We start from the raw sequence: 56,906 nt of genomic DNA on the forward strand, positions 1-56,906 counted from the left end.
ACCCACCCCACCCCCTCGGCGAAAGCCCGCTAAGCCCCCGCCCCCGCCCCTCCTCACACCTCCGCCCGCACCTCGTCCACGTGCCGCACGAAATCCGCAACTGCCGTACGGACGTCCTGCGGTGTCCAGTCCAGGGCGGGCGCGGCGATCGTGACCTCGGTCAGGGCCACTCCCGGCGGTTCGGTCAGGCCCCGTTCGAACCAGCCGCGGAACAGCGCCGTCCTGCTCTCCTCCGCCTGCCGTATGACGGCCTCGTCCAGGACCTCCGACGGGTACGGCAGCCACACCTGGAACTGATGGGTGTGCGGCACCTCCGGGTTGACCCTGAACCAGGGCACGCCGGCCGCCATCAGGCCCTCGCGCAGCGCCTGCGCGACCACCTTGGCGTGGGCGACGTACTCCGGCAGCCGGGGGAGTTCGCGGTCCAGGCCCGCCAGGGCGGCCAGTGCGGCGGGCCACTGCTGGAACAGCTGGCCGCCGTAGCGGTGGCGCCAGGCGCGTGCCTCTGCGACGAAGTCCTCGGAGCCGGCGAGCGCGGCGCCCGATATGCCGTCCAGCGACTTGTAGTAGGAGACGTAGACGCTGTCCGCGAGCGCGGCGATCTCGGGGAGGGTACGGCCGAGGTGCGGGCCGCACTCCCACAGCCGGGCGCCGTCGAAGTGCACCACCGCGTCCCGCTCCCGTGCGGCCGCCACCACCGCGGTCAGCTCGTCCCATTCCGGCAGGACGAAACCGGCGTCGCGCAGCGGGAGTTCGAGGGCCAGGGTTCCGAACGGCTCCTGCAGGCCGTAGATCTCCTCGGCGGTCGGCAGCCGGGGCGCGCGGGTCGGATGGACCATCCGCAACCCGCTGACCACCGCGTACGCGTCCCGTTCGTGCATCTCTAGGTGGGAGAGCGGATGGCCGGCGACCGTCGCATTGCCCGTACGCCCCGCCCAGCAGCGCAGTGCCACCTGCTGCGCCATCGTGCCGGTCGGGAAGAAGGCGGCGGCCTCCGTGCCGAGCGCCTCGGCGGTGCGGCGTTCCAGCGCGCCGACGATGCCGTCGTCGTTGGCGTAGACATCGGTCAGCTTGTCCAGGTCGTACGCGGTGGGGGCGTCGGCCACCAGGCGGTCCAGCCGCTCGCGGACCGTCTCGGGCCGCGGGGCCGGCGCGAGCGACCGCTCCACCCGGCGCAGCGCGGCGATCCGCCGCGCATCCCGGGAGCCGTCGCTCCCGGCCGCCGTGCTCGCGCCGTGGTCGTGCTGCTCCCCCTCGCTGCCGTCCCCCGCGGATGCCGGGCCGTCGGCAACGCCCTGGGCGATGCCTTCACCGACGCCCGCTTCGGCACCCTCATGGTCACCCGCGCCGGCACCCTCACCGTCGCCCGCGCCGATGCCCATGTCGCTCTCCTTCATGATTCCCCTCATCCCCCTCGTCCCCCTGGTCCTGCGTGAGCCTGAGCCTGCCTTCGGCCTGCGCCCACCCCCACTCGCGTGCCGTTTCGCCTGTGCGGTGGGTTGCCGTCGGGACCGATCATGACGCAGCCGCGCACAGCCCGCGAGCCCTGTGGAAAACTCTGTGGAAAACTCTGCTGGGGGATCTGGACAACTCTGGTGAGAGATCCCCGTCTCACCCTCCGTACAGCTCTGAAGTCCCCCGGAAACACTCGCGTAGCATGGCGAGGAATCGTCCGGTACCCCCTGAGGACTGGAACGGAAGGCCATCGCCACGTGAACGCACATCCGCCCACCGAGGCCCAGGACCGCCCCGCCCGGCTGACCGTCGGGGTCGTCGGCGCCGGCCGGGTCGGCCCCGCACTGGCCGCGTCCCTGCAGCTCGCCGGGCATCGCCCGGTCGCCGTCTCGGGGGTCTCCGACGCCTCCGTCCGGCGGGCCGCCGAGCTGCTGCCGGACGTCCCGCTGGTCACCCCGGCCGAGGTGCTCGCCCGTGCCGAGCTGGTCCTGCTGACCGTCCCCGACGACGCCCTCGCGGGCCTGGTGAGCGGCCTCGCGGAGACCGGCGCCGTACGGCCGGGGCAGCTGCTGGTGCACACCTCCGGGCGCTTCGGAACGGCGGTGCTGGACCCGGCCACCCGGGCCGGGGCGCTGCCGCTCGCGTTGCACCCCGCGATGACGTTCACCGGCACCTCCGTGGACGTCCAGCGGCTGGCGGGCTGCTCGTTCGGGGTGACCGCGCCCGAGGAGCTCCGGATGGCCGCGGAGGCGCTGGTCATCGAGATGGGCGGGGAGCCCGAATGGATCGCGGAATCAGATCGTCCGCTCTACCACGCGGCGCTGGCCATCGGCGCGAACCACCTGGTCACCCTGGTTGCCCAGTCGCTGGAGCTGCTGCGTGACGTGGGCGTGCAGGCACCGGACCGGATGCTGGGCCCGCTGCTCGGCGCCGCCCTCGACAACGCGCTGCGGTCCGGCGACGCCGCACTGACCGGCCCGGTGGCGCGCGGTGACGCGGGCACCGTCGCCGCCCACGTCGCCGAACTGCGCCGGCACGCCCCCCAGAACGTCGCCGGATACCTCGCGATGGCCCGGGCGACCGCGGACCGGGCGCTGGCCCACGGGCTGCTGAAGCCGGAGCTGGCCGAGGACCTCCTCGGCGTGCTCGCCGGTTCCGCCCCCGACTCCTCGACCGCCCCCGACTCCCCATCCGGCCCCGGCCCGAACGGCCCGGGACCGGACAGCCCCGGCCAGGACGGCCTCGGCGAAGACGGCCCCGACCAGGACGGCCGCGGTCCCGATGCCTTCGGTAACGGCCCCGAGGGAGACGAGCGATGACCCTCCTCCACACCGCCGCCGCGCTCCGTGACCTGCCCCGCCGTAGTGGCACGCGGGCCGTCGTCATGACCATGGGGGCGCTGCACGAGGGCCATGCGACCCTCGTCCGCGCCGCCCGCCGCCGGGCCGGAGCGCAGGGCCAGGTCGTCGTCACGGTCTTCGTCAATCCCCTGCAGTTCGGGGCCGGCGAGGACCTGGACCGCTACCCGCGCACCCTGGACGCGGACGTCGAACTGGCCCTGGCGGCCGGCGCGGACGCCGTCTTCGCGCCGTCCGTCGACGAGGTCTATCCGGGCGGCGAACCGCAGGTCCGGATCACCGCCGGGCCCATGGGGACGCGCCTGGAGGGGGCCAGCCGGCCCGGTCACTTCGACGGCGTGCTGACCGTCGTCGCCAAGCTGCTCCACCTGACCGCGCCCGACCTCGCGTTCTTCGGGCAGAAGGACGCCCAGCAGCTCGCCGTGATCACCCGCATGGCCGCCGACCTCAACTTCCCCGTCGAGATCATCGGCGTCCCCACGGTGCGCGAGGACGACGGTCTCGCCCTCTCCAGCCGCAACCGCTATCTGTCCGCCCCGGAGCGGCGCACCGCGCTGGCGCTGTCCGCGGCCCTGTTCGCGGCCCGCGACCGGCTCACCGCCGAGGAGGCGCTGCGCGCCCGGGCCGCCTGCACGGCCCACGCCGCCCAGGACCGTTCGGCGGCGCTGGCCGCCCTCGGGGAGGACCGGGCGGCCGCCGACGCGCACGCCGTCGCGTACGCCGCCGCGGCCCCCCGGCACGCGCCGTCCGTCGCGCGCGCCGCCGCCCGCGCCGTCCTGGAGGACGCCGCACGGCTCGACCCGCCCCTGGTGCTCGACTACCTGGCGCTGGTCGACCCGTCCGACTTCACGGAGATCTCCGACGCGTACGTGGGGGAGGCGATCCTGGCGGTGGCCGCCAAGGTCGGCACCACGCGCCTCATCGACAACCTCCGCCTCACCTTCGGCGCGGAGTCGCCGGCCTCCGGCGCCGCTTCCGGATACCGCGACGACGCGACGCCCGTGCACCAGGAAGCCGCGTCCGCCGCCCGCGAGCGGTCCGCCCCCGCGACCGCCGCACCATCCACCCCATCCCCCGGCCCCCTCGGAGCGACCCGATGACCGCGCCCGCCACCGGAACAGCCACCGGCCCCGTACCCGGCACCGGCATACGCCTCAAGGCCCCCGCCCCCGGCTGGGCCATCGAGGCCGACGTCGTCGTCGTGGGCTCCGGTGTGGCCGGGCTGACCGCCGCCCTGCGTTGCGCCGCGGCCGGCCGGCGGACCGTCGTGGTCACCAAGGCCCGTCTCGACGACGGCTCCACCCGTTGGGCGCAGGGCGGTATCGCCGCGGCCATGGGGGAGGGCGACACCCCCGAGCAGCACCTGGACGACACCCTCGTCGCGGGCGCCGGACTCTGCGACGAGGCGGCCGTACGCCTCCTGGTGACCGAGGGCCCGGACGCCGTCCACCGGCTGATCGCGGCCGGCGCCCGCTTCGACACCACCCCGGGCGGCGACGAGATAGCGCTCGCCCGTGAGGGCGGCCACCACCGGCGCCGGATAGCGCACGCCGGCGGCGACGCCACCGGAGCGGAGATCTCCCGCGCCCTGGTCGAGGCGGTCCGCGCCGCCGGACTGCGCACCATCGAGAACGCCCTCGTCCTGGACCTCCTCACGGACGAGGCCGGCCGTACCTCCGGCGTCACCCTGCACGTCATGGGGGAGGGCCAGCACGACGGCGTGGGAGCCGTGCACGCCCCGGCCGTGGTCCTCGCCACCGGGGGCATGGGGCAGGTCTTCTCCGCCACCACCAATCCGGCCGTGTCCACCGGCGACGGCGTCGCCCTCGCGCTGCGCGCCGGTGCCGAGGTGTCCGACCTCGAATTCGTGCAGTTCCACCCCACCGTCCTGTATCTGGGCCCGGAAGCGGAGGGCCAGCAGCCGCTGATCTCCGAGGCGGTACGGGGCGAGGGCGCGCATCTCGTCGACGCCGACGGCGTCCGCTTCATGGTCGGCCAGCACGAGCTCGCCGAACTGGCGCCGCGGGACATCGTCGCCAAGGCGATCCTGCGCCGGTCGCTCGAACAGGGCGTCGAGCACATGTACTTGGACGGCCGGCACTTCGGCGCCCCGATGTGGGAGAGCCGTTTCCCGACCATCCTGGCCGCCTGCCGCAGCCACGGCATCGACCCGGTCACCGAGCCGATACCGGTCGCCCCGGCGGCGCACTACGCCTCCGGCGGCGTCCGCACCGACCTGCACGGCCGCACCACGGTGCCCGGCCTCTACGCCTGCGGTGAGGTGGCCTGCACGGGCGTCCACGGAGCCAACCGGCTCGCCTCCAACTCCCTTCTGGAGGGCCTGGTCTTCGCCGAGCGGATCGCCGCCGACATCGCCGCAGGCGGCTTCGCGCCGCGCCCCGCGGACGGCCCCGCCCCGGTGGCCGGCGGGGCGCCGGCCGCGCCCCGGACGACCCTCCCGCTGCTGGCGCCCGAGACGCGCACAGTCGTCCAGCGGATCATGACCGCCGGCGCCGGCGTGCTGCGCAGCGCCGAGAGCCTCGCCCGCGCCGCCGCCGAACTCGACCGGGTCCACCGGGAGGCCACCGAGGCGGCCGCCCAGGAGGCCGGCGCCCCGGAGGCCGCGCAGAAGGCCCCCGAGCCCGGTGTGGAGGCCTGGGAGGCCACCAACCTGCTGTGCGTCGCCCGGGTGCTGGTCGCCGCCGCCCGGCGCCGCGAGGAGACCCGCGGCTGCCATTGGCGCGAGGACCACCCCGACCGCGACGATGCCTCCTGGCGCCGGCACTTCCGCATCACCCTGGACGCGGACCGCGCGCTGACCATCCGTACGACCGAGGACGCCGGCTTCCCGCCGGCCCTCCCGTAGCCCGCCGGGCCGCCCGCCCGAAGACCCCCACCGACCACCCCATCCCGAAGACGGAGCCCATCCCGTGAGCAGCACCCCCGACGACCTCCCCCTCCTCCAGATCGGCGGGCCCAGCGGCGGCACCCCCACCGGTGGCTGCGGCGACGCCTGCGGCTGTGGTGGCGGTGACGACGCCTCGTACGAGCTCGACCCGCTGACCTGCGGGCTCGACCCCGATCTGGCCGCGCTCCTGGTGGCCGCCGGGCTCGACCCCGTACAGGTCGAGGACCTCGCGCACCTCGCCATCGAGGAGGACCTCGACCAGGGCGTGGACGTCACGACCGTGGCCACCGTCCCCGAGGACGCCGTCGCCACCGGCGACTTCACCGCCCGCGAGGCCGGCACGGTCGCCGGTCTGCGGATCGCCGAGGCGGTGCTGTCCATCGTGTGCACCGACGAGTTCGCGGTCGAGCGGCACGTCGAGGACGGCGACCGGGTCGAGGCCGGCACCAAGCTGCTGAGCGTCACCACCCGCACCCGCGACCTGCTCACCGCCGAGCGCAGCGCGCTCAACATCCTGGGCCGGCTGTCCGGCATCGCGACCACCACCCGCGCCTGGGCGGACGTCCTGGAGGGGACGAAGACCAAGGTCCGCGACACCCGGAAGACGACGCCGGGACTGCGCGCCCTGGAGAAGTTCGCGGTGCGCTGCGGCGGCGGCGTCAACCACCGGATGTCGCTGTCGGACGCCGCGCTGATCAAGGACAACCACGTCGTCGCGGCGGGCGGGGTGGCCGAGGCGTTCACCGCCGTACGGACCGAGTTCCCCGGTGTGCCGATCGAGGTGGAGGTCGACCGGATCGACCAGATCCCGCCGATCCTCGCCGAGGGCGCCGACCTGATCCTGCTGGACAACTTCACCCCGGAGCAGACCAAGGAGGCCGTCGAGCTGGTCGCGGGCCGCGCGATGCTGGAGTCCTCCGGCCGGCTCACCCTCGCCAACGCCCGCTCCTACGCCGAGACCGGCGTCGACTACCTGGCGGTGGGCGCGCTCACGCACTCCTCGCCGGTCCTCGACATCGGCCTGGACCTGCGCGAGGAGGACGGCGGCCGCGAGGACGACGGCGAGGAGGCCGGCTCCCGGGACGCCGAGCCGCGTGAGGACCGCTGACCGCCATGCTGCTGACCATTGACGTGGGCAACACCCACACCGTCCTCGGGCTCTTCGACGGTGAGGAGATCGTCGAGCACTGGCGGATCTCCACCGACGCCCGCCGCACCGCCGACGAACTCGCCGTGCTGCTGCAGGGCCTGATGGGCATGCACCCGCTGCTCGGCGACGACCTGGGCGACGGCATCGAGGGCATCGCCATCTGCTCCACGGTGCCCTCGGTCCTCCACGAGCTGCGCGAGGTCACCCGCCGCTACTACGGCGACGTGCCCGCCGTCCTGGTCGAGCCGGGCGTCAAGACGGGCGTGCCGATCCTCATGGACAACCCCAAGGAGGTCGGCGCCGACCGCATCATCAACGCCCTGGCCGCGGTGGAGCTCTACGGCGGCCCCGCGGTGGTCGTCGACTTCGGCACGGCCACCACGTTCGACGCGGTCAGCGCGCGCGGCGAATACGTCGGCGGGGTCATCGCGCCGGGCATCGAGATCTCCGTGGACGCGCTGGGCGTCAAGGGCGCCCAGCTCCGCAAGATCGAACTGGCCCGGCCGCGCAGCGTGATCGGCAAGAACACCGTCGAGGCGATGCAGTCCGGCATCCTCTACGGCTTCGCCGGCCAGGTCGACGGCGTGGTCCACCGGATGGCGCGGGAGCTGGCCGACGACCCCGACGAGGTGACCGTGATCGCCACCGGCGGCCTCGCGCCCATGGTCCTCGGCGAATCCTCGGTGATCGACGCGCACGAGCCCTGGCTCACCCTCATCGGGCTGCGCCTGGTCTACGAGCGGAACGTCGCCCGGTCCTAGGAGCCGGTGGCCCGGGTGGCGGCCGCCCGTGCCCGCCGTACCGGTTCTGTCGGGTTCTGCCGCGCCACCATTCACGAATTAAGCCGGTTTTGTCGGAATCGGTCGTAAAGTCGCCACATGCCAATGCCAAACGGAACCCGCGGCGGCATGGCGTTCAGCGCCGATGAGTTGCGTGTGCTCCGTCGCGCCCTCGCCCATGCCCTGACGACGACGTCCTCCGCCGCCCCGCCCGGCACTCCCGGGCCGGAGCGCGACCGGGACATCCAGGAATACCTCCGGCTGGCCGAGGCGGTCGACGAGGCGGTCCGCGAAGGCGGCCGGCTGCGCACCTTCCTGCTGGCCGACCTCGCCCGCTACCGCGACGCCCTGCCCGGCTCGGCCGCCGGCTACCTCGGGCAGCTGAAGGAGGCGCTGGCCGCCGGGCACGTGCCCGGCCCCGACGACCTCGCCGCACTGCGCGCGCTGCGCACCCGCTGCGCCGGCGGGGCCGAACACGCGCGCCGCAGCGCCCTGCTGCGCCACTGCGAGCAACTGGCCGAACAATCCGTACGGGTGCGGCTCCGCGCGCTGCCTGGCGGCCGCTCAGGGGCCCGCAACGGCCGGGACCAGGAACCCGCGCGGGAGCCCGAACCCAAGCGGCCCGCGCAGCCGCAGCGCGAGCCGCGGCCGAAGGCCCCCCGCCCGGACCGCCCCATCCCCACCCCCGGCGAGGTCTTCCCGCCCCGCCGCAAGCCCGCCCCGCCCCCGGAGAGCCGCACCGCCTGAGTGCTGCGTACCCTGGTGCGTACCCGCGGCGGCTTACGCCCTATAAGGAGGCCATACGCCATGGATTACGTCGCAGCCCTGCTCCCGCCCGTCGTGATGGCGGTGGCCTTCACCTGCCTGATCGTGACGATGATCAAGAGCCAGGGCGGTGCGAACAAGTCCAAGGAGGACGCCGCCGTGGACGCGGCGCTGGCCCGGGCCGAGTCCCCGGGGCAGAAGCCCACCGCGCACGGCGCCTGATCCGCCGGCCGCCGCACCGGCGGCCCGCACGCACCCACGGCCCGGGACCGAGCGTCCCGGGCCGCCTCCTTTTCCGGCTTTCCCTCCTCCAAACGCAACGAGATCAACGGGCATTCTGGACATCTCCCACTATTGTTCTTGTGTGCCGAGACGCTTGGGTGATCTGGAAGACGCGGTGATGACGCGGGTCTGGGAGTGGAACCGCCCGGTCACCGTTCGAGAAGTCCTGGAAGATCTCCAGAAGGAACGGTCGATCGCCTACACCACGGTCATGACCGTATTGGACAACCTCCATCAGAAGGGCTGGGTACGCCGCGAAGCAGAAGGCCGCGCCTATCGATATGAGGCGGTCTCCACTCGCGCCGCCTACGCCGCCGCACTGATGAACGAAGCGTGGTCCGCCAGCGACAACCCCGCCGCCGCACTTGTGGCCTTCTTCGGCATGATGTCGCCGGAACAACGGCAGGCTCTGCGCGATGCCGTACGGATGGTGCAGGTCGACGAGCCGGCGGAAGACCCGGAAGAGCGGGAAGGCACCGAAGGTCCACAAGAGGCCGCCGGACAAGGCGAACGGACGGAACAGGCCGGGCCCGTGGAAGAAGACCGGACGCCCGCGCCACCGGAAGCGGCCGGCGAAGGCGGATCCGGCGAAGGGGATGAACCCGGGGCGAACGCCGACGGCAAGGGGCGATAGCGTCCCGGCATGCCCGCGCATTCAAAAGGCCTCACCGTCCGCCGCGCCAGGACCGGCGATGTCCCCGCCGTACGCCGTCTCATCGACGCCTACTCCCGCGACGGGATCCTGCTCGACAAAGCCACCGTCACGCTTTACGAGGACATCCAGGAGTTCTGGGTCGCCGAGCGCGACGAAGACGCCGAGGTCGTCGGCTGCGGCGCACTCCACGTGATGTGGGAAGACCTGGCGGAGGTACGCACCCTGGCCGTGGACCCGCAGCTCAAGGGGGCCGGCGTGGGTCATCAGGTGCTGGAGAAGCTGCTGGCCACCGCGCGCTGGCTCGGAGTGCGGCGCATTTTCTGTCTCACCTTCGAAGTCGACTTCTTCGGCAAGCACGGCTTCGTCGAGATCGGCGAGGCCCCGGTAGACGGTGATGTCTACAGCGAGCTGCTGCGTTCCTATGACGAGGGCGTTGCCGAGTTCCTCGGCCTCGAACGAGTGAAGCCCAACACCCTGGGTAACAGCCGGATGCTTCTGCACCTGTGATGAGTGTTCTATGTCCGAATCGCTCCCCTATCTCATGGCTACGGAAGCATGCGTTCCCCGGTCTGCGGGCAAGTGAACCCTACCCAAGGGTTTGTGTTTTTCCCGGAAAAGCGGTTTGCTTTCCGTCGTAATCCGCATTCGATGAAAGGGAAACCGGTGGCACAGAAGGTTCAGGTTCTTCTTGTCGACGACCTCGACGGCGGCGAGGCCCACGAGACCGTGACGTTCGCGCTCGACGGTAAGGCCTACGAGATCGACCTCTCCGACAGCAACGCCGAGAAGCTGCGTGAGTCGCTCGCGGACTTCGTGAAGGCCGGCCGTCGTACCGGTGGACGTTCCGGCGGTCGCGGCAAGGCGCGTGCGGCGGCTTCCGCCGGCAGCCAGGACACCGCGAAGATCCGCGCTTGGGCGAAGGAGAACGGCTACAACGTCAATGACCGCGGCCGTGTCCCCGCCGACATTCGCGAGGCATTCGAGAAGGCCAACGCCTGATCTCCGCACACGCGGTCCGATTGGGCATTACGAGCACGCAACAACCGGGCACGGTGGCACTCCGTCGCCGCCGCGCTCACGAGCCGTACGAGGTCGGGGACGCCTCCACCGTCCCCGATTCCTGCCCCGAACCCCGTGGCGGGCAGGGAATTCTCCGCCTCGTGCCCGGTCCGGGGAGGTCGCACCCATACCGCGGCCTCCCACGAACCGAATGCAGCAGGCGATGAGGGGCCGAAGGGGAACGCCGGCGCGGGCATCCGGCCGCCGGCCCCCCGCGCCGTGAGATCCCCGGCCAGCGGGCCCCACTCCAGCCATTCCAGGATTCCCGGGAGTTCCTCGGCACCGCCCGGCGCGACGAGAACGAGCAATTTCGGCCGGTTACCCGGAGGGTTCGCGTCGCCTCCCGGCCGCAGCAGCGCCACCGGGCCCAGTAGCGGCCACCGCCGCAGCACCGCGCTCCCGGCGTCGGCCGGCATCTCCAGCACGTCGAAACGCACCCCGGTCAGCAGCTCCAGCGGCTCCGTGGGCGCCGTCGGCCACCCCATGCCGTCCTCGTACCGGTGACGGACGGCGGCGAGCGGACCGAGGGGACCCGGCGGACCGGAGGCATCGTGCGGGCTGTGCGGGCTGCGGAGGCGCGGGAGCACGCGGGGCATGCCCGGTGCAACTGCCCCCGACCACGGAAGTTACGGTGGGTGTGGCCATGCATACGGAACGTGCTCGCGTAAAGGGTGTGGCGGGGCTTTCGGCAGCGCGTGGATGTTCGCCCGTAGCGGATGGAAGCGGCTCGCGCCGCATGGAGTGTCAGAGGCAGCGGGTAAGACAGTCTCAGTGGGAAGAGACGGTGTGACCGGCGCACGAAGCGCCTCGGCCCGGCTTTCGGCGGGATGCGGGCGGCGTGTCGGGGAAGGGCGCGTTCGCCACGGGCGTAGTGGCGGAGGGCGTATATGCCTGGCCTGCGGGAACATCGTCTCGCACCATCGAGTTGGAGCAGATGTCAGCTGTTCGGCAGTAAATTTCCCCGCCGGTGCGGGGGTGATCCGGACGGGTGTCGGCAGTTGGAATGAGCTGTCCCGCCCCGCGGGACTAGCATGCGGAAGGACAGGGAGGGGACCGACCCCTAACTGCCTGACCGCTCTGAGGAGCGATTAACGATGTTCGAGAGGTTCACCGACCGCGCGCGGCGGGTTGTCGTCCTGGCTCAGGAAGAAGCCCGGATGCTCAACCACAACTACATCGGCACCGAGCACATCCTCCTGGGCCTGATCCACGAGGGTGAAGGTGTCGCCGCAAAGGCCCTGGAGAGCCTCGGCATTTCGCTTGAGGCGGTCCGTCAGCAGGTGGAGGAGATCATCGGTCAGGGCCAGCAGGCCCCGTCCGGGCACATTCCCTTCACCCCCCGTGCCAAGAAGGTCCTGGAGCTGTCGCTCCGCGAGGCCCTCCAGCTCGGCCACAACTACATCGGCACCGAGCACATCCTGCTCGGCCTGATCCGCGAGGGCGAGGGCGTCGCCGCCCAGGTCCTCGTGAAGCTGGGCGCCGATCTCAACCGGGTGCGGCAGCAGGTCATCCAGCTGCTCTCCGGCTACCAGGGCAAGGAAGCCGCCACGGCCGGCGGCCCCGCCGAGGGCACGCCCTCGACCTCCCTCGTCCTGGACCAGTTCGGCCGCAACCTCACGCAGGCCGCTCGCGAGACCAAGCTCGACCCGGTCATCGGGCGCGAGAAGGAAATCGAGCGCGTCATGCAGGTGCTGTCGCGCCGTACGAAGAACAACCCGGTCCTCATCGGCGAGCCCGGCGTCGGCAAGACGGCGGTCGTCGAGGGCCTGGCCCAGGCCATCGTCAAGGGCGAGGTGCCCGAGACCCTCAAGGACAAGCACCTCTACACCCTCGACCTCGGTGCCCTGGTCGCCGGCTCCCGCTACCGCGGTGACTTCGAGGAGCGCCTGAAGAAGGTCCTCAAGGAGATCCGCACCCGCGGCGACATCATCCTGTTCATCGACGAGCTCCACACCCTCGTGGGTGCGGGCGCCGCCGAGGGCGCGATCGACGCCGCCAGCATCCTCAAGCCCATGCTGGCCCGGGGCGAGCTGCAGACCATCGGTGCCACCACGCTCGACGAGTACCGCAAGCACCTGGAGAAGGACGCGGCCCTGGAGCGCCGCTTCCAGCCCATCCAGGTCGCGGAGCCGTCGCTGCCGCACACGATCGAGATCCTCAAGGGCCTGCGGGACCGCTACGAGGCGCACCACCGCGTGTCCATCACGGACTCCGCGCTGGTCGCCGCGGCCACCCTGGCCGACCGCTACATCTCCGACCGCTTCCTGCCGGACAAGGCGATCGACCTGATCGACGAGGCCGGCTCCCGGATGCGGATCCGCCGGATGACCGCGCCGCCGGACCTGCGCGAGTTCGACGAGAAGATCGCCGACGTGCGCCGGGAGAAGGAGTCCGCGATCGACTCGCAGGACTTCGAGATGGCCGCGGGCCTGCGCGACAAGGAGAAGCAGCTCCTGTCCGCGAAGGCGAAGCGGGAGAAGGAGTGGAAGGCCGGCGACATGGACGTCGTCGCCGAGGTGGACGAGGAGCTGATCGCCGAGGTCCTGGCGACGGCCACCGGCATCCCGGTCTTCAAGCTCACCGAGGAGGAGTCCTCGCGTCTGCTGCGCATGGAGGACGAGCTCCACAAGCGCGTCATCGGCCAGAAGGACGCCATCAAGGCGCTCTCCCAGGCCATCCGGCGCACCCGTGCCGGCCTGAAGGACCCCAAGCGTCCCGGTGGCTCGTTCATCTTCGCCGGCCCGTCCGGTGTCGGTAAGACCGAGCTGTCCAAGACGCTGGCGGAGTTCCTGTTCGGCGACGAGGACGCGCTGATCTCCCTCGACATGTCGGAGTTCAGCGAGAAGCACACGGTCTCCCGGCTGTTCGGCTCGCCCCCCGGCTACGTCGGCTACGAAGAGGGCGGTCAGCTCACCGAGAAGGTGCGCCGCAAGCCGTTCTCCGTGGTCCTCTTCGACGAGGTCGAGAAGGCCCACCCGGACATCTTCAACTCGCTGCTGCAGATCCTGGAGGACGGTCGCCTGACCGACTCCCAGGGCCGGGTCGTGGACTTCAAGAACACCGTCATCATCATGACGACGAACCTCGGCACCCGGGACATCTCCAAGGGCTTCAACCTCGGCTTCGCGGCCCAGGGCGACACCAAGTCCAGCTACGAGCGGATGAAGAACAAGGTCAACGAAGAGCTCAAGCAGCACTTCCGCCCCGAGTTCCTCAACCGTGTGGACGACACCGTCGTCTTCCACCAGCTCACCGAGGACGACATCATCCAGATCGTCGACCTCATGATCGCCAAGGTGGACGAGCGGCTGAAGGACCGCGACATGGGCATCGAGCTCAGCGGCACCGCGAAGTCGCTGCTGGCCAAGCGCGGGTACGACCCGGTGCTCGGCGCCCGTCCGCTGCGCCGCACGATCCAGCGCGAGATCGAGGACGCCCTCTCGGAGAAGATCCTCTTCAGCGAGCTGCGTCCGGGCCACATCGTGGTCGTCGACACCGAGGGCGAGGGTGACAGTGCCAAGTTCACCTTCCGCGGCGAGGAGAAGTCCGCCCTGCCGGACGCCCCGCCGATCGAGTCCGCGACCGGCGGTTCGGGTCCCAACCTGAGCAAGGACGCCTGAGCGGAAACGCCTCACCGCGCCACGCGGCCATAGCGCCCCAACCGAATAAAACGGAGCAGGTGCACCGGAACTGCCCGGAATCGTACGAAACGATTCCGGGCAGTTCCGTTTCCGTTTGCGGATACGTGCGGATACGGGTGCTCGGTATACGGCGGATACGCACGATGCAGTAGATACGGATGAGACACCCGACGCCGCGGAGGCCAATCTTCCGGCGCGCTTCCCGCGGCACTTCCGCACACTTCCGGGATGCTTCCGCGCGCTTCCGGAACCATTAGCTCCGGTGATTACCGCCGCACCACCCGAATTCCGTCCGGAACCCCCTGCACCGGCGGAATACGGTGGCCGATCCGCAGCGTGTCCAGATTCGGAAAGGCGGACAGCCACTCCATCGAAACGCCGAGGTCGTACGCGAGCCACAGCCGGGTCAGGCCCTCGGCCGGCGCGATGCCCTCGACCAGCTGGTCCGGGGTGAAGTACCCCGCGATCCGCAGGTGCGGACGGCCGCCCAGCCGGCGCAGCGCCTGCAGTTCCTCCGGACCGGACACCGGGAAATACAGCTCGGCCGGATCGAGGTGGGCGATGATCTCGCGGGCGTAGCGGGCCGTGTCGTAGCGCCGCCACGCCCCGGCGAGCTGCGCCCGGATGTCGTGGTGCGCCCGGTCGCGCAGCCCCGTCAGATAGTCGATCGCCATGTCGTCCGCGATCGACGTGGCGGTGATCGCCAGAAGCACCGCCTCCGGGTCCGGGGCCTGGGTGGGGTCCGGCAGCATCTCCAGCACGATCGGCCCGATCCAGCCCAGCGCCCGGGCCGCCGACGGCGTACCGGGACGCACCATGTCCCGGGTGAAGCGCTGCACCCGCGCCCGGACCGCCGGATCCAGCTCGGCGGCGTGCTCCAGACAGGCCGCCGCCAGCAGCTTGCGGTGCCGGGCCTCCGCGGCCCGCACGCCCGCATGCGGGGCCAGCAGCCCGTCCAGCAGAGCCGCGCACTCGTCCGGCCGGGCCAGCGCCACCGCCATCCGGATGACGTCCTCCCACGCGTCGTGGTGCGCGTGCTCCAGCAGCAGCGGGAAATCGTGCCGCTGTACCACCGCCCGCGCGGACAGGTAGTCCTGGAACGTGCGGTGCACGAAGTCGACGGTGCCGGGCGTCGGCTCCCGCAGCAGCCCGGTCCGGTTGAGCAGATGCCGGAACACCTCCTCCGGCCCGCCCTGCCGGGCGGCGTCCGGAACGGCCGGCAGATGCTCCGCCAGCGTCGCGACCGCCGTCGCCCGGTCCATCTCCGAACGGCCGTGGATCAGCATCCAGTGGGCCAGCTTCTGCAGCAGCTGGATCTTCGGCTGCCGGGTCAGCTCCACCCCGTCGGGCGCCCCCATCGCCCGCTCCCGGTCACGCCGCTCCAGCAGCATCGACAGCGCCGCGTCGTAGAGCTCCTTGCGGCCGTGCGGCAGATAGCCGCGCCGGTCGCGGTGGAGGGCGCACAGCAGCCCGCACATCAGCGGATTGGTCGCCAGCCGCCCCAGATCGCGGGTGATCCGCACCGCGTTCAGCAGCGTCCGCTCGTAGCCGGCGAGCCGGTCGAGGTCGGTCGGGCGCTGCTGGGCCGCGGCCCGGTGCCAGCGCTGGATGAACGCGGCGACGTCCTCCCGGCTCATCGGCGCCAGCGCCACCTCCCCGAAGCCCTCGTCGGCCAGCCAGTTGCCGGGCACCGCGGACGGCCGGGAGGTGACGATCCAGACGTTGTCCGGGTAGCGGCCGGTCCACTCGCCGAGCTTGCGGCGCAGCTGCTCCCGCTCGTCCTCCGGCGCCTCGTCGACCCCGTCGACCAGAAGCAGCGCCCGCCCCTCCGCCAGCACCCGCTCCGTCCAGCCGGCCGGCGCCCGGCCCGCGTCCGGATAGCCGACCGCGTCCAGGAACGTCTCCGGGGCGGGCAGCCCCGCACGGGCGAAACGGCGCACCGGCAGCAGGAACGGCACCCGGCCGCGCAGCTCCGCCAGCGCGTCCGGCAGCTCGTCGCGGGCCGTGGCGACGGTCAGCCACTGCAGCAGCGTCGTCTTGCCGGACCCGGCCACCCCGCGCACCAGCACCCGCCCGCGCCCGGCCAGCGCCCGCTCCGCGGGCAGCGGCGGATCGTCCTCCGGGGACCCCGGCTCGCACTGCAGCCCCAGATAGGCGGCGTCCAGCGGCCAGCTGTCCGGGGAGTGCGCGAGGTCGATGCCGTAGATGGTGAGGTGGTTGTGCAGGGCGGCGGTGCGCCGCGCGTACTCCTCCTCGAAGGCGTCCTCGTCGACGGCGTCCTCCCCGGAGGCGGAGCCGGTGCCGGTGCCGGGGCCGTTGGGGGTGGCGGATTCTCCGGGGGCGCGTTCCGGTGGTGCGGCGGCCGCGGCGTCCGGCCCGTGGATCAGCTCGGCGAGCGTACGGGTCTGCTCGGCGAGGGTGTGCGCCACGTACGGCGACCGCCGGGTGAGGAAGTACAGGACGTGCCGGGCCACCACGTCCACCAGCAGCCCGTACAGCCGCGCACGGTCCCCTGCGAGCGGGCGCGCGGCCCCGGGCACCCGCGCGCACAGCCGGCGGGCGAACTCCGCGGGCAGCAGCCGCGCCGCGTCGACGTCGTCCATCCCGGTCTCGGCGAGCGCCCGCAGCGTACGGGCCAGCGCGGCGGCCAGGTCCGGGTCCCCGGCCCCCGTCGCCCGCGCGACGAGGGACGCGGCGAGCTCGTCCAGGTCGGACGCGCTCAACTCCGGCTTCTCGCCCGTGAACGACACCAGCAGCGCGATCGGAACGGGCCGGCCGACCAGCTCGGTGACCGGCCCGTCGGTGCGGAACAGCTTGCGGACGAGGGGATCGACGGTGTGCGGGGCGAGACGTGCGGCGAGGCTCGTGGGATCCATGGACTTCCCGTAACTGCGGTACCGGGCAGGGACGTTGAGCGCCTGTACCCGTCCCAGCCTATGTGCGGGGGCGGGGGTGGAGGGTGAGTTCGACGCCGGGCGGGAGGTCGGGGGCGGGGTCGGGGCGGAGGTTGTAGAGGCCGACTTCGCGGAGCTCGGACAGCCCGGTCAAGGGGGGAAGGGGGATCGGGGCGTCGATCGAACCGTATACGTTGAGGCTGGTCAGGCAGGGAAAGGCCGGAAGCAGAGTCTCCAGCAGCACGCTCAGCCGGGCAGCGGACAGCCGGGCCGGATTGACCAGGTCGAGGGTGGTGACCTGGGGGAGCCGGACGCCCGGCGGAAGGTCCAGCGACCACACCTCGTCGGACGCCAGGCCCACGGACAGCCAGCGCAGTTCCGGCAGTGCGGCCAACTCGGCCCACTGCTCCTCGCCGAATCCGTCCGTGAGCCGGGGGAGAGACAGGGTGCGCAGGCTGGGCCGGGAAGCCAGACCCACGAACTCGTTTCCGAGGGGCTGGCCAAGCCCCAGAAAAGTCAGCGAATCACCCGTGGGCAGCGCCGCGATACCGTCCGGCAGCCGGGTGTAGAGGTTCAGGTCGGTGAGGCCGGTCAGCGCGTCGAGACCGGGCGGGGTCGGCAGATCCTGATCCGGCGGCCCGGACAGGTTCAGCGTGCGGAGGCCGAGGTCCGCGAGTGGGACGAGGCTTTCGACCGAGGGGCACCCCCACAGCGACAGAAACTCCAGGTTCGGGAACTCGCGGAGGAAGCCGAGGTCGGTGATCTCCGGGTTCTCCGTGATCGTCAGACTTCTGAGCGGCTCGTGGACCAGCTCGTCGAGGAGCTCGCGAGCGGTGTACGAGCCGCTCACCACGATGCGTTGCCGGCCTCCGAGCGCCTTGAGCAGGCGCAGCTCCTCGGTGGACTCGGCGGTGATCGTCACCCTCTCGTCGAGGTGTCGCAGGACCTCCCGGGCATAGCGCTCGGTATCGAACGTCCGCCAGGACGCGGCGAGTTGCACCCCGACGCGGGCCGAGGCATGGGAACGGAACCGCTTGATCACCTCCAGCCCCGCATCCGACCCGACCAGCGCCGCCGTCGCCACCACCTCCTGCGCCTCGTCGTCCTCCAAGCCGTCCGGTCCGGGCAGCAGCTCCACGACCAGCGGCCCCACCGAGGACAGCAGCCGTGACTCCTCCCGGCTCCGCGGCGGCAGGATCGCCCGCGCCCGTGCGTTCACCTCCTCCCGTACGGCCGGGTCGAGTTCCGTCGCGTGCTCCAGGCAGGCCAGGGCGAGCAGGTGGATCCGCAGCCCGGTCAGGGGGTCGGCGGCGCAGTCGCCGCGGGTGAGCAACTCCCTTAGGAGTTCGGCCCGTTCGCGCGGGCGGGCGTGCGCCACCGCCAACCGGATCACGTCCTCCCACTGGACGTCGTCCGCATGCGCCACCAGCAGCCCGATGTCACCGTCCTCGACGGCCGCCTTGGCACCCAGGTAGTCCTGGAACGTGCGGTGGACGAACTGCACCGAACCGGCCACCGGTTCGCGCAGCAGTCCGCTGCGCAGCAGCAGATGGCGCAGCACGGCCGCCGCGTCCCCCTGCCGGGCGGCCGCCGGTACCGCCGGCAGCGCCTCGCCGACGGTCCGCTCGGCCCGTTCCCGGTCCAGCTCCGTCCGGCCGTTGCGGATCAGCCAGTACGCCAGCCGCTGCAGCAGCTGGATCTGCGGCTCGTCGTTCAGCTCGATGCCCGTGGGGGCGGTCATGTCGCGCTCGCGGTCGCGGCGGGAGAGCAGCATGACCAGCGCCGCGTCGTACAGCTCCTTGCGGCCGGTGGGCAGATAGCCGCGCCGGTCGCGGTGCAGGGCGCAGATCAGCCCGCACATGAGGGGGTTGGTGGCGAGCCGGGCGAGGTCCTGCTTGGTGTGGACGGCGGCCAGCAGCGACTGCTCGTACGCGTCGAGGCGGGCGGGGTCCTCGGCGTCGCGGCGGGCCGCGTCGTGCCAGCGGCCGATGAACGCGGTGACCTCGGCGCGGCGCAGCGGCGCCAGCGTCAGCTCGTCGAAGCCGTCGGGGGCGAGCCAGTCGTCGCGCACCGCGGAGGGCCGGGTGGTGACCAGCCACAGGTTGTCCGGGAACGCGTCGAGCAGATCGCGCAGCCAGTGCCGGGCCTGTGCGCGCTCGCGGTCCGGGATCTCGTCCAGCCCGTCGACGAGGAGCAGGCCCCGCCCGGAGGCCAGCACCCGGTCGGTCCAGCCGTCGGGCCGGGCGCCGGACAGCGGGCAGCCGACGGCCGCCAGGAAGCGGTCCGGGGTGGGCAGCGGCGCGCCGTCGCGGGTGAGGGTGCGCAGCGGCAGGACGAACGGGATCCGGCCGTAGAGGTGGGGGAGCGGCGTCTCGCCGGGGGCCTTGGTGCAGGAGACGGCCAGCCACTGCACGAGGGTGCTCTTGCCGGAGCCGGCCACGCCGCGCAGCAGCACCCGGTCGCGGCCGGCCAGGGCCTGGTCGGCGGGGAGCGGGGCCGGGGCGCCGGCCGGGTGGGCGCCGTCCTCCTCCCACGGGCCGGGGGTCTCCGGTCCGCGTCCGGCGGCCGGTGTCGCCGCGAGGCTCATGTACGCGGCGTCGAGCGGCCAGCGGTCCGGGGAGTGGGTCAGGTCGATGCCGTAGATGGTGAGTCGGCTGTGTTTGCGCGCCACGTAGGTGAGATAGCTGCGCTCGAAGGCGAGGTCCGCGGCCCGCGGGGAGGGGTGCCGTTCGAGGAACGCGTCCATGGTGGCGATCAGGCCGTCCAGGCTGCGGCTCTGCTGGACGAGGGTGCGGGCGACGAAGGCCGACCGCTGGCTGAAGAAGTGCACGATGTGCAGGCAGGCGGTGTCGAGCAGGGCGCGGTGCAGCAGCTCGGCGTCCCGGGACAGGTCGCGGGCGGCGACCGGGGCCGCGGTCAGCAGGCGGTCGGCGAGGGCTCCGGCGCCGAGCCGGACGGCCTGTACGTCGTCCATGTCGAGGTCGCCGAGGGCGTGCAGGGTGGCGGCCAGCGCGTCGGCCACCGCGCGTTCCTCGTCCTCGGGGACCGGGCGTTCGCCGGGGCCGCGGTTGCGTAACGCCCGCCGCACCAGTTCCGCGGCGAGTGTGTGCAGGTCCTTGCGGGTGAGGGTGCGCTGCTCGCCGGTGAAGGACACCAGGGCGGAGATCCGTACGGGGGCCGGGACGAGGCCGGCGCCCGGCCCCTCCTTGACGAAGAGCTTCCGGACGAGCGGTGCGACCGCGCCGGACGCGAGTCGTATGCCCACTGCTGACGGGTCCATCGTGCGCGCCGCCCCCCCCGTGGCCGGTGGTCCGTGACCGGTGACGTGGCCGTCACGCAGCCGGTGATGTCGTGGGGCCAGGCTAGCCGGGACGGTGTGGCGGCGGTCACGGAATTCGCGATCCCGCGCGCCCGGACAATCCCTTCGCAATAACCGGATGGGCGCCCGCGAGTAATGCGGGTCACAGCTCTCCGGTAATCCAGGTCACATTGACCGGGTAACCCAGGTCACAAAGGAACCGGTCCGGTGGTGACATGGCGCACAGCCGGTTTCGGGCCTACTAGCGGAATTAGAAGAAAGGGCGGGCGGCGGGGCGGGGGTTTTCGGGGGCTGAGGCGGGGCGTGGTGGGGGCGGGGGCCGGAGCGGCACCTCCACCTGGGCAATGTACGGGTAAAAGGCCTGATCAGCAGCCATTTCATGGGCAGTCCAGCTGTCCGGTATGCGGTGATTCATGCCGGTCATGCAAAGGTCCAGGCGGAATGCAAGAGGTTCTTTCCCGACGGCTTTCGTACGGGCCCGCTTAGTAGCGGAGGGTCTTGGCCAGGCGGCCCCGACCGGTTACCAAGGAATGGCGCTACCGGGCCGCAGCCGGGAAGTCGCGAAATTCCTGATCTCTCTGATCTCCCAGATCTTCCTGATCGAATTCCGGAAGGAAAAAACCCGCATGTCGAAGTTCGCCGCCATTCGCCATTCCAAGAACTCCGCCGGTACCCCGAAGACCGCGAAGTCCCTGCTGCGCCGCCGGGCCGCCGTGGTGGCCGCCGGTGTCGGTGTGACCGTCGCGCTCGGCGCCGGTGCCGCCTCCGCCGCCGACGGTGGTCTGCTGGGCCTCACCTCGCACGTCGGCTCGACCGTCAGCGCGCAGGCCGACGCCCAGGCCAAGGCCGCCGCCGACGCCAAGGCCACCGCGGCCAAGGCGAAGAAGGACGCGGCCAAGAAGGCCGACGCCTGGGTCAAGCCGGTCGACAAGTACACGCTGGGCGAGCCCTTCGGCATTCCCGGCAGCCACTGGGCCCACAAGCACAGCGGCCAGGACTTCGTCGTGCCGAGCGGCACCGCGGTCAAGTCCGTCCATAAGGGCACCGTCATCAAGGCCGGCCCCTGGGGCGGCGGTGACGGCCCGGCGTACGGCAACGCCATCGTGATCCAGCACGAGAACGGGACGTACACCCAGTACGCGCACCTGTCAGTGATCCAGGTCCACGTCGGCCAGCAGGTCGGCACCGGTCAGCAGATCGCGCTGTCCGGCAGCACCGGGAACTCGACCGGCCCCCACCTGCACTTCGAGGTCCGCACCGGCCCCAACTACGGGTCGGGCATCGAGCCGACCGGATTCCTGCGGGCTCACGGCGACGCCGTCTGAGCTGAATCCGGCCGGGCTGGCCGGCGGTTCGGCGGGTTCGCCGCCGTGACCAGTTCTGTGGCGACCTCGAGGATGGCCTTGCGCTTCTCCTCGGGGTCGCCTTCGACGTGCTGCATCGCGAACATGCCCGCGTGCATGGAGAAGAGCGCGGTGATGCAGCGCACCTGATCCGTCAGCTCCGCATCGTCCTCCTTCAGGAGGCCGAAAAGGGTCAGCATGCGCGCCTTGAAGGTCTCGCCGATGCTCAGATCGCGCACCGTGGCCTGGTTCTCCTGCATGAAGCGGAACAGCGGCTCGGCCGAACGCAGCGCCTCGTGGTAGCGGCGGATCACCTCCAGCTTGGTCTGAAGCGTCCGCGGCTGCCCCTCGGCCCAGGCGATCAGCTCGTCACAGGGCCGGCCCAGGTCCTGGAACAGGCTGATGACGATGTCTTCCTTGGTCTTGAAGTGGTAGTACAGCGCCGCCTTCGTGACGTCCAGCTTCTCGGCGATCTCCCGGAGCGAGGTCTTCTCGTAGCCCTGTTCGGAGAACAGCTCCAGAGCGACGTCCTGAATGCGCTGGCGGGTGTTCCCCCGGCGCTGCTGCCCTGTGCTCATGGTGCTCTCCTGCGTCGTCGATGCTGGTGGGAGGCGTGCCCAGGACCGGGCCAAAGAAACTTACTTGACGCCCGGCTAGTTAGCCGCCTACCTTCCTCACTGTACTGAACTAGCCGGGCGGCAAGTAAGTAGGAGAGGGAAGGCAAATGGGGAAGTCGCAGTCTGCGACCCCGACGGGGGACGGAAGAACGGCGGCGGCCGGGGCACAGGCCCAGGCCGCGCCGGAGGGCAAGCAGCCGGCGAGCGTGCGGCTGGTGCTCTTCGCGCTGATGATCGCGATGCTCCTCGCGATGCTGGACAACATGATCGTCGGCACCGCGATGCCGACCATCGTCGGTGATCTGGGCGGGCTGGAGCACCTGTCCTGGGTCGTCACCGCCTACACGCTCGCCACCGCCGCCTCGACCCCGATCTGGGGCAAGCTCGGCGACATGTACGGCCGCAAGGGCGTCTTCCTGACGTCCATCGTGCTCTTCCTGATCGGCTCCGCACTGTCCGGCATGGCCCAGGACATGGGCCAGCTGATCGGCTTCCGCGCCGTCCAGGGACTCGGCGCCGGCGGCCTGATGGTCGGCGTCATGGCGATCATCGGCGACCTGATCCCGCCGCGGGAACGCGGCAAGTACCAGGGCATGATGGCCGGCGTCATGGCCGTCGCCATGATCGGCGGCCCGCTGGTCGGCGGCACCATCACCGACCACCTCGGCTGGCGCTGGAGCTTCTACATCAACCTGCCGCTCGGCGCGGTCGCGCTGATCATGGTCACCGCGGTGCTGCACCTGCCGAAGAAGCGCTCCCAGGCCCGCATCGACTACGTCGGCTCCGCGCTGCTCACCCTGGGCATCACCTCCCTCGTCCTGATCACCACCTGGGGCGGCACCGAGTACGACTGGCTGTCGCCGCAGATCATCGGCCTCGGCATCCTGGGCGTCCTCGCCCTGATCGCGTTCATCCTGGTCGAGCGCAAGGTCGCCGAGCCGGTGCTGCCGCTGCACATCTTCCGCAACGGCAACTTCTCGCTCGTCACCGTCATCGGCTTCCTCGTCGGCTTCGTGATGTTCGGCTCGATGACCTTCCTGCCGCTGTTCCAGCAGACCGTGCAGGGCGCCTCGGCCACCAACTCCGGCCTGCTGCTGCTGCCGATGCTGCTGGCGATGATGGCCGTCTCGCTGTTCGCCGGCCGGGTCACCACCCAGACCGGCAAGTACAAGGTCTTCGTCGTGGTCGGCAGCGGCCTGCTCACCGCCGGCATGGCCGTACTGTCCCTCATGGACACCGGGACCACCCGCTTCACCTCGGGCGTCTACATGGCCGTGCTCGGCGCCGGCATGGGCTTCCTGATGCAGACCACGATGCTGATCGCCCAGAACAGCGTCGAGCTGAAGGACATGGGCGTCGGCTCCTCGTCCGCCACCCTCTTCCGCACCATCGGCGGCTCCTTCGGCGTCGCGATCCTCGGCGCGATCTTCACCAACCAGGTGCAGTCCACGATGGCCGCGCGGCTCGGCAAGGCCGCCGGCGACAAGATGGCCGGCGGCGGCGCCCAGATGGACCCCAAGCGCCTGCCCGAACTCCCGCCGATGGTCAAGGACGCGTACGCGCACGCGGTGGCGAACGGTGCCCACCAGGTCTTCCTCTGGGGCGCCCTGGTCAGCATCATCGGCTTCGCGGCGGCGTGGTTCCTGAAGGAGGTCCCGCTGCGGGGCGGGCCGGCGGCGAAGGCGGCCGCGGACCCGCAGGGCGGGGCCGCGGAGGCGGAGCGGGTCGCGGCGGCGGTCTGACGCGGCTGACGCGGCTGACGCGACTGACGCGCGCCGTACGTACTCGGCCGTCCCGCCGCGGTGGTCGCTCGCCGTTACGCCTGCGGCGGGCGAGCCGCTGCGCAGGGCTGTCGGGTGCGGTGACGGACCTCCGGCCCGCCCCCTCCCGTTGTGGGTGGGGAAAAACCCTGAGTGGGGGTGCACGTGACTGGTCGCGTGCACCCCCACTCAGCTATTTCCCCCACCAACGGGAGGGGACAGACCGGAGGACGAAGTCTGTAGGGCTGTCACCGCACCCGACACACAACCGCCCGCCGCATGGGGGTACCTCCCACGCCCTTCAGGCAGTGGGGGAGCAACGGCGAGCAACAACCGCGGCGGGACGGACGGGTACGTGGGAGGCGCCGCACAGCGCAGCGGAACGGTGGGCTATCTATCCGGAAGATGAATGACCGGAAAGCTCCCCGTACTCGTCGGGGCGTTCTCCGGCAGCCAGAGGACGGAGATCGCGCCCGTCGAACCGTCCGTCAGCTCGTCCGCGTTGCGGAAGGTCAGACGGGCGCCCAGCACGCGGGCCTGGCCCGCGGCGATGGTCAGGCCCAGCCCGTGGCCGCGGCCCGCCCGGTCGCTGCTGCCGGTGCGGAACCGGCTCGGGCCCTCGCGGAGCAGCGCCTCCGGGAAACCGGGCCCGTGATCGCGCACCCGCAGCACCCGGCCCTCGACCGTCACCTCGATCGGCGGCTTGCCGTGCCGCGCCGCGTTCGCGATCAGATTGCCCAGGATCCGCTCCAGCCGGCGCGGATCGGTGGTCGCCTCGGAGTCCCGTACGACATCGATCTTGATGTCCGGGTCCAGGGCCCGCACCCGGCGGGTCACGAACTCGCCCAGCGCCACGTCCTGCAGCTCGGCGCGCTCGGCGTAGCCGTCCAGCCGGGCCACCTCCAGGACGTCCTCGACGAGCGTCCGCAGCGCCTGCGCACGATCCCGGACCAGCTCCGACGGGCGGCCCGGCGGCAGCAGCTCGGCCGCGGTCAGCAGACCGGTGACCGGCGTGCGCAGCTCATGGGCGATGTCCGCGGTCACCCGCCGCTCGGCCTCGATCCGCTCCTGGAGCGCGTCCGACATGGCGTCCACCGCCCACGCCAGATCGTCCGTCTCGTCCCGGACCCGGCCGCCGACCTCGTCACGGATCCGTACCGAGGTGTCCCCGTCGGCCAGCTTCCCGGCCGCCGCGGCCGCCTTCCGCAGCCGCTTCGACAGCCGCCCGCCGACCAGTACGCCCAGCGCACAGCCGCCCACCACCACGGCGGTCGAACCGATCAGCAGCGCCTGGTCAAGATCGTCCAGAACGGCGAACCGGTCCGGGAACCGGTCGTGCATCGACAGCACCCGGCCGTCGCTCAACGGCGTCGCCGCCCACACCTCCGGCGCCGTCTCCCCGGTGTCCTGCAGATACGTCGCGCGCTCGTTCTCCGCGACCTCGCGGCGCAGCGGCTCCGGCAGCGCCGGATCGTCGATCTTCGCCCCGAACTGCAGCCGGCTGGTCGACTCGAAGATCTTCTGGGTGAAGTTCAGCCGCTCGACCTGCACGTCCCGGCTGTTGTCGAGCATGGAATGGCGGGCCGCGTTGTGCACGACGAGGCTCAGCGCGATCGCGACCAGCGCTCCGACGAGCGCGATCGCGGCGCTGAGCTTCCATCTCAGCCCTGTCCGCAGGGCCAGCCTCACCACCGGCGGCGTCAGCCTCTCAGCTTGTATCCGAAACCGCGGACCGTCTCGATCCGGTCCTGGCCGATCTTGCCGCGCAGCCGCTGGACATGGACGTCCACGACCCGGGTGTCACCACCCCAGCCGTAGTCCCACACCCGCTCCAGCAGCCGGTCGCGCGAGAGGACCGTACCCGGCGCGTTGGAGAACTCCAGCAGCAGCCGCATCTCGGTCGGCGTCAGCGCCACGTTCTCGCCGCCCTTGCGGACCTCCATGCCCTCGGTGTCGACCTCCAGGTCACCGAAGCGCAGCACCGCCTCGTCCGGGGCGTCGTCCGCCGCCGCGGCCGGCTTGGCGCCGTCCGGGCCGCTCGCGTGGCCGAAACGGCGCAGCACCGCACGGATCCGCGCCACCAGCACCGCCCCGTCGAACGGCTTGGTGACGTAGTCGTCCGCGCCCGCCTCCAGGCCCAGCACCACGTCGATCGAGTCGGCCCGCGCCGACAGCATGATCACCGGAACCGTCGACTCGTCGCGGATCCGCCGGCACAGACTGACCCCGTCCAGTCCCGGCACCATCACATCGAGCAGCGCGATGTCCGGACGGTTCGCACGGAACGCCTCCAGCCCCGCGAGCCCGTCCGGCATCGCGGTGACCACGAATCCGTCCCGCTCCAGCGCGAGCTGCGTCGCCTCACGGATGACGTCGTCGTCCTCGACGAAAAGCACATGGGTGTCGGCCATGCGGTTGTCTCAACCCTCCGACCCCGCGCCGCTGTCCCCGGGCGCCGGGATGCTGTCGACGGTGGTCTTGCTGTAGTCGGTGTGGTACTGGTCGGACTGGGTGAAGCGGCCGCCCGCCCAGTGGTACGTCGTCACGTCCTCACCGGACGGACAGCACACCTTGTCGCCGGCCGCGTAGGTCTGCTTCGAGACCTCCAGCTCACCCTTGTTCACCGCGGCGGAGACCGACGGCTGCTCATTCGCATACACGTTGTCATACCCGTCCTTCGCCCCGCTGTCCCTGCGGTACACGTAGGACCCGATCCCCACGGAATCCGCGCAGGTCATGACGTTGACGATGACATCGGGCGACGAACCGCCGGTCAGCGACGCATACGTCACCTCCACCGGGTACTCGTCGGCGGCGCACGGCTTGTACAGGGACTTCTTCACGTCCGCGCCGACCCTCGGATCGTCCCGCATCAGCCGGACCGCGTCGACCTTCTTGTACCCGGCCGACGAGGTCGGACTCGGCGCGCTGCTCGCCGCCCCCTTGGGCATCGGGGTGCTGCTCGCCGACCCCTCGCTGCGCACACCCTCGCCCCCCGGATTGCACCCGGCCAGCAAAAGGCCGACGGCGGCCACCCCCGCCGTGGCCGCGCCGCCTCTGGTCAACCCGATCCTGGTCAACCTGTTCCTGGACAATCCGCTCCTGCTCACCGTGCTGCTCGCACAGCCGCCGATCCCGCTGCTGCTCGTTGAGTGACTGAGTTGAGTGACTGAGCTCAGTGACTGAGTTCAGTGACTGAAGTGAAGGTATTCGTTGCTGTGTGATGCCGTTCGGCGAAGCCGACCCTGAGGTGTTCCCCGAGGCGCGTCCCCCGAGGTCTTCCTCGAGGACTCCCCTGGGGTGTTTCCCGAGGGCTTTCCCCGAGGTGTTTCCGAGGTGTTCCCTGATGTGATTGTGACGCGTCGACCCATGAACCGTACGGCTCCGGACCACGTGACCGTTTTCACACATTTGTCATGCGTGTGATCACTGAGGGCTCCACCCGCACGTCAGGCCGCGCACCGGCCCGCGCCACCCGCCGTCAGGCCGCGCACCGCTCCTGGTCCTGCCGCGCCCGGTCCTGCTCGCCGCGCTCCAGCATCCGCGCGTCGATGTCGCGGGCCTGCAACTCCTGACGCAGCCGCGCCAGCGCACGGTGCAGCGTGCTCTTGACCGTACCCGTGGACATCCCGAGCGCGGCAGCCGTCTCCTCCGTGCTCATCTGCTCCCAGTGCCGCAGCACGACGACGCTGCGCTGCTTGGGAGCCAGCACCCCGAGGATGTCCATCAGCAGCGCCCGGTCCGCGCGCTGCTCGGTGCCGTCGTCCACGCTCGCGTCCGGAAGCTGCTCGGTGGGCACCTCCTCCAGCTTGCGGGCCCGCCACCACTCCGTACGGGTGTTGATCATGACGCGGCGGAGGTAGGCGTCGGCCAGCGACTTGTCCGCGATCCCGTCCCAGCGGCCGTACGTGCGCACCAGCGCCGTCTGCAGCAGGTCCTGGGCGTCGACCGGATCGGGCACCAGACGCCGGGCGCTGCGCAGCAGGGCCTCCTGCCGCGTCCGCACGTACTCTTCGAAGTCCAGTACCTTGCCGCCGCTGGTCGCCATCCCGACGCCTCCGATCCGCTTGCGATTCCCCACGTTGACTGCGCTGGCGGTCATCTCCAGCACGTGGAAGACGCTACGGAGGGGGTGTTGCGGCGTAATGTGCGTCGGCCCCACAGCGAGTGCACGGAAAACCCTCGGTTGTGTAACAGCGCGCCGGGGGTCATACCTCGGGGGGACGGCGACCCCCGCGCCGTCATACTCCGGACGGACAACACCCCCGCCGAAAGGCCCATGAGGCGCACGGCATCCGGCACGACATCCGTCACGGCGCACGTGACGGCACATGTCACGGCACATGTCACGGCACCTTCACAAACATGTGGTCCGGCACAGCGCCGCCCGGCCGAAGAATCACCATCCAGCCAACTACCGACCCTTTTCGGCCGTGAAAGACAGTCAGGGGCGGCTACGGGCGCAGCCGCCCCTGGAGGTGCGGGGTGCCGGGGGTGTACGGGGCGCCGGGCGGACGGCCTCGCTATACGGCGGACGGAGTACGGCGCATGAGGTACGGCGCATGAAGTACGCACGCACGAAGGCACGGCGCGATCGCGCACGGGCGACGGATGGGCAGGGCGGCGGTTAGGGGTGAGCGACGGTTAGGGACGGGTGCCGGTTGGGGGTGAGCGACGGTTAGGGACGGGTGCCGGTTAGGGGTGAGCGACGGTTAGGGACGGGTGCCGGTTGGGGGCGAGCGGCGGTTAGGGACGGGTGCCGGTTGGGGGCGAGGGACGGTTAGGTGAGGGTGCCGGTCGCGCACGGGCGCCTGCGGCCCGCGCCCGCCCGCCCGGGGCCCGGTCGCGCACCGGCGCGGCTACGCACGGGCGGACCGGCACCGGTAACTCGGCCGACTACGTCGGCCGGGACCGTCGATCGGGGCCGTTCGTCGACCGACGGCCCGCCTACGACAGCGGCAATCGGTACCGTCCGCCGCCCAGCGGTTCCACCAGGCCGTCCGAGACCAGCCCGTCCAGCGCCCGGGCGCGCTGCACCGGCTCGTCCCACACCGCGTCCAGCACCTGCTGCGGAACCGGAGCCACCGCCTCCCGCAGCACCGCGAGCAGCTTCCCGCGCACCTGCCGGTCGGTACCGGCGTACGTCTGGGTGCGCCGCGGCGGCCCGTCGTGCGCCGGGGAGCCGGCCAGCCGCCACGCGCACCGCGAGGCGATCGGGCAACGGTGGCACTCCGGCGTGCGCGCCGTGCACAGCAGCGCACCCAGCTCCATCGTGGCCGCCGCCCAGCGTGCCGCCAGCTTCTCGTCCTCGGGCAGCAGTTGGCGGGCGAGCTTGCGCTCGGCGGCGGTGGTGGCGTTCGGCGGGAACTGCCGGCCGGCCACCGCGCGCGCGAACACCCGCCGCACGTTGGTGTCCAGCACCGCGTGCCGCTGCCCGTACGCGAACGAGGCGACCGCGGCGGCGGTGTACTCGCCGACGCCGGGCAGAGCCAGCAGCTGGGCGTGCTCGCGCGGTACGTCACCGCCGTGCCGCTCCTGTATGGCGGACGCGGCGGCGTGCAGCCGCAGCGCGCGCCGCGGATAGCCGAGCCGGCCCCAGGCGCGGACCGCCTCGCCCGGCGCCTCGGCGGCCAGGTCGGCGGGGCGCGGCCAGCGGGCCAGCCACTGCTCGTACACCGGCAGCACTCTGCTGACCGGCGTCTGCTGGAGCATGAACTCACTCACCATCACACCCCAGGCGCCCGCCTCGGGGCGGCGCCAGGGCAGATCGCGGGCATGCTCGTCGAACCAGTCGGTGACCGGCCCGTGCAGCGCGGTCCCGTCTGCGGCCTCCGCGGCCGGAACGGCGGCGGAAGCGGTCTCGGCGGCGTCGGACGTGGCAGATGAGGTGACAGGCGTCGAAGTCATGGCACCGACGATCCTGGCACGTCCGCACGCGCCCAGGAAACGCACCGGCCGCGCCCCGCCGCACGCCCACCCACTCGCAGGACGGCCACATACGCACGCCTGGCCGCTACCGCCGGTACGCCACCCCCACGACCGCCTCCGCAAACTCACTACAATCCGAGGGAACTGATTACTCTCCGTAATCGTTGCCGGGATAAGAAGGAGGCGACAAGGCGAAACAAGGCAAGGCGAAACAAGGCATGGCGGGTCCAGGCGATAACGGGGCGCGGCGGGGCGCGCAGGAAAATGCGCAGGACGCAGGACGCAGGACGCAGGACGCAGGACGCAGGACGCAGGACGCAGGACGCAGGACCCAGGACCCAGGACGCACGACGCAAGGCGCAGGGACACAGAGCACAAGGCGCAGGACACAGGGCGCAAGGCACACGGCCGGGATGCGGGTATGGCGAAGAAGACGAACGACAGCGACGGGCAGATGCCACAGATGCCAGAAGTGAGCGACAGGCGTACGGCGAGGGCGGGCGACAGTGCCGGCGAGTCCGTGCGCGGTGGCGAGGCTGCGTCCAGCAGCGAGTCCGTGCGTGACGGCGAGTCCGTGCGTGGCGGCGCGACAGCTGTGAGACCTGTGCCCTGTCCGCACGCGATCGAGCAGGCGCTGGCCGCTCACACGACGATCACCCTGGCGTACGTGGACGAGGACGGCCCGCAGGCCTGCGCGGTGCTATACGCCACCGGCGCCGCCAATGACGAGGTCGAGGCGGCCGAGGTGGGCGAGGCGGCGGGGGAGGTGGAGACGGCCGACGCGGCGGAGACAGGTGCGGGCGCGGTCGGCGGGCCGGTGCTGTACTTCGTCACCTCGGCCACGACCCGCCACGGCCGGGCCCTGGCCGAGCCGGGGGCCCGGGTCGCCTTCACGGTGCAGCGCGACGGCCAGGAGTGGAGTGCCCTGACGGGGATTCAGGGCCGAGGTCGCTGCCGACCTCTGTCGGGCGCCGAGCGGGCCGTCGGCTGGCGCGCCTATACCCGGCGCTTCCCCTTCGTCGAGGCGGACGAGCGGCTCCGGGCCGCGTTGGAACGCACGACCCTTTGGGAGCTGCGTCCTGACTGGCTGCGGCTGATCGACAACGGCCAGGGGTTCGGTCACAAGGAGGAGTGGCAGCGGCCGGAGGGGGCGTAGGTGCTGGGCGGTGCCGGGGGGCGCTGCCCGTAGCGGTGGCAGTGGCGGCAGCGGTGGCAGTGGCGGCTGGTCGGCGGGTTGGCCGTGGGGGGATGGGTGGGGTTGAGCGGGGTGGGCGAGGGGGGATGAGGGGTGGTGGATGAGGGGTGGTGGATGGGTGGGGTTGGTGGGGCGGAAGGGACGTGTGTGGCGGGTTGGGTGGGTGTGGGTGGTGGGGGCCGGGCTGATCATGGGAAAAGTTGCAGTCTGATGCGGCGGGTAGTGGCCGGTGCGGCTGCTGATCTCTCGTAGAGTTTCCGCGTGGGATCACTGCGCAATCCGATCGGGCCGCTTCCCTCCTCCATCTACTGGCGGCGGAGGGCCGTTGCGCTGGCCATCGTCGTCCTGCTCGCCCTACTGGTCGTGTGGGCCCTCAACTTGGGCGGCGGGGGCAACGGTGGCGACGAGGGCAAGGGTGGTGCGCACGGGAAGGGGCCCGCGACGTCGATCACGCCCGGACCCTCGTCCGCGGGCCCGGCGATCAGTCAAAAGCCGGGCGGACGCGGTGAGTCGGGGTCCGGAGGGGAGTCGGGGGACGACTCCGGGGCCAGCGGCGGTGCCGGCTCTTCGGGCGGCGGGAGCGGTGGCGCCGGCGGCGAGGACGACGGGGCCGGTGGTGGTTCCGGGGGCGGGGCGTCGGCCGGTGGTGCGGGAGCCGGCGGGCCGATCGGGCAGGGGTCCGGCAAGGGTGTTCCGGCCAGTTCTTCGTTGCCCAACTGCACTGATCCGAAGGTCGAGTTGGTGCTGCGGAGCGTCAAGGACTCGTACGCGCCGGACAAGAAGCCGAAGTTCGAGCTGACCATCAAGAACACGGCCGACGCGGCCTGCAAGGTGGACCTCGGGCGGAAGGCGACGGTGCTCACGATCAGCGACGCCGCGGGTGGCGACCGGGTGTGGGCCTCGAACGACTGCCCCTCGGGCACCGCGCCGGCGCTCTTGCAGGTGCCGGCCAACGGCTCCGTGAAGCGCACCGTCGAGTGGGACCGGCGAGCGAGCGGACCGCAGTGCGCGACGCCCAGTTCGGCCACGGTGCCGTCCGGTAAGTACCGGATCGAGGCCAAGGTGCCGGGGCTGGAGTCCGCCCGTACGTCGTTCGTTCTGGCCGAGGACTGAGCGTTCACCGTTTTTACCGCGTTCACCTCTTCACCGCGTTTACCGCGTTCACCTCCTTCACTGGTTCATCGTCGGCCGTTCGTTGATCGCCATTCGCTGATCGATGTTGGCCGTAGGCCGTCAGCCGTCAGCCGTCGCCGTCGGCCGTCGTCGGTTGGCGGCTCGCCGTAACGCTGAGCGCTGTGGAGCCTTGGCCGTTCCCGTTCCCGTTCCCGTTCCCGTTCGCGTTTGCGTTTCCGTTCCCGTTCGTCGTACGTCGTTGGGCGTGGGGCGTCCCTGATCCGGAGGCGGGGCCTCCGGTAATTCCGCTGGTGGGGATTTCGCTGATGGCGTGCGGTGCTGGTCCGGGCCGACGGGGTCCGGCACAGTCGGCGGTATGAAGCTACTGATGCTGGGCGGTACGGAGTTCGTGGGGCGGGCGGTCACCGAGGCGGCGGTGGCGCGGGGTTGGCAGGTGACGGTCTTCCACCGGGGGAGGCACGCGGCGCCGGAGGGCGTGACGGCCTTGCACGGTGAACGGGGGGAAGCGGGCACGGAGGGTCTCGCGGCGTTGCGGGAGGGGGAATGGGACGCCGTCGTGGACACCTGGAGCGGTGCGCCCTCGGCGGTGCGGGACGCGGCGCGGCTGCTGGCCGGGCGGGCCGGCAGGTATGCGTACGTGTCCAGCCGGTCGGTGTACGCGTATCCGGCGGCGTACCGGCTCGACGAGGACGGGCCGCTGGTGGCGGGGTCCGCGGACGCCACGGACGCCGAGGACTACGCGGCGGCCAAGCGGGGCGGGGAGCTGGCGGCGCTGGACGCGTTCGGGGAGCGGGCGCTGCTGGTGCGGGCCGGGCTGATCCTCGGGCCGTACGAGAACATCGGGCGGCTGCCGTGGTGGCTGGGCCGGATCGCCCGTGGTGGGCCGGTTCTGGCGCCGGGGCCGCGGGAGCTGGCGCTGCAGTACATCGACGTGCGTGACCTCGCGGAGTGGACGCTGGACGCGCTGGAGGCCGGGCTCGGCGGGGCGTACAACCTGGTGAGCGAGATCGGGCACGCCACGATGGGGGAGCTGCTGGAGAGCTGCGTGAAGGTCACCGGCTCGGATGCGGAGCTGCGCTGGACGGCGCCGGAGGACGTGCTCGCGGCCGGTGTGGAGCCGTGGACCGAGTTGCCGGTGTGGCTGGCGACGGATGAGTCGCGGGATGCGATGTTCGGGGCGGATGTGTCCCGTGCGCTGGCGACGGGGCTGCGGTGCCGGCCGGTTGCGGAGACGGTGGCCGATACGTGGGCGTGGTTGCGGAGTATCGGCGGGGTGGCGCCGCAGCGTCCGGACCGGCCGGTGGTGGGGCTGGCGGAGGAGAAGGAGGCGGCGGTCCTGCGGTAGGGAGGTCCCGGGGGTTTCGGGCGGGCCACCCAGCTCAAGGGCGGCGGGGAGGGGAAGGTGACGGGTGGGGGCCCTTAGACGTTGTTTCAGTTGGTGAGTCGGCGGTAGCTGATGAGGGCTGCGGCGATGCCGACGAAGGCCAGGAAGTGCTCGGCCTTTCGCTCGTAACGGCGGTGCAGCCTTCGGCATCCGGCCAGCCAGGAGACCGTTCTCTCGACGACCCAGCGGTGTCGGCCGAGCCGCGTGGACGACTCGATGCCCTTGCGGGCGATGCGGTGGCGGATGCGACGCTCACGAAGCCATTTCCGCAGGTGGTCGTAGTCGTAGCCCTTGTCGGCGTGGAGCTTGGCCGGACGCCGGCGGCGCGGGCCGCGGCGGGAGCGGATGGGCGGGATCCCGCGCACGAGCGGCTCCAGGCCGAGGCTGTCGTGCACGTTGGCGCCGGAGATGCCCAGCGACAGCGGCACACCGTTTCGGTCGGTGATCAGGTGGATTTTCGATCCCGGCTTGCCGCGGTCGGTCGGATTCGGTCCGGTCAGTGGCCCCCTTTTGCCGCCCGGACGCTGACGGAGTCGATCGCACACCGCGACCAGTCCAACTCGCCCCGGGCACCGAGCTCGTCAAGGATGACGCGGTACAGCCTGGCCCACACCCGATCCCGGCTCCACTGGGCAAAGCGCCGGTAGACGGTGGGCCAGGCCGGCCCGAACACCGGCGGCAGTTGCCGCCAGGTGCAGCCCGAGGTGGCCACGAAGATGATCGCTGCCAGGCATGCGCGGTCACCGGCCCGTCGGCGGCCGCCGCCTTGCGGGCGTATGACCTCCGTCGGCGGGACCACCCGCCGGAACAGCACCCACAACTCGTCCGGTACCAACCGCTCAACCAGATCCGTCATGCACGGCTCAACGAGCGATCACACCATCAGAAACGGCGTCTTAGGGGGGAGCCGAACGGATCCCGTAGGGGATGCGCGGGCCCCCTGCGAGGCCACAACGGCAAGGGGGAGGTGGCTATTCCCCGCCCACCTCCTGCAGCCCCCACCTACACGTACCGCTCCAAGATCGAGGACTCCGCCAGGCGGGAGAGGCCCTCGCGGACGGAGCGGGCGCGGGCCTCGCCGACGCCGTCGACGGTCTGGAGGTCGTCGACGCTGGCGGCGAGGAGTTTCTGGAGGCCGCCGAAGTGGTCGACGAGGCGATCGATGACGGTGCCGGGGAGGCGGGGGACCTTCGCCAGGAGGCGGAAGCCGCGCGGGGAGACGGCGGAGTCGAGGGTCTCGGGGGCGCCGCTGTAGCCCAGCGCGCGGGCCACGTTGGGGAGTTCGAGGAGTTCCGCGTGGGTGAGGGAGTCCAGCTCGGCGAGCGCCTCGGAGACCGTGCGGGCGCGCTTGGCGGTGGGCTCGGGGACGTAGTCGCGGACGACCAGTTCGCGTTCCGGTTCGACGCCGGCGATGAGCTCTTCGAGCTGGAGGGCGAGGAGCCGGCCGTCGGTGCCGAGTTCGACGACGTACTCGGCGATTTCGGTGGCGATGCGGCGGACCATTTCCAGCCGCTGGGCGACGGCGGTCACGTCCCGTACGGTCACCAGGTCCTCGATCTCCAGGGCGGAGAGGGTGCCGGCGACCTCGTCGAGGCGGAGCTTGTAGCGCTCCAGGGTGGCGAGGGCCTGGTTGGCGCGGGAGAGGATGGCCGCGGATTCCTCCAGGACGCGGCGCTCGCCGTCGACGTAGAGCGCGATCAGCCGCATGGACTGGCTGACGGAGACGACGGGGAAGCCGGCCTGGATGGAGACGCGCTGGGCGGTGCGGTGGCGGGTGCCGGTCTCCTCGGTGGGGATGGAGGCGTCGGGGACGAGCTGGACGCCGGCCCGGAGGATCTTGGTGATGTCCTTGTCGAGGACCAGTGCGCCGTCGAGCTTGCAGAGCTCGCGGAGGCGGGTGGCGGTGAATTCGACGTCGAGGACGAAGCCGCCGGTGCACATGGTCTCGACGGTCTTGTCGAAGCCCAGGACGATCAGTCCGCCGGTGTTGCCGCGGAGGATGCGTTCCAGTCCGTCGCGCAGGGCCGTGCCGGGGGCGACGGCGCTCAGCGAGGCGCGCATCAGGCTCTCGGTGCCGGATCCCCCGCCGGACCTGCCGGGAGTCGATGCCCGGTCGTTGGCTGCCACTGCACTCCTCCGTCGCACGGTCTGTCGGTCCGCGGGCCGCCCGGCCCTTGCTGTGGTTGACGTACCACCGGAGCGTACGTGGCCGACAGGCAATTCTGCGGTGACGGGCGAGACCAGGGCAAAGTCTACCGGCGCACACCCTCCTCCTGTGGGGCCTCCCGGCGTACGCGCTTGGGCAGGACGGTGAGTGCCTGTCCGACGTCGGCGACCTCCAGGACCCGCATGCCGTCGGGGATCTTGCCGGGGTCGGTGGGGACGAGGGCGTGGGTGAAGCCGAGCCGGGCGGCTTCGGAGAGCCTGCGCTGGACGCCGGTGACGCGTCTGACCTCGCCGGCGAGGCCGACCTCGCCGATGGCGACGAGGTTCTTGGGCAGGGGGGTGTCGCTGGCGGCGCTGGCGAGGGCGAGGGCGACGGCGAGGTCGGCGGCGGGTTCGGTGAGCTTCACGCCGCCGACGGTGGCGCTGTAGATGTCGCGTTTGCCGAGGGCGCTGATCCGGCCGCGCTGTTCCAGGACGGCGAGCATCATCGAGACACGGGAGGTCTCCAGGCCGGAGGTGGTGCGCCGGGGTGAGGGGATCTGGGAGTCGACGGTGAGCGCCTGGACCTCCGCCACCAGCGGGCGGCGGCCCTCCAGGGTCACCGTGAGGCAGGTGCCGGGGACGGGTTCGTCGCGGCGGGTCAGGAAGAGTCCGCTGGGGTCGGCGAGGCCGGTGATGCCTTCGTCGTGGAGTTCGAAGCAGCCGACCTCGTCGGTGGTGCCGTAGCGGTTCTTGACGCCGCGGACGAGGCGGAGGCGGGCGTGCCGGTCGCCTTCGAAGTGGAGGACGACGTCGACGAGGTGTTCCAGGAGGCGGGGGCCGGCGATGGCGCCGTCCTTGGTGACGTGGCCCACGAGGAGGGTGGACATGCCGCGTTCCTTGGAGGCGCGGATGAGGGCGCCGGCGACCTCGCGGACCTGGGCCATGCCGCCGGGGGCGCCGTCGATCTCGGGGGAGGCGACGGTCTGCACGGAGTCCAGGATCAGCAGGGAGGGCTTGACGGTGTCGAGGTGGCCGAGGACGGCGGAGAGGTCGGTCTCGGCGGCGAGGTAGAGGTGGTCGTCGAGGGCGCCGATGCGGTCGGCGCGGAGCCGGACCTGGCTCGCGGATTCCTCGCCGGTGACGTAGAGGGTGGGGTGGTCGGCGGAGGCGGATTTGGCGGCGGCGTCCAGGAGGAGGGTGGATTTGCCGACGCCGGGCTCGCCGGCGAGGAGGACCACCGCGCCGGGGACCAGGCCGCCGCCGAGGACGCGGTCGAGCTCGTCGACGCCGGTGGAGCGGGCGGTGGCCTGCTTGCCGTCGACCTGGCCGATGGGCAGGGCGGCGGTGGTGACCCGGCCGGGCGCGGTGGTGCGGACGGCGGGGGTGCCGCCGAACTCCTCGACCGTGCCCCACGCCTGGCATTCCGGGCAGCGGCCGAGCCACTTGGCGGTGGTCCAGCCGCATTCGGTGCAGCGGTAGGAGGGGCGTTCCTTGCCCGGCGCTTTACGAGTTGCCATGGGGTTCACGGTAGCGGCGGGGTCCGACAACGCCGCGGGCGACGCCGCGCCCGGGCCGTATCGCCTCGGTCCGGGCCGCCTGCCGTCGTTGCGCCGCCCGCCCGCGCCGTTCGTTGCGCCGACCGGGTGGCGCACGCCGCGTGCGTTCCTGGTGCCGTGGCCGGGTCGTGTCCCCTTTTGAGGGAGATGGTCACCCGTAAGGGTTAAAAGTGGTCCGGGAGAGTAAGTCCGGCTGCATCATCCGCCTACCGTCGCCGGGGTGATGAGCAGCAGGCCCGAGCACCCCACGCACTCCACCGGCGCACACCGGTCGCGCGGCGACGACCGGCGCCGGAGCCGTCCGCAGTCCGCCCAGCCTTCCTCCCGGCCCCTCCAGCCGCCCGTCCCGGGTGCCCCGGACGAGCCCGGTGACGGCTATCAGCCGTATCTGGACGGCCTGTTCACCTACTGCCTGTCGGTGCTGTGCGAGCACGACGCGGCGACCGCGGTGCTCGGCGAGATGCTGGCGCTGGCCGAGCGGCACCACCACCGCCGCCCGGCCGACCCGGCGTTGCACCGCGCCTGGCTGTACGCGCTGGCCCGCTGGGCGTGCCTGCGCCGGCTCGCCGAGCGGACCGGCGCCGGCGCCGGCGGCGACACCGGTCGCGCGGCGCCGCCCCGCGACAGCGAGCGGCGGCAGCGCGAGCTGGCCGTGCTGGCCTGGCCGGAGGCCGCGGGCACCGCTCCCGGGCAGCGGGAGGCGCTGGAGCTGTCGGTGCGGCACCGGCTCTCCGCCGACGAGGTCGCCGCGGTGCTCGGCGCCGACCCGATCGCCACCCGCGCGCTGCTCGCCACGGCCTCCTGCGAGGTGGAGCGGACCCGGGCGGCGCTGGCCGTCGTCGAGTCCGGCCGGTGCAAGGAGGTGGCGCAGCTGGCGGGGGACAGCAAGGTGCTGCTGGGGGCGGCGCTGAGCCGGGAGCTGGTGCGGCACGTCGACGACTGCGCGACCTGCCGGCGGACCGCGGAGCGGGCCACCGCGCCGGGGCCGTGGCCGGGCACCGCGCCGGCGGCCCGGGGTTCGCTGCCGCTGGTCACCGCGCCGCAGGAGGCGGTGCTGGGGGCGCTGGCGGCGGCCCGGCGGTCCCGTACGGGCCGGGCCGACGGCTCCGCGGCGGCCGGGCGCCGGGGCCGCTCGGGTGGGCCAAACGGTTCTCCTCGCTACGACCGCGGCGGTTTCCCGGTGGGCCCGCCGCCGGACCGGTCGGCGCGGCGGCGCCGGCTGCGCGCCCGGGCGCTGACCACGACGGTGGTCGCCACGGTCATCGCGGCGCCGGTGCTGGCCCTGTGGGCGGCCTACCGCGGTGCGCCCGCCACAGGGGAGACCGTGGCGGACGGCACGCCCTCGGTGACGGCGAACGACACGGACGCCGGGGCGCGGCTGGACGGCCGGTACGAGAACGCCGGGAACGCCCGGACCACGCCGTCGCCGGCCATCAGGGGCGACGGCCCGACGCCGGACGTGTCGGTCGCGGTGATCGGCGCGGACGGCACCCCGCTGCGGCCGGGCGAGGCGGACCGTACGGTGTCGGGTCCGGGGCGGCTGACGGTCGCCGCGCAGCCCAGCGGCGGCACGACGGCGATCACGATCAGCGCGTCCGGTGGCGAGCCGGTGCACTGGACGGCGACGCCGGGCGCGGCATGGCTGCAGATGAGCCAGACGGCGGGCTATCTGCGGCCCGGGCAGTCCACGACGGTCACGGTCTACGTCGACCACGACCGGGAACCGGCGGGCCACTGGCGGACCCGGATCGCCATCCGTCCGGGCGGCACCGCGGTCACGCTGGAGGGTTACGGCGGCGCCGGCCCGGCGACCGCCCCGCAGGGCCCGTCGCCGGCCGACCCGTCGCCGTCGCGTCCCCCGCACACGCCGGCGCCCACGCACCCCACACCCGCGGATCCGACGCCGGCCCCGTCGCAGTCGAGTCCGACGCCCGGCCCCTCGGACCCTTCGCCGACGCCGTCGCCGAGCGGTCCCACGGCGACCTCCGGGGCGACGCCCTTCAAGCCGTCGGACACCCCGTCGCACACGACCCGCCCGGCCCGCTGAGCTGCGGACCGGGCGGGGAGAGCGGTGAGTGCCGTGGGTCTACGGCCGGGGGTCCGCCGGGTGCGGGGCCATCGGCAGCTGTGCCGCCAGCCGCTGTTCGCACAGTTCGGCGAGCTTGGCGTAGCCCTTCTTGCCCATCAGCTCGGTCAGTTCCGGCTTGTAGGAGACGTAGACCGGTTCGCCCGCGCCGTGCGCCGAGGTCGCGGAGGTGCACCACCAGTGCAGGTCGTGGCCGCCGGGGCCCCAGCCGCGCCGGTCGTACTCGCCGATGGTGACCTGCAGCACCTGGGTGTCGTCGGGCCGGTCGATCCAGTCGAAGGTGCGCCGGATCGGCAGCTGCCAGCAGACGTCGGGCTTGGTCTCCAGCGGCTCGCGGCCCTCGCGCAGCGCGAGGATGTGCAGCGAGCAGCCGGCGCCGCCCTGGAAGCCGGGGCGGTTCTGGAAGATGCAGGAGCCCTGCCAGCGGCGGGTCTGCCGTTCGCCGTCCTCGTCGACCTCGACCCAGCCGGTCTCCGTGCCCACGTCGTGGAACTGCCACAGGTCGGGCGTGAGCCGCGCCACGTGCTCGGCGACCCGCTTCTCGTCGTCGTCGTCCGAGAAGTGCGCGCCGAGCGTGCAGCAGCCGTCGTCCGCCCGGCCGGCCTGGATGCCCTGGCAGCCGCTGCCGAAGATGCAGGTCCAGCGGGACGTCAGCCAGGTCAGGTCGCAGCGGAAGAGCTGTTCGTCGTCGGCCGGGTCGGGGAAGGTGACCCAGGCGCGGGCGAAGTCGAGTCCGACCTCGTCGGCCGGGGGCTGGTTCCCCTCGGCCGCCTGGGCGCGCCGCTTTTCTGCCTTCTTCGGCGCTTTTTCGTGCTTCGCCTTTTTCGTCTTTGCCACGACTCCAGCGTAAGGCGCGCCGCGCGCCATCCGGACGGGGCGGGCCACGCACCGCGCCGGGGCCGCCGGCCGTACCGCTCCCGGCAACGGTACGGACCGCGCCGACGAGCCGTGCCGGGCGTCGCGTTAGGTTTCCCCGTATGAGACTCGGTGTCCTCGATGTGGGTTCGAATACGGTCCATCTGCTGGTGGTGGACGCACACCCCGGCGCGCGGCCGCTGCCCGCCTACTCGCACAAGGCGGAGCTGCGCCTGGCCGAGCTCCTCGACGACGGCGCGATAAGCGATGCCGGGGTGGAGCGGCTGGTGGCCACCGTCCGGGAGGCGCTGCAGGTGGCCGAGGACAAGGGCGTGGAGAGCGTGCTGCCGTTCGCGACGTCCGCGGTGCGGGAGGCGTCCAACGGGGAGGACGTGCTGCGCCGGGTCGCCGAGGAGACCGAGGTGGAGCTGCAGGTGCTCTCCGGTGAGGACGAGGCGCGGCTCACGTTCCTCGCCGCCCGCCGGTGGCTGGGCTGGTCCGCCGGCCGGCTGCTGGTCCTCGACATCGGCGGCGGGTCGCTGGAGATCGCCTACGGCCTCGACGAGGACCCGGACGTGGCGGTGTCGCTGCCGCTGGGCGCCGGCCGGCTGACCGCGGCCGCGCTGCCCGGCGATCCGCCCGACCCGGAGGACGTGCGCACGCTGCGCCGCCGGGTCCGGGCCGAGATCGCCCGCGTGGTGAGCGAGTTCAGCCGCTACGGCACCCCCGACCAGATCGTCGGCACGTCCAAGACGTTCCGGCAGCTGGCCCGGATCGCCGGTGCCGCCCGCTCCGCCGAGGGCCTCTACGTCCAGCGGGAGCTGACCCGCAAGAAGCTGGAGGAGTGGGTGCCGAAGCTGGCCGGGATGTCCGCGCGGGAGCGGTCCGAGCTGCCCGGGGTGTCCGAGGGGCGGGCGCGGCAGCTGCTGGCCGGGGCGCTGGTCGCCGAGGCGGCGATGGACCTGTTCGGCGTGGAGACCCTGGAGATCTGCCCGTGGGCGCTGCGCGAGGGGGTCATCCTGCGGCGGCTGGACCACCTGCCGTAGGGGGCGTCCCCCTGGGGCCGGGCCGGGCCGGGGCGGCGGTGCGTAGGGCGGCTGCGGCGGTTGCCGGACGGCCCCGGGCCGTGGGCGGAGGCGAAGACACGCACGTGAGACTCGTCACGCCGTCGATCGGCCCCGCCACCTGCGTACCCCCCGCCCCACAAGCCACAACGGTGGGCGGCGGGGGTCCGGGCCTCCCGCCCCGCGCACAGCTCCGGCCCTTACGCTGTCCCTCGTGACAGAGCCAGTGGTGCGCATCCCGGATGCGAAGGTCGCGCTGTCCACGGCCTCGGTGTATCCGGAGTCGACGGCGACGGCCTTCGAGATCGCCGCGCGCCTGGGGTACGACGGCGTCGAGGTCATGGTGTGGACCGACCCGGTCAGCCAGGACATCGAGGCGCTGCGCCGGCTCTCCGACTACCACGGCGTGCCGGTCCTGGCCGTGCACGCGCCCTGTCTGCTGATCACCCAGCGGGTCTGGTCGACCGACCCGTGGGTCAAGCTGCAGCGCGCCCGCAACGCCGCCGAGAAGCTCGGCGCCTCCACCGTCGTCGTCCACCCGCCGTTCCGGTGGCAGCGCAGCTACGCCCGGGAATTCGTCCGCGGGGTGTGGCGGATGGCGAACGAGACGGACGTGCGGTTCGCCGTCGAGAACATGTACCCGTGGCGCTACCGCGACCGCGAGATGCTGGCGTACGCCCCGGACTGGGACCCCACCAACGACGACTACCGGCACTTCACCGTCGACCTGTCGCACACCGCGACGGCCCGGAACGACGCGCTGGACATGGTGGAGCGGATGGGCGACCGGCTGGCGCACGTCCACCTCGCCGACGGCAACGGCTCCGCCAAGGACGAGCACCTCGTACCGGGCCGCGGCAGCCAGCCCTGCGCCGAGGTGCTGGAGCGGCTGGCCGCGAACAACTTCTCCGGGCACGTGGTCGTCGAGGTCAACACCCGCCGGGCGATGTCCGCCGCCGAACGCGAAGCCGACCTGGCCGAGGCGCTGGCCTTCACCCGGCTCCACCTGGCCTCGCCGACCTGGGTGCCGGGGTCCTGAGCGGGGCGGGTCCCTGACCGGGGCGGAGTGGCCGACGACGGGGCCGCAGCCGGGTCGGCCGCAGCCGGTCCCGCCGGGCTACCCAGGGGCGCTGTCCGTACTCCGGTCACCTGTCTCACATACCGGAGCCGGTGTCCGGATCTTGGATCAAGAGCGTAACCTCGGGATCAGCTGCGGTATGCCGCTGCTGCTGTACGGCTGAACGTACGTATCCCGAGGGAGTGACCATCGTGCCCGAGCTGAGGTCCCGCACCGTTACCCATGGCCGCAACATGGCGGGCGCCCGCGCCCTTATGCGCGCCTCGGGCGTAGCGGGCGCGGACATCGGCCGCAAGCCGATCATCGCCGTGGCGAACTCCTTCACCGAGTTCGTGCCGGGCCACACCCACCTCCAGCCGGTCGGCCGGATCGTCAGCGAGGCGGTGAAGGCGGCCGGCGGCATCCCCCGCGAGTTCAACACGATCGCCGTCGACGACGGCATCGCCATGGGCCACGGCGGCATGCTCTACTCCCTGCCCTCCCGCGACCTGATCGCGGACAGCGTGGAGTACATGGTCGAGGCGCACTGCGCCGACGCGCTGATCTGCATCTCCAACTGCGACAAGATCACCCCGGGCATGCTGAACGCCGCGCTGCGGCTCAACATCCCGACCGTCTTCGTCTCCGGCGGCCCGATGGAGTCCGGCCGCGCCACCCTCGTCGACGGCACGGTCCGCACCCTCGACCTGGTCGACGCGATCTCGGACGCGGTGAACGACAAGATCTCCGACGCGGACATCCTCCGCATCGAGGAGAACGCCTGCCCGACCTGCGGTTCCTGTTCCGGCATGTTCACCGCCAACTCGATGAACTGCCTCACCGAGGCCATCGGCCTCTCCCTGCCGGGCAACGGCTCGGTGCTGGCCACGCACACCGCCCGCAAGGCGCTGTACGAGAAGGCCGGTCGCACGGTCGTCGAGCTCACCACCCGCTACTACGAGGGCGGCGACGAGTCGGTCCTGCCGCGCAACATCGCCACCTTCGACGCGTTCGAGAACGCCATGGCCCTGGACATCGCCATGGGCGGCTCGACCAACACGATCCTGCACCTGCTCGCCGCGGCCCAGGAGGCCGGCGTCCCGTTCGGCCTGGAGGCCATCGACGCCGTCTCGCGCCGCGTGCCCTGCCTGGCCAAGGTGGCCCCCAACGTCGCCAAGGACCGCACGTACTACATGGAGGACGTGCACCGCGCCGGCGGCATCCCGGCCCTGCTCGGCGAGCTGCACCGCGCCGGACTGCTCAACGAGGACGTGAACTCCGTCCACAGCCCCTCGCTCGCCGACTGGCTCAAGACCTGGGACGTGCGCGGCGGTTCACCGTCCGCGGAGGCCGTCGAGCTGTGGCACGCGGCCCCCGGCTGCAAGCGCTCCGCCGAGGCGTTCTCCCAGTCCGAGCGCTGGGAGGCGCTGGACGAGGACGCCGAGGGCGGCTGCATCCGCTCGGCCGAGCACGCCTACTCCAAGGACGGCGGCCTCGCGGTCCTCAAGGGCAACCTGGCGGTCGACGGCTGCGTCGTGAAGACGGCCGGCGTCGACGAGTCGATCTGGACGTTCGAGGGCCCGGCCGTGGTCTGCGAGTCCCAGGAACAGGCCGTCGAGAAGATCCTGAACAAGCAGGTCAAGGACGGCGACGTGGTCGTCATCCGCTACGAGGGCCCCAAGGGCGGCCCCGGCATGCAGGAGATGCTCTACCCGACCTCGTACCTGAAGGGCCGGGGCCTGGGGAAGACCTGCGCACTGATCACCGACGGCCGCTTCTCCGGCGGCACGTCCGGCCTGTCCATCGGCCACGCCTCCCCCGAGGCGGCCGGCGGCGGCACGATCGCCCTCGTCGAGGACGGCGACCGGATCCGCATCGACATCCCGAACCGCACGATCGAGCTGCTGGTCGGTGAAGAGGAACTCGCGGCGCGCCGCGAGGCCCTCGGCGGCGTCTACGCCCCCAAGAACCGCGAACGCAAGGTCTCCGCGGCCCTGCGCGCCTACGCCGCGATGGCCACCAGCGCGGACAAGGGCGCGGTGCGGGATGTGAACAGCCTCGGCTGATCCACGGCTAGGACAGCAGGGAGGCCCCCGTCGTCTGACGGGGGCCTCCCTGCTTGTTCCCTGCCCGGGCCCTCAGAACTTCTGCTGTTTGGCCCCGGGGGGCAGGAAGCAGGGGGTGCTGACGGAGAGGCGGAGGGTGTTGGGGGGTTTGACGGAGTCGGCAATGAGAGAGAAATTCTCTTTCTCATGGTAACCGTCGAGAATTACCTCGTGAGAATGGGGGCGTTCTTCGTAAGAAGAGACGTCCATGCCACCCTGCTTCTTGAGCGCGGCCCGGAGTTTGCGGACCGCTGGAATGTGCTCTTCCTGCGGGAGGTCGGCATATGCGGTGTAAGTCAGGGTGTACCGGCCATCGTCCGCAACCTCGTCGTTTTGGCCGACGCAGTCCTCGAAGTCGGTGAAGGGGCTGCCGAATCTCTTGCCGATCTTGACTCCCGCATAGTGAGCCATGGTGGCGGTGTACTGCTTGGCCCAGGCCAAAGAGTCCTCACGGCTCTTACGCGGCAGAGCCTTGTTGGGGTCGTCGGCAGGCTGAGACATACATGCTCCGGTGAAAATGATGACCGAGGCGGTCAATGCGATCAGGCGGGTTCGCCTGAAAAGCTTGATCGTCACCTCCGAGTGCTTTTTCTCCAAGGGACTTCCTATATGTCGATGGGCGTGGGCGGAGCCTTCTTCGGTTCGTGGCCGGCAATGATCCGGCCCTGATTGGCAAGGCTTTCGCTCTTGTCGTCCCAGTAGCCGCTGTGTCCGTGGGTGTCAGTGACGAACCGGGTGCCGCCGAAGGCCGTGGTGTTCGGGTCGGGACCGAGCGTCAGATCCTGCGCTTGCCTGATGAAGTCGTCGTCGGCGATGCCTGTGTAGAAGTGATCGGCGCCGACGTGGAGATCGGACGCGCTGCCCACTGTCTCTCCCGGGCTGCCGACGACGGAAATACTGTCGGCGTCCAAGCCGTTGCCGCCGGAATCCGCGTCGCCGACCACCGTGGCCCCGTAGCTGTGCCCCAGCACCGTCATGTGCGCACGGTCCGGCCCTTCATGCGAGGCGCGCAGACCATGGGTGAAATCCCTCAGATCCGGTGCCGCGTCGTCGGCTCGGGTAGTGCCGGCGACGGCGAGGTTCGGGGCATCGTCACTGGGAATTTCAGGAGCGTCGTAGCCCAGCCAGTAGACCATCGACGTGGTCGCCCCCGGCTCGGCCCGCTCGGCCGACCTCTGCAACTTGTCGATCCGTGACAGCTGGCCGCCGGTTGAGCTCATGTCCGTTGCTGTGCCGGGAACTTGCACACCGACGTTGTCAGCGGTGTCCGGATTCCCCATGGCGATGACGGCCTTACCGTCCTCGGCACCGTCGAAATCCAGGAGGTAGAGCTTTTTGTTTTCCGGTGCGCCGTCACGTTTGTCCAGTTCGGCCTTCAGGGTCTCAAGGTTGTGACGGTGTTCCGGAATGCCGGGGACGCCTTGGTCGCTGCCGTCGACGAAGTTGAGCTGCTGATCCAGCGCGAGCCGGTTCGCATCGTCACGGACGGTGCTGGGAAGGCCGTTCGTCTTGCCGATCTGCTCCGGGTACATGGTGGCGTACTCCTGGCGCGATGCCTCGTCGAGTCCCTTCCACCAGGCGGCCGCGTCTTTGGGGTCCTTGGGGATCTGCGGCCCCTTGACGCCCAGGTCCTTCATGGCCTGCCGGGTGTCGGCCGCGGACTCGGCGGACATGTGCTTGTTGGTGCGGTCCATGATCTCGCCATGGAGTTCCGACAGTGCGTGGTGACCGTCGGTGCTGGCCTTCCGCGCGTCCTTGACCGCGGTGTCGATCTCCTCCTGGAAGTGCTTCATCCGGTCCAGCTTGTTCTGCGCCTCGTCCGGAGACTCGTCCGCTTCGCAGATGGCTTCTCCCACCGAGCCGGAGTCGTCGACGACGAACCCCTCGGACTCCGCGCTCCGTACCGCGTTGCGTAAGTCCGTCTGCGCCTGCTCCATGCGGAACCGAACCGTCTCGATCGCCTTCGAGATGGTCATCGCCTCGGTGCGGACCACATTGATGCGCATCTCTATGTCTTCGAGGAATGCCAGGGCGGCCTTGGCGTCGTCCCCTTCCCAGGAGACGTGCAGCGGACCGGTCACCTTCGTACGGTGGTGGTCGAACGCGCTGTCCATGTCCCGCGAAACCCGCTGCCAGGAGTCGGCGGCGGCCGTCATGTCCGCGAAGTCCTGCTTCAGCAGGCGTGCGTAGTCGGAAGCCACGGGCTCATCCAAAGGGGTTGTCGTCGGTGCGCACGGGAGCCGCGTCCCGGCCGGGTCCCGTGAGAGCCTCGCCCGGGTCGTAGACGGGCATCGCGGGCTTGGCGTGCAGCATGTCGTCCGTGCTGGGTGACGGTGTACCGGGTGGCGGCGGCTGGTACTCGCCGACGGCCTCGCGTACCGGGTCGGCGCCGGGTACACCGGGGCGCGGCAGTCCGGCGTACACCGTGGAGCCGGGCCCGCTCCCTGAGGCGGGGGCCGAGGCAATCACGCCCACACCGTCCCCGTTGAAGTCCTCGAAGTCCTGATCAACCATGTCTTCGTTCCAGTCATGGTTGTCGGCGGTATCGCGGAGATTACCGGCGCCCTGCAGCAGACGCTTGTGCAGACCGTCGAAAGCGGGCTTCCAGGTCTCACTGATCATGTGCAGCGCTGAGGCGACGGACCATCCGTTGGCGGCCTCCGCAGCCGTACCGGTCTCGGTGACGGCCTTGTCGCACGTTTTCTTGATGTCGTCGGCGATAGCGCTCTCGGCATGCGCCGACGCGCGTAATTCGCCCGGCTGGACCGACATCTTGCTGGACAATGAACTCCCCCTCGATCGTCACTCTGTGCGAAGAAACGCTACCAAGTGGCCCCACCGCGGACTCGGGATGTTCGGGCCAGCGCGAGCGGAAGGTTTTGGCGGCGCTGCGCGCGTACGCGGCGATGGCGACCGGCGCGGACAAGGGATCCGCGAAGCCGCGCAGGCCCACGTGGGTGCCGGCGAGGGAACCGACGGAGACGATCCGGCCGCACTCGCCCCTCACACGGGCGGCCGCGCAGATCGCGCCGCGTCCGCCAGCGCTCGCGCCGTCGCCGCCCAAAGGAACTGACGACCTGCTCCAACTCCGGCCCGCCGCCCGCTGCCACCCCCGCTGAGCAGCCCTTTCGTGCCCTGGGCGGCGTAGTTCGCCTGGATGAGGCACGTCGGCATGCTCTCCCGGTACCGCTGGAGCCTGGATGCATGACCCGGATGGATGCAGGCTGACTGGCTGTCATGGGCAACGCACCCACCACCGACATATCCATCCCCTCCGCCACGGACGTCCAAGCTGCCCCCACTGCCGGGCTGCTGGCCGGGAAGGTCGCCTTCGTCACCGGCGCCGGGCGCGGCATTGGTGCCGCCGCGGCGCGGCTGTTCGCCCGGGAGGGCGCCCGCGTCATGCTGGCGGCCCGTACCGAGGCCCAACTCAAGTCGATCACCGAGGAGATCCGGGCATCGGCGGCACCGCGCACTACGTGCGGTGCGACCTGCGGACTCGGCGAGCGTCCAGGCCGCCGTCGACCGGGCGTGGAGCTGCACGGCAGGCTCGACGCGGCCTTCAACAACGCCGCGACGAGCGTGCCACCGGGCCCGATGGACCAGGCCCGAGAGGTCGACTTCGACCACGCCTATGAGGTGAACCTCAAGGGCCAGTGGCTAGCCATGACCGCCAAGGTCGCCGCCATCCGTCCCACCGCCGGGGACGGGAGCCATCGTCAACAACTCCAGCATCGGCCACCGAGTCGGCCGCCGTTACCTACGGCCCGGAGGGCATCCGCGTCAACGCCATCGCGCCCGGCGCCACGCTCACCGAGATGATCCGCGCCTGGGAGGAGAACACCCCCGGCGTCCTCGAGCGGCTCACGGCGCAGACCCCGCTGCGCCGCATCGCCGACCCGGACGAGATCGCCCAGACCGCCGCCTGGCTCCTCAGCGACCGCTCCTCCTACGTCACGACAGTGTCCTCCGGGTGGACGGCGGCACCCGGGCCTGACCGAGCCGTGACCCCTGTCGCGTCGGCGACGGGGGCCGGTGCGTTGTCGCAGCACGGTCACGTCAGGCGCCGGACAGCCGCCCGCCCTTCACGGATGTGACGAACGCCGACCAGGCCGCCGCGGGGAAGACGAGCGCGGGGCCGTGGGGGGCCTTGCTGTCGCGGACGGGGACGAGGGACGGGAGGTCAGGGGAGATCTCGATGCACTGGCCGCCGTCCGGGTTGCTGTAGCTGGACTTTCGCCACGTGACTGTGCTCAGGTCGATGGCTCGCACGGCGCTTCCTCCAACATCCGCATGACGAACTTCCGCGATTCAGCCGGGCTCAACGCCAGGTCACGCACCGCATCGTACGCGCGTTGCAATCGCTCAACCGGCCCGGTTTCCTCGATGAGTTCACCACGATGGGCGTTTTCGGTGTAGGCCACGGTTCGGCCGTCGGGGAGTCGCAGGAACATGACGTCGGTGCTCACGAGACCGTGCGGACCAGAAGCGTCAGGCAGCACGTGGAGGGTGACGTTCGGGGTCGCGGCCGCGTCGGCGAGGTGCTCCAGTTGCCTTCGCCATTCCGTCGGGTCCTGCAACGACGCGCGCAGCACGGCCTCGGAGAGGATTGTCCGGAACGGCGGTGCCTCATCGCCCCTCAGCAACTCGCGGCGTCCTATGCGCGCTTCCACCTGTCGCGCCAGGTCTTCACCCTTGGCGCCACCTACCGCAAGCACTTCGCGTGCGTAGCCTTCCGTCTGCAGCATGCCCGGGAAGACGCTCACGCCGAAGTGCCACAAGCTCAACGCCTCGGCCTCCAGCGTCATGTACCGCCGGTACCGCTCCTTGAACTGCGTAGGGTCCCCCGCCGCCAACTCCCAAAGCGTCAGCAGCAGTCCGGGCGTCCCGTAGTGCTGGTCCAGGGCCTGGACGACCTCGGGGCTGCCGAGGGTGTGGCCGGATTCCATTTTGCCGAAGAGGGACCAGTCCCAGCCCAGTGTCTCGCCGAGCTGGCGGAGGGTGTCGCCCTTGCGGGAGCGGAGTAATCGCATTTCCTCCACGAAGCGTTGGCGCGGCTCCTGGCTGCGGCCGGTGACCGCTCGTCTCGGCGGCATGGCGACCTCCTCCGTGGAAGGTGTGGAACTTACGTCTCGGCGCGGCGAAGTACGCCCGGCAAGGGGTATTCGTGCCCTTCTCCGCATGCATCCTGGTGAGGGCTGGAATACGCAGAGTAGTCGGCCTCCGGAGTCCCGGCAGGGAAACGACAGAAGGGTTGGTTGGTCCATGACGGCGGAACGGTTCAGCGGGCACGCGGCGGCGGAAGCGGCACGCGATGAGTTGATGAGGGCACTGGCGCGGACCGGGATCGTGCTGCCCTCACTGAGTGTCGACCCGGTGTCGTACAGCTACCCACACCCCCGCCCGCTGATCGAGTTGGGGCGGTGCAACCTGGAGACGACGTTCAAGCTGATCGCCGCGCTGAAGAAGGCGGCCGGGCGGTGAACGGGCCTTCCCGGCGCCTCACCCCGCGGCAGCGGCCCCCGCACCGCGTGCCGTTGCCGCGGCACCGCAGTCCGTACGCCTACGACGCCCTGAGCGGGCCGATGTTCATCGACACCCCGCTGCGGCCCGTACGCCCCTACCAGCTCGCGGGGTCCTTCAGCGGGGCCGACAACACCGTGCCGTCGGGCGCCGCCGCGTAGATCCGGCCGCGGCGGGGGTCGGTCCAGGGGGCGGGCACCGACTCCAGGAAGCCGTTGCTGCGGGTGCCGGACAGCCGTGGCCGGGTCTGGCCCACGACCCCGCCGTTGGCGGTGTCGACGGCGATCAGCCGGCCGTCGGCCGCGCTGAAGAACAGCCGGCCGCCGCTCACCACCGGCACCGACCCCCGGCTGACCGACGTCTCGGTGTACCAGTGGTGCGCCCCGGTGGCCTGCAACGCCCCGCCCTCGCCCAGCAGATACACCGTCTCGCCGTGCACGACCGCCGACACCTGGTCCGGCGAGCCGGTCACCGGCAGGGTGCGGGTGCGGCCGGTGGCGGGGTCGTACCGGAGGACGGCGGTGGTGCGGTACGACAGTTTGGGGTCGGTGACGGTGAGGAACAGCGGCCCGGGCCCGCCCGTTCCGGCCCCACCTGCGCGGGCGGGACCGGACGTGCCGGCCGGTCCGGCCGGGGTGAGGAGGCCGGGCAGCCGGTGCGCCCAGCGGACCGCGCCGGTGGCCGGGTCGATGGCGGTGACCTGGGAGTGGGTGCCGTCGGCGGTGGGCTCGGCGGCGTACGCGGTGCGCGGCGCGCCGGCGAACGCGGTGAACAGCGGCAGTTGGTGGCCGGCGAAGCGCTTGCGCCAGCGCTGCCGGTGGGTGGCGCTGTCCAGCGCGGTGACCGTACCGTCCGAGGCGGTCAGCAGCACGCGGTCGCCGATGACGGCGGCGCCGCCCTCGTAACCGGAGACGTCCGTGCTCCAGCGGGTGGCGCCCCGGCCGCCGGGGGAGGGGTCGAGGGCCGAGAGGCGTGTGCCGTCGGCGGAGAAGACGTACAGCAGCCCGCCGGAGAGCACGGGCGCGGTCGGGGTCGTGGCCCGTTTGCCGGCGGGGGCACCCTTGTGCCGCCAGGCCACGTGGCCGGTGTCCGGGTCGAGGCGGGCGGCGGGGAGTCCGGACTGGCCGCAGAAGACGGCGCCCGAGCCGCCGGTGCAGTACGGCATCTCGGCGTCGTGGCCCGGGGACCGCGTGAGGAGTGTGGTCCGCCAGGGGCGGGCGTCGCCGGTGGCGGTGTGGGGCGGGTGGGTCTGCAGCGCGGAGTCCTGGCCGGAGCCGGGGGACAGCAGCCGGACGCCGGCGAAGACGGCGGCGCCGGCGACGGCCACGGCGAGGGCGGTGAGCGCGGGGCGGCGCAAGGGGTGACGGCCACGGGCCGCCAGGGATGTTCCCCCTCCCGCCCGGGGCTTTCCTCCTCCCGCCCGCGGCTCTTCGGTCCCGCCCGGGGGTTCGGGCCGGGCAGGATCTGCTCCCGGCGCGGCGGCGGTGGGTCCCGGCGGGGCGGGCGGCTCGGTCACCGGGGCGGCGGCCCGTACGTGCGTGGTCTCCGCCCGCGAGGGGGTGGCCGCGGCCCGTACCGCGCCGCCGCGCTGCTCGGGAATCCGCGGGCCCGGACCGCTCGGACCGAGGCCCGGGCCGGGAGGGTTCAGGCCCGGATCCGGCACCGGGCCCGGGGACCGCGACGACAGCAACGGTGCACCCGAGGGCGGTGCACCCCGCGCCCCGGCCTCCCCCGGCGGCACGCCCGCCGTCAGTCCCGCCACCGCGCCCGGCACCGGGTCGTCCTCCGGCGCGTCGGTCCGCAGCAGCTCCATCAGGGCGTCCGGCGTCGGCCGGTCCGCCGGGTCCTTCGCCAGGCAGCTCTCGATCAGCGGCACCAACTCCCGCGGTACGCCCGCGAGATCGGCGTCGTCGTGCACCACCTGGTACGCGACGATGTACGGGCTCTCCGAGTCGAACGGGCCGCGCCCGGTGGCGGCGTGCACCAGCACCGAGCCCAGCGCGAAGACGTCCGCCGCCGGGCCGACCTCGCGCGGCCGCTGGAACTGCTCGGGCGCCATGAACGGCGGCGTGCCGATCAACTTGCCGGTCTCGGTGCGCATATCGCTGTCGGACGGCCGCGAGATGCCGAAGTCGATGACTTTCGGCCCGTCCGCGGCGAGCAGCACGTTCCCGGGCTTCAGATCGCGGTGCACGACCCCGGCGCGGTGGATGTCGCGCAGCGCCTCGGCGAGTCCGGCGGCCAGCCTGCGCACCTCGCCGGGGGTCAGCGGGCCGTTCCGCTTCACATGGTCGGAAAGCGTCGGGCCGGGAATGTGGAGGGTGGCCATCCAGGGGCGTCCGGCGTCCGGGTCGGCGTCCACGACGGGGGCCGTGAAGGCCCCGCTGACCCGGCGGGCGGCCGCCACCTCCTGCCGGAACCGCCCCCGGAACTCCGGGTCCTGGGCGAATTCGGCATGGATGACCTTGACCGCGAGCAACAGTCCGGAGGAGGAGCGGGCCAGATGGACCACGCCCATACCGCCGGCCCCGAGCCGCGCTTCCAGCCGGTATTTCCCGGCGTATTCCGGACGCTCCGCTTCCGGGCCGACGCCGGAATCGCGCAGCGCTGGCATGGTTCCACCCCCGTGTCATTCCCCGTGCCAATCGGTCGCAGGTGCGACGCGCGGAGCCTAGTCGATGACACGTGCGAAAGCGCTGAGGCTTGCTAGCGTGCGCGTGGCACAACCGGCCCGGCACCGCCGGGCTGACACGCCGGCCCGGCACCGCCGGCCGGACAATCGTCAACGGGGGAATCGACATGACGACACAGGAATCCGCGGAACCGGTCGACGGCGGCCAGGTGCTCGCCGCAGCCGGGGGGCTCAGCTACCCGGTCGCGCCCGGCTACCGCGTCAAGGTCCGCAAGGGTCCCGGCACCGACTACCCGGTCGTCCGGCTGCTGGCGGAGGGCGCACGGATCGAGATCCGCTGCCAGCGGCACGGGGAGCGGGTCAGCGGCCCGTACGGCACCTCGGACATCTGGGACAGCATCGGCCCCGGCCAGTACATCTCCGACACGTACGTCCACACCGGCAGCGACGGAATGGTCGCGCCGCGCTGCATGTGAGCGCGGGACGGCGTGCGGGCGCGGGACGGTATGTGAGCGCGGGACGGCGTGCGGGCGCGGGACGGTATGTGAGCGCGGGACGGCGTGCGGGCGCTGGGCGGCGTGGGGGCTGCTGAGTGCCGCACGGCGTGAGCACGGTACGGGTGCGTGCCGCTGCGCGGGCTGCGTGCTGTATGGGCTGAGTGCCGTGGGGCGTGTGTGCCGAATGGGGTGAGTGGGCAACCCGTCCCGGACAGGGGCCCGGGGATAATCGGTGCCATGAGCGACGAGCAGACGCCGCCTCCCGGCCGTCCGGACGCCGGCGGGCCGGAGAGCGGTCCGGAGAGCGGCCCGGAGAGCGACGGCCCGCAGCCGGAGCCGATCCGCTTCTTCGGCACCACCTGGGTCCATCACGACGGCGGCTACCCGCTGCGCCGGGCCGGCGTCGCGGTGGGCTCGCTGGCGCTCGCCGCGGCCGGGGCCGTCGTGCTGCGCTTCGCGTTCCAGGGGCTGGAGATCGCCGCGGTCGGCCCGTTCGTCGGCATCCTGGTGGTCGCCGGCTTCGCCATCTGCAGCGCGCTGGCCTTCCGCCGCACCTGGGACGGCTTCGTACGCCGCCCCGGCTCGTCGGCGGCGGGCGCGGCCGACTCGTCGGGGCAGAGCCTGATGCTCATCGGTTTCATCGGGTCGCTGCTGGCGTACTTCTGCCGCAGTCTCGTCGAGGCCCCGGGGGAGCGGCTGCACCGCGCGGAGTACGCCGAGGCCCGCGAGCGCCACGAACGCCGCCGCAGCACCCGTACGGGCAACCCGGCGGCCCGGAAGCCCAAGAACCCGAGGCGGCCCAGGAACCGCCGCTGAGCGGCCCAAGAGCCGCCACCGAGGGGCCCAAGAGCCGCCGCTGAGGGGCCGGGTGGCGCGGACTTCCGGTCCGCCCAGGCCTGTGGGCCCGTGAGCCCGCCAACCGGGCGGGGCTTGCGCTCCGGCCCGGCATGGCGCCGTGCCGGGGTGCGGCGGGCCCGGATGCTGAGGTCCTCCGAACCACGCGGGAGAGACCATGGGCCACCACACCGGCCTGCGACAGGCCCCGAAGACGACCTCCCTCGGCGCTGAGCATGCCGACCCCGGCCAGCCGGGGGTCATCGGCATCGCGCTCGCCGCGGTGCTCGCGGCCGCCCTCGCGCAGGGATCCTGGCAGTGGTTCTCCACCTACATCGGGGTGACGCTCCTCGCGCTGATCTTCACCTTCCACCGGCTGCCGGCGCGGACGCCCGGTCCAGGCTCCGCGTACCTGCGGAGCCTGGCGGCGTACTCCCTGGTCGTCGGCCTGTGCGTGGCGATCACACTGGCGCCCGCGCTGCAGCGCTGGGCATGGCTGTTCCCCATGCCGGGCACGCGTGCCGCGTGTCCTGCGGTGGGCAGGTACGAGGGCATCCGGGTGGAGGCCGCGCTCGCGCACCTGGCCGGTCGCGACGGCGTCGCCCTGGCTCATGCACAGGCGGCCCAGAGCCATGTCGCCGTCGCCGACTGCCTGTCGGCCACCACGACCGTGTGGCTGCCCGTGTACGGCGCCGGGGCGGCCGTACTGACGGGCCTGTGCGCCTGGTCCCTCGACCGCGCCCGGACAAGGAGGGCGGCGGTCACGACCCCGGCCCCGGCCCCGGCCCCGGCCGACCGGAACGGGTGACGCACGGGGGCCCGCGGGGTGCACCTCTCCGCGGGGTGCGCCTCTCCGCGGAATAGGGCGCACCTCGGGATTCGCCGCACCTCGGAAATTCGCCGCCAGCCGTGGAATACCTCTCACCGCGCGGGAGTTGTGGACCCGCAGGGGGCGCGTCCGTCCCCTACGGGATCTGTTCGCCCGCCCCCTACTAGGGCCCCCTGCCCCCGGCCCCCGGGCCGCCCCCAGGCCCACCCCCCAGCCCCCCAGGCCCCCCGAGGCCACCTACCGAGCGGAACCCGCCCCGTACCGTTCCGCCATCGCCGCGAATACCTCCCGCTGCTCCCACCGCGTCTCGTCGAGCATCGTCACCACGCCGTACGACGTGAGGTCGGCGCCCTTACGGGTGTTGAACGCGGCGAAGGTGAACCACAGCGCGGTGTCCACGCCCTCCTCCTCGAAGACGTCCAGCAGCTCGCCGAAGTAGCGCACCTGCTCGCTCTCGTCCGGCACCGCACCGGCCGGCGGCTGCCAGGCCAGCCCGCCCCGCTCGCCCGCGCCCCGGTAGGCGCAGGTGCCGAATTCGGTCACCGCGACCGGCTTGCCGTGCGCGAAGTGCCCGCGCACCTCCTCGCGGAACCTCGCCGCGTTGTACGCCGCCCGGTACGCGTCCACGCCCACCAGGTCGAACGGCCGCCAGTCGACCTTCTCCCAGGGGCCCGAGGCGTAGGTGATCCGCCCGCCGAAACGACCCCGCACCAGCTCCGCGACCTCGGCGAGGAACGCGTTGAGCCGCTCCTGCACCGGCCCCAGCGACATCCACCAGTCCCGGTCCCCGGTCACCATCGCGTCCAGCCGCTCGCCGTACTTCTCACCGGGGATGAAGCCCGAGCAGAACGCGCTGATCTCGCAGCCGGCGACGAACACCACCTCGGCCCCGCCGGCCCGTACGGCCTCGGCGCGGTCCGCGCAGTCCGCGAAGAACGTCCGCAGCTCCGCCGGCCCCAGGTCCACCGGGAACGGCGCGAACCACACCTCCAGCCCGGCCTCGGCCGCGCAGCGCGCCGCCACGCTCAGCCGCTCCGGATCGCCGCCCGATATCCGCACCGCGTCGCAGTGCAGTTCGCCGGCGATGACCGCCATGTCCTTGCGGACGGCCTCCTCCGCGAAGCTCTTCCGCGAAAGGTCCTCGCCGGGAAGGAAGCCGGTGTCGTAGTTGATTCCCCGTGCGCGCATGGTCTGTTCCGTTTCCCCTCGGGTCAGTCTCTGCTGGGTCCGGTGCTGTGGTCGGTGTGGGGCGTGGAGCTGTGGTCGGTGTGGGGTGTGGTGCTGTGGTCGGTGTGCGGCTCAAGGCCGTCCGCCAGCAGGGAGAACGCCAACTCGACGTCCTCGGCGAGCTGTTGGCGGGCGTCGTCGAGCGAGGCGCCGTCGGCCAGCCGGCGGAAGAACGCCTCCTGGAGCGTGACCAGCGACGCGCTGATCTGGGCTGCCATCAGGACGGCGGCCATCTCCCCCCGTCCGCCGGAGTCCCCCCGTCCGCCGGAGTGCCCCCGTCCGCCGGAGTCCCTCCGCCCGCCGGAGTCCCCCCTTCTGTCGGAGTCCCGTTGCCCGCCCTCATCCCTGATCGCTTCGGCCTCGGCCTTGAGTGCCTCGGCGAGCTGTTGCCGCTGCTCGTAGAGGAGGGCGTTGGCGGCGGCGCTGAGGGTGGGGCTGTCGAAGATCACCCGGATCCGGGAGACCAGCACCTCGGGGTCGAACCCGGTCATCGGCCCGGCCGCCAGCGCCCGGAAGTGCGCCCGGAGTGCCGCCAGCGGCGACTGCCCGGCCGGCCGCCGGCTGACGATCCCCGCCAGGTCGTCGTCCCCGACCCCCTGGAGCGCCAGCGACTCCTTCGTCGGGAAGTACGCGAACAGCGTCGCCTTGGCGACCTCGGCGGCTTCCGCGATCTCGTTGACCGTCACCGCCTCGAACCCGCGCTCCGCGAACAACCGCCAGGCCACGGCCGCGATCCGCTGCCGCGTCTGCTCCTTCTTCCGCTCCCGCAAACCAGCCATGACAGGACTATACCCAGACCGAGCCTGAAAATGAACCCGGTCTGATTTTTGTGCTTCTTGTGCTTCTGGTTTTGGTGCTTCTGGATTT

The 56,906-nt window shown here is 71.9% G+C and carries 50 protein-coding genes; 28 read left to right on the forward strand and 22 right to left on the reverse strand.

Annotated features, from left to right (window positions below):
• Positions 1–53: 53 nt before the first annotated feature.
• Positions 54–1,397, reverse strand: a complete 1,344-nt coding sequence (locus V2J85_RS34580) for a threonine aldolase family protein (protein ID WP_330823758.1) — start codon at positions 1,395–1,397, stop codon at positions 54–56.
• A 315-nt stretch (positions 1,398–1,712) separates the two neighbouring features.
• Here V2J85_RS34580 and V2J85_RS34585 point away from each other — a divergent pair, with 315 nt between their 5' ends.
• The 10 genes from V2J85_RS34585 (at position 1,713) to V2J85_RS34630 (ending at position 10,351) form a co-directional block, all read left to right on the forward strand.
• Positions 1,713–2,774, forward strand: a complete 1,062-nt coding sequence (locus tag V2J85_RS34585; RefSeq protein WP_330823759.1) for a Rossmann-like and DUF2520 domain-containing protein — start codon at positions 1,713–1,715, stop codon at positions 2,772–2,774.
• On the forward strand, positions 2,771–3,913 hold the full coding sequence (gene panC, locus V2J85_RS34590; RefSeq protein ID WP_261956378.1) for a pantoate--beta-alanine ligase: 1,143 nt from the start codon (positions 2,771–2,773) through the stop codon (positions 3,911–3,913). The genes V2J85_RS34585 and panC overlap by 4 nt, the downstream gene beginning before the upstream one ends.
• Positions 3,910–5,679 (forward strand): L-aspartate oxidase, encoded by a 1,770-nt coding sequence (locus tag V2J85_RS34595; protein ID WP_330823760.1) that lies wholly within the window; start codon positions 3,910–3,912, stop codon positions 5,677–5,679. Before panC ends, V2J85_RS34595 begins: the two co-directional genes overlap by 4 nt.
• Before the next feature lie 64 nt (positions 5,680–5,743).
• Complete coding sequence (nadC, locus tag V2J85_RS34600) at positions 5,744–6,829, forward strand: carboxylating nicotinate-nucleotide diphosphorylase (protein ID WP_261956376.1); 1,086 nt, start codon at positions 5,744–5,746, stop codon at positions 6,827–6,829.
• A 5-nt stretch (positions 6,830–6,834) separates the two neighbouring features.
• The gene (locus tag V2J85_RS34605; RefSeq protein ID WP_030416769.1) at positions 6,835–7,632 is read left to right on the forward strand and encodes a type III pantothenate kinase; all 798 of its coding nucleotides are present in this window, start codon (positions 6,835–6,837) and stop codon (positions 7,630–7,632) included.
• A 147-nt stretch (positions 7,633–7,779) separates the two neighbouring features.
• Positions 7,780–8,397 carry a hypothetical protein gene (locus V2J85_RS34610; RefSeq protein WP_261957502.1) on the forward strand — a complete coding sequence of 206 codons (618 nt, stop codon included), beginning with the start codon at positions 7,780–7,782 and terminating at the stop codon, positions 8,395–8,397.
• A gap of 60 nt (positions 8,398–8,457) precedes the next feature.
• Positions 8,458–8,637, forward strand: coding sequence for a hypothetical protein (locus V2J85_RS34615; protein WP_261956375.1), 180 nt, complete (start codon positions 8,458–8,460; stop codon positions 8,635–8,637).
• A gap of 178 nt (positions 8,638–8,815) precedes the next feature.
• Complete coding sequence (locus V2J85_RS34620; protein ID WP_410011367.1) at positions 8,816–9,331, forward strand: BlaI/MecI/CopY family transcriptional regulator; 516 nt, start codon at positions 8,816–8,818, stop codon at positions 9,329–9,331.
• A gap of 9 nt (positions 9,332–9,340) precedes the next feature.
• Positions 9,341–9,859, forward strand: coding sequence for an amino-acid N-acetyltransferase (locus tag V2J85_RS34625; RefSeq protein ID WP_030801698.1), 519 nt, complete (start codon positions 9,341–9,343; stop codon positions 9,857–9,859).
• 156 nt (positions 9,860–10,015) lie between these two features.
• Positions 10,016–10,351 carry a histone-like nucleoid-structuring protein Lsr2 gene (locus V2J85_RS34630; protein WP_030416764.1) on the forward strand — a complete coding sequence of 112 codons (336 nt, stop codon included), beginning with the start codon at positions 10,016–10,018 and terminating at the stop codon, positions 10,349–10,351.
• Here V2J85_RS34630 and V2J85_RS34635 read toward each other — a convergent pair.
• A complete protein-coding gene (locus V2J85_RS34635; protein WP_261956373.1) occupies positions 10,282–11,007 on the reverse strand; it encodes an SCO3374 family protein in 726 nt (241 codons plus the stop codon). The two genes, V2J85_RS34630 and V2J85_RS34635, sit on opposite strands and share 70 nt — an antisense overlap.
• Before the next feature lie 498 nt (positions 11,008–11,505).
• Between V2J85_RS34635 and V2J85_RS34640 the strand changes: the two genes are divergently transcribed.
• Positions 11,506–14,031, forward strand: coding sequence for an ATP-dependent Clp protease ATP-binding subunit (locus tag V2J85_RS34640; protein WP_030416763.1), 2,526 nt, complete (start codon positions 11,506–11,508; stop codon positions 14,029–14,031).
• A 287-nt stretch (positions 14,032–14,318) separates the two neighbouring features.
• Here the strand turns inward: V2J85_RS34640 and V2J85_RS34645 are convergent, their stop codons facing one another.
• Together V2J85_RS34645 and V2J85_RS34650 are read right to left on the reverse strand one after the other, a co-directional pair.
• On the reverse strand, positions 14,319–16,928 hold the full coding sequence (locus tag V2J85_RS34645) for an NACHT domain-containing protein (protein WP_330823761.1): 2,610 nt from the start codon (positions 16,926–16,928) through the stop codon (positions 14,319–14,321).
• Between the two features lie 58 nt (positions 16,929–16,986).
• Positions 16,987–20,211: an NACHT domain-containing protein gene (locus V2J85_RS34650; protein WP_330823762.1), complete on the reverse strand. Its 3,225-nt coding sequence runs from the start codon at positions 20,209–20,211 to the stop codon at positions 16,987–16,989.
• A 680-nt stretch (positions 20,212–20,891) separates the two neighbouring features.
• On the opposite strand from V2J85_RS34650, the gene V2J85_RS34655 reads away from it, so the two are divergent.
• On the forward strand, positions 20,892–21,590 hold the full coding sequence (locus V2J85_RS34655; protein ID WP_261956370.1) for a M23 family metallopeptidase: 699 nt from the start codon (positions 20,892–20,894) through the stop codon (positions 21,588–21,590).
• Here V2J85_RS34655 and V2J85_RS34660 read toward each other — a convergent pair.
• The gene (locus tag V2J85_RS34660; RefSeq protein WP_261956369.1) at positions 21,572–22,186 is read right to left on the reverse strand and encodes a TetR/AcrR family transcriptional regulator; all 615 of its coding nucleotides are present in this window, start codon (positions 22,184–22,186) and stop codon (positions 21,572–21,574) included. The genes V2J85_RS34655 and V2J85_RS34660 overlap by 19 nt on opposite strands.
• Before the next feature lie 146 nt (positions 22,187–22,332).
• Here V2J85_RS34660 and V2J85_RS34665 point away from each other — a divergent pair, with 146 nt between their 5' ends.
• The gene (locus V2J85_RS34665) at positions 22,333–23,967 is read left to right on the forward strand and encodes an MDR family MFS transporter (protein WP_261956368.1); all 1,635 of its coding nucleotides are present in this window, start codon (positions 22,333–22,335) and stop codon (positions 23,965–23,967) included.
• Positions 23,968–24,375: 408 nt separating this feature from the next.
• On the opposite strand, the gene cseC is transcribed toward V2J85_RS34665, so the two are convergent.
• The 3 genes from cseC to V2J85_RS34680 are packed head-to-tail and all read right to left on the reverse strand — an operon-like array spanning position 24,376 to position 26,828.
• Positions 24,376–25,677 (reverse strand): two-component system sensor histidine kinase CseC, encoded by a 1,302-nt coding sequence (gene cseC / locus V2J85_RS34670; RefSeq protein ID WP_261956367.1) that lies wholly within the window; start codon positions 25,675–25,677, stop codon positions 24,376–24,378.
• An 8-nt stretch (positions 25,678–25,685) separates the two neighbouring features.
• Complete coding sequence (gene cseB / locus V2J85_RS34675; RefSeq protein ID WP_261956366.1) at positions 25,686–26,396, reverse strand: two-component system response regulator CseB; 711 nt, start codon at positions 26,394–26,396, stop codon at positions 25,686–25,688.
• A gap of 9 nt (positions 26,397–26,405) precedes the next feature.
• Positions 26,406–26,828 (reverse strand): hypothetical protein, encoded by a 423-nt coding sequence (locus V2J85_RS34680; RefSeq protein WP_410011293.1) that lies wholly within the window; start codon positions 26,826–26,828, stop codon positions 26,406–26,408.
• Here V2J85_RS34680 and V2J85_RS41505 point away from each other — a divergent pair.
• Entirely contained in the window at positions 26,809–27,141 is a 333-nt protein-coding gene (locus V2J85_RS41505; protein ID WP_410011292.1) for a hypothetical protein, read from the forward strand. The two genes, V2J85_RS34680 and V2J85_RS41505, sit on opposite strands and share 20 nt — an antisense overlap.
• 325 nt (positions 27,142–27,466) lie before the next feature.
• On the opposite strand, the gene V2J85_RS34685 is transcribed toward V2J85_RS41505, so the two are convergent.
• Together V2J85_RS34685 and V2J85_RS34690 are read right to left on the reverse strand one after the other, a co-directional pair.
• The gene (locus V2J85_RS34685; protein WP_078871998.1) at positions 27,467–28,087 is read right to left on the reverse strand and encodes a SigE family RNA polymerase sigma factor; all 621 of its coding nucleotides are present in this window, start codon (positions 28,085–28,087) and stop codon (positions 27,467–27,469) included.
• A gap of 845 nt (positions 28,088–28,932) precedes the next feature.
• The gene (locus tag V2J85_RS34690; RefSeq protein ID WP_261956364.1) at positions 28,933–29,892 is read right to left on the reverse strand and encodes an HhH-GPD family protein; all 960 of its coding nucleotides are present in this window, start codon (positions 29,890–29,892) and stop codon (positions 28,933–28,935) included.
• Between the two features lie 625 nt (positions 29,893–30,517).
• Between V2J85_RS34690 and V2J85_RS34695 the strand changes: the two genes are divergently transcribed.
• The 3 genes from V2J85_RS34695 to V2J85_RS34705 all read left to right on the forward strand — a co-directional run bounded on the left by V2J85_RS34695 (position 30,518) and on the right by V2J85_RS34705 (position 33,587).
• Complete coding sequence (locus tag V2J85_RS34695) at positions 30,518–31,069, forward strand: pyridoxamine 5'-phosphate oxidase (protein ID WP_330823764.1); 552 nt, start codon at positions 30,518–30,520, stop codon at positions 31,067–31,069.
• A gap of 300 nt (positions 31,070–31,369) precedes the next feature.
• Complete coding sequence (locus V2J85_RS34700; protein WP_330823765.1) at positions 31,370–32,221, forward strand: hypothetical protein; 852 nt, start codon at positions 31,370–31,372, stop codon at positions 32,219–32,221.
• Between the two features lie 376 nt (positions 32,222–32,597).
• Positions 32,598–33,587, forward strand: a complete 990-nt coding sequence (locus V2J85_RS34705; RefSeq protein WP_330823766.1) for an NAD-dependent epimerase/dehydratase family protein — start codon at positions 32,598–32,600, stop codon at positions 33,585–33,587.
• 86 nt (positions 33,588–33,673) lie between these two features.
• Here V2J85_RS34705 and V2J85_RS34710 read toward each other — a convergent pair.
• From V2J85_RS34710 to radA, 3 genes are all read right to left on the reverse strand, one after another.
• Positions 33,674–34,482 (reverse strand): IS5 family transposase gene (locus tag V2J85_RS34710; protein WP_261956360.1). Its coding sequence is split into 2 segments (ribosomal slippage): positions 33,674–34,132 and positions 34,135–34,482, totalling 807 coding nucleotides; the frame shifts between segments, so codons are not numbered across the junction.
• Between the two features lie 146 nt (positions 34,483–34,628).
• Positions 34,629–35,753: a DNA integrity scanning diadenylate cyclase DisA gene (gene disA / locus V2J85_RS34715; RefSeq protein ID WP_030415811.1), complete on the reverse strand. Its 1,125-nt coding sequence runs from the start codon at positions 35,751–35,753 to the stop codon at positions 34,629–34,631.
• A gap of 125 nt (positions 35,754–35,878) precedes the next feature.
• Entirely contained in the window at positions 35,879–37,291 is a 1,413-nt protein-coding gene (radA, locus tag V2J85_RS34720; protein WP_261956359.1) for a DNA repair protein RadA, read from the reverse strand.
• A gap of 262 nt (positions 37,292–37,553) precedes the next feature.
• Between radA and V2J85_RS34725 the strand changes: the two genes are divergently transcribed.
• Positions 37,554–39,377, forward strand: coding sequence for a BACON domain-containing protein (locus V2J85_RS34725; protein WP_330823767.1), 1,824 nt, complete (start codon positions 37,554–37,556; stop codon positions 39,375–39,377).
• 39 nt (positions 39,378–39,416) lie between these two features.
• Here the strand turns inward: V2J85_RS34725 and V2J85_RS34730 are convergent, their stop codons facing one another.
• Complete coding sequence (locus tag V2J85_RS34730) at positions 39,417–40,253, reverse strand: DUF3109 family protein (RefSeq protein ID WP_261956357.1); 837 nt, start codon at positions 40,251–40,253, stop codon at positions 39,417–39,419.
• 140 nt (positions 40,254–40,393) lie between these two features.
• On the opposite strand from V2J85_RS34730, the gene V2J85_RS34735 reads away from it, so the two are divergent.
• The 3 genes from V2J85_RS34735 to ilvD all read left to right on the forward strand — a co-directional run bounded on the left by V2J85_RS34735 (position 40,394) and on the right by ilvD (position 44,458).
• Positions 40,394–41,317: a Ppx/GppA family phosphatase gene (locus V2J85_RS34735; protein ID WP_261956356.1), complete on the forward strand. Its 924-nt coding sequence runs from the start codon at positions 40,394–40,396 to the stop codon at positions 41,315–41,317.
• Positions 41,318–41,549: 232 nt separating this feature from the next.
• Positions 41,550–42,374 carry a sugar phosphate isomerase/epimerase family protein gene (locus V2J85_RS34740; RefSeq protein WP_261956355.1) on the forward strand — a complete coding sequence of 275 codons (825 nt, stop codon included), beginning with the start codon at positions 41,550–41,552 and terminating at the stop codon, positions 42,372–42,374.
• 230 nt (positions 42,375–42,604) lie between these two features.
• The gene (gene ilvD / locus V2J85_RS34745; RefSeq protein ID WP_330823768.1) at positions 42,605–44,458 is read left to right on the forward strand and encodes a dihydroxy-acid dehydratase; all 1,854 of its coding nucleotides are present in this window, start codon (positions 42,605–42,607) and stop codon (positions 44,456–44,458) included.
• 72 nt (positions 44,459–44,530) lie between these two features.
• Here ilvD and V2J85_RS34750 read toward each other — a convergent pair whose 3' ends face one another.
• Genes V2J85_RS34750 through V2J85_RS34760 form a run of 3 tightly spaced genes read right to left on the reverse strand, consistent with a single transcriptional unit; the run spans position 44,531 to position 47,281 of the window.
• Positions 44,531–45,094 (reverse strand): hypothetical protein, encoded by a 564-nt coding sequence (locus V2J85_RS34750; RefSeq protein ID WP_330823769.1) that lies wholly within the window; start codon positions 45,092–45,094, stop codon positions 44,531–44,533.
• An 8-nt stretch (positions 45,095–45,102) separates the two neighbouring features.
• Entirely contained in the window at positions 45,103–46,698 is a 1,596-nt protein-coding gene (locus tag V2J85_RS34755; protein WP_330823770.1) for an alpha/beta hydrolase, read from the reverse strand.
• 4 nt (positions 46,699–46,702) lie between these two features.
• Complete coding sequence (locus tag V2J85_RS34760; RefSeq protein ID WP_261956351.1) at positions 46,703–47,281, reverse strand: hypothetical protein; 579 nt, start codon at positions 47,279–47,281, stop codon at positions 46,703–46,705.
• Between the two features lie 453 nt (positions 47,282–47,734).
• Here V2J85_RS34760 and V2J85_RS34765 point away from each other — a divergent pair, with 453 nt between their 5' ends.
• Positions 47,735–48,319: an SDR family NAD(P)-dependent oxidoreductase gene (locus V2J85_RS34765; protein WP_330823771.1), complete on the forward strand. Its 585-nt coding sequence runs from the start codon at positions 47,735–47,737 to the stop codon at positions 48,317–48,319.
• Positions 48,289–48,594, forward strand: coding sequence for an SDR family oxidoreductase (locus V2J85_RS34770; RefSeq protein ID WP_330823781.1), 306 nt, complete (start codon positions 48,289–48,291; stop codon positions 48,592–48,594). Before V2J85_RS34765 ends, V2J85_RS34770 begins: the two co-directional genes overlap by 31 nt.
• Here V2J85_RS34770 and V2J85_RS34775 read toward each other — a convergent pair.
• Complete coding sequence (locus V2J85_RS34775) at positions 48,557–48,769, reverse strand: DUF397 domain-containing protein (protein ID WP_261956350.1); 213 nt, start codon at positions 48,767–48,769, stop codon at positions 48,557–48,559. The genes V2J85_RS34770 and V2J85_RS34775 overlap by 38 nt on opposite strands.
• On the reverse strand, positions 48,751–49,593 hold the full coding sequence (locus V2J85_RS34780) for a helix-turn-helix domain-containing protein (RefSeq protein WP_330823772.1): 843 nt from the start codon (positions 49,591–49,593) through the stop codon (positions 48,751–48,753). The genes V2J85_RS34775 and V2J85_RS34780 overlap by 19 nt, the downstream gene beginning before the upstream one ends.
• Before the next feature lie 169 nt (positions 49,594–49,762).
• Here V2J85_RS34780 and V2J85_RS34785 point away from each other — a divergent pair, with 169 nt between their 5' ends.
• Together V2J85_RS34785 and V2J85_RS34790 are read left to right on the forward strand one after the other, a co-directional pair.
• A complete protein-coding gene (locus V2J85_RS34785; protein WP_261956348.1) occupies positions 49,763–49,981 on the forward strand; it encodes a hypothetical protein in 219 nt (72 codons plus the stop codon).
• Positions 49,978–50,181, forward strand: coding sequence for a hypothetical protein (locus tag V2J85_RS34790; RefSeq protein ID WP_330823774.1), 204 nt, complete (start codon positions 49,978–49,980; stop codon positions 50,179–50,181). Before V2J85_RS34785 ends, V2J85_RS34790 begins: the two co-directional genes overlap by 4 nt.
• Here V2J85_RS34790 and V2J85_RS34795 read toward each other — a convergent pair.
• Positions 50,118–52,634 carry a serine/threonine-protein kinase gene (locus tag V2J85_RS34795; protein WP_330823775.1) on the reverse strand — a complete coding sequence of 839 codons (2,517 nt, stop codon included), beginning with the start codon at positions 52,632–52,634 and terminating at the stop codon, positions 50,118–50,120. The genes V2J85_RS34790 and V2J85_RS34795 overlap by 64 nt on opposite strands.
• Positions 52,635–52,819: 185 nt before the next feature.
• Here V2J85_RS34795 and V2J85_RS34800 point away from each other — a divergent pair, with 185 nt between their 5' ends.
• The 3 genes from V2J85_RS34800 to V2J85_RS34810 all read left to right on the forward strand — a co-directional run bounded on the left by V2J85_RS34800 (position 52,820) and on the right by V2J85_RS34810 (position 54,791).
• On the forward strand, positions 52,820–53,128 hold the full coding sequence (locus tag V2J85_RS34800) for an SH3 domain-containing protein (RefSeq protein WP_261956346.1): 309 nt from the start codon (positions 52,820–52,822) through the stop codon (positions 53,126–53,128).
• A 258-nt stretch (positions 53,129–53,386) separates the two neighbouring features.
• Complete coding sequence (locus V2J85_RS34805) at positions 53,387–53,965, forward strand: hypothetical protein (protein WP_330823776.1); 579 nt, start codon at positions 53,387–53,389, stop codon at positions 53,963–53,965.
• Positions 53,966–54,161: 196 nt separating this feature from the next.
• Entirely contained in the window at positions 54,162–54,791 is a 630-nt protein-coding gene (locus V2J85_RS34810; protein ID WP_330823777.1) for a hypothetical protein, read from the forward strand.
• 258 nt (positions 54,792–55,049) lie between these two features.
• Here the strand turns inward: V2J85_RS34810 and V2J85_RS34815 are convergent, their stop codons facing one another.
• Positions 55,050–56,000 carry a hypothetical protein gene (locus V2J85_RS34815; protein WP_261956343.1) on the reverse strand — a complete coding sequence of 317 codons (951 nt, stop codon included), beginning with the start codon at positions 55,998–56,000 and terminating at the stop codon, positions 55,050–55,052.
• Positions 56,001–56,023: 23 nt separating this feature from the next.
• Positions 56,024–56,818 carry a TetR/AcrR family transcriptional regulator gene (locus V2J85_RS34820; RefSeq protein ID WP_330823778.1) on the reverse strand — a complete coding sequence of 265 codons (795 nt, stop codon included), beginning with the start codon at positions 56,816–56,818 and terminating at the stop codon, positions 56,024–56,026.
• Positions 56,819–56,906 lie beyond the last annotated feature (88 nt).

It is taken from the genome of Streptomyces bugieae (assembly GCF_036352915.1).
Lineage (GTDB): Bacteria > Actinomycetota > Actinomycetes > Streptomycetales > Streptomycetaceae > Streptomyces > Streptomyces endophytica.

What these genes read in the sequence shown, in the direction of transcription:
- V2J85_RS34580 (WP_330823758.1), bottom strand. Translation starts at nt 1,397, where the DNA reads ATGAAGGAGAGCGACATGGGCATCGGCGCGGGCGACGGTGAGGGTGCC.
- panC (WP_261956378.1), top strand. Translation starts at nt 2,771, where the DNA reads ATGACCCTCCTCCACACCGCCGCCGCGCTCCGTGACCTGCCCCGCCGT.
- V2J85_RS34595 (WP_330823760.1), top strand. Translation starts at nt 3,910, where the DNA reads ATGACCGCGCCCGCCACCGGAACAGCCACCGGCCCCGTACCCGGCACC.
- V2J85_RS34605 (WP_030416769.1), top strand. Translation starts at nt 6,835, where the DNA reads ATGCTGCTGACCATTGACGTGGGCAACACCCACACCGTCCTCGGGCTC.
- V2J85_RS34610 (WP_261957502.1), top strand. Translation starts at nt 7,780, where the DNA reads ATGGCGTTCAGCGCCGATGAGTTGCGTGTGCTCCGTCGCGCCCTCGCC.
- V2J85_RS34615 (WP_261956375.1), top strand. Translation starts at nt 8,458, where the DNA reads ATGGATTACGTCGCAGCCCTGCTCCCGCCCGTCGTGATGGCGGTGGCC.
- V2J85_RS34620 (WP_410011367.1), top strand. Translation starts at nt 8,816, where the DNA reads ATGACGCGGGTCTGGGAGTGGAACCGCCCGGTCACCGTTCGAGAAGTC.
- V2J85_RS34625 (WP_030801698.1), top strand. Translation starts at nt 9,341, where the DNA reads ATGCCCGCGCATTCAAAAGGCCTCACCGTCCGCCGCGCCAGGACCGGC.
- V2J85_RS34635 (WP_261956373.1), bottom strand. Translation starts at nt 11,007, where the DNA reads ATGCCCCGCGTGCTCCCGCGCCTCCGCAGCCCGCACAGCCCGCACGAT.
- V2J85_RS34640 (WP_030416763.1), top strand. Translation starts at nt 11,506, where the DNA reads ATGTTCGAGAGGTTCACCGACCGCGCGCGGCGGGTTGTCGTCCTGGCT.
- V2J85_RS34645 (WP_330823761.1), bottom strand. Translation starts at nt 16,928, where the DNA reads ATGGATCCCACGAGCCTCGCCGCACGTCTCGCCCCGCACACCGTCGAT.
- V2J85_RS34655 (WP_261956370.1), top strand. Translation starts at nt 20,892, where the DNA reads ATGTCGAAGTTCGCCGCCATTCGCCATTCCAAGAACTCCGCCGGTACC.
- V2J85_RS34660 (WP_261956369.1), bottom strand. Translation starts at nt 22,186, where the DNA reads ATGAGCACAGGGCAGCAGCGCCGGGGGAACACCCGCCAGCGCATTCAG.
- V2J85_RS34665 (WP_261956368.1), top strand. Translation starts at nt 22,333, where the DNA reads ATGGGGAAGTCGCAGTCTGCGACCCCGACGGGGGACGGAAGAACGGCG.
- cseB (WP_261956366.1), bottom strand. Translation starts at nt 26,396, where the DNA reads ATGGCCGACACCCATGTGCTTTTCGTCGAGGACGACGACGTCATCCGT.
- V2J85_RS34685 (WP_078871998.1), bottom strand. Translation starts at nt 28,087, where the DNA reads ATGACCGCCAGCGCAGTCAACGTGGGGAATCGCAAGCGGATCGGAGGC.
- V2J85_RS34690 (WP_261956364.1), bottom strand. Translation starts at nt 29,892, where the DNA reads ATGACTTCGACGCCTGTCACCTCATCTGCCACGTCCGACGCCGCCGAG.
- V2J85_RS34705 (WP_330823766.1), top strand. Translation starts at nt 32,598, where the DNA reads ATGAAGCTACTGATGCTGGGCGGTACGGAGTTCGTGGGGCGGGCGGTC.
- radA (WP_261956359.1), bottom strand. Translation starts at nt 37,291, where the DNA reads ATGGCAACTCGTAAAGCGCCGGGCAAGGAACGCCCCTCCTACCGCTGC.
- V2J85_RS34725 (WP_330823767.1), top strand. Translation starts at nt 37,554, where the DNA reads ATGAGCAGCAGGCCCGAGCACCCCACGCACTCCACCGGCGCACACCGG.
- V2J85_RS34735 (WP_261956356.1), top strand. Translation starts at nt 40,394, where the DNA reads ATGAGACTCGGTGTCCTCGATGTGGGTTCGAATACGGTCCATCTGCTG.
- V2J85_RS34765 (WP_330823771.1), top strand. Translation starts at nt 47,735, where the DNA reads ATGGGCAACGCACCCACCACCGACATATCCATCCCCTCCGCCACGGAC.
- V2J85_RS34780 (WP_330823772.1), bottom strand. Translation starts at nt 49,593, where the DNA reads ATGCCGCCGAGACGAGCGGTCACCGGCCGCAGCCAGGAGCCGCGCCAA.
- V2J85_RS34785 (WP_261956348.1), top strand. Translation starts at nt 49,763, where the DNA reads ATGACGGCGGAACGGTTCAGCGGGCACGCGGCGGCGGAAGCGGCACGC.
- V2J85_RS34795 (WP_330823775.1), bottom strand. Translation starts at nt 52,634, where the DNA reads ATGCCAGCGCTGCGCGATTCCGGCGTCGGCCCGGAAGCGGAGCGTCCG.
- V2J85_RS34800 (WP_261956346.1), top strand. Translation starts at nt 52,820, where the DNA reads ATGACGACACAGGAATCCGCGGAACCGGTCGACGGCGGCCAGGTGCTC.
- V2J85_RS34805 (WP_330823776.1), top strand. Translation starts at nt 53,387, where the DNA reads ATGAGCGACGAGCAGACGCCGCCTCCCGGCCGTCCGGACGCCGGCGGG.
- V2J85_RS34810 (WP_330823777.1), top strand. Translation starts at nt 54,162, where the DNA reads ATGGGCCACCACACCGGCCTGCGACAGGCCCCGAAGACGACCTCCCTC.
- V2J85_RS34815 (WP_261956343.1), bottom strand. Translation starts at nt 56,000, where the DNA reads ATGCGCGCACGGGGAATCAACTACGACACCGGCTTCCTTCCCGGCGAG.
- V2J85_RS34820 (WP_330823778.1), bottom strand. Translation starts at nt 56,818, where the DNA reads ATGGCTGGTTTGCGGGAGCGGAAGAAGGAGCAGACGCGGCAGCGGATC.